A 56,728-nucleotide genomic window follows, 5' to 3' on the forward strand; every position below is an offset into this window, starting at 1 on the left:
GAGAGTGCTCACCTGAAGTCCGGCACGATCAAGGATGAGTTGCGCATCCAACATGTCTTTTTGGCTTAAACCACCAATCACTTCCTTCGAGCAAGCCGTCAGCAGCATGAGCGAAAGAAAGAACGAACAGCGCAGAAATAAGCTGGAAATCGTCATTCTACTGTCCTTGCGTGAGACGCTTGAACGAAGCGAGTGCTGTCTGTACCAACGCACTCGCTAAACCGAGGCTTGCGGAATTGCGCTGTGCGGCCTCGAACTCGTCCATTGCTGCATCAACAAGATGACTTTCTGTTGAGCGCTCGCCATCCTCTTCGTTGATGCGCACGTCCACCAACAGCGGTCCGCCCTGGTGTCCATGAGTTCCCATGAGCTGCGGCGGCAATTGCGAAAAGAAAGGAGCAAACACGGATGCGCCTGGGCTGGAGCTCTCAGAGCCCACATAGGTTGAGGGTGCGGCTTGTTTGGCCTCGTAGGGTGAAATTCGACGGCGCGCAATACGATCCTGGGAACCGGCCGAGTATGCGAACTGGACAGGCCCTCCTGGAGCCGCTCCGCTAAAACGCGCCAACAATTCTGCTTTCAGCGCATCAAGTTTTGACTGAGCTCCACCATTGGCACCAGCCGCTACGTCTGTAAGCTTTGCAATGTCTTCTGCAGTTCTCATGGCTTGCTACTCCAAACAAAAAGCCAACCCTGGAAACATTATTCATCCTTGCTTTCGTCCAGAGCCTCCTTGAGCGGATCGAAAATTTTCTTCTGCATATCCAGATCGGACATCAGCCCTTGCGCGAGCATGGACTCAAACGCCTTACCCTCGGGACTGATTTTTCCAGTGCCACTACCGCTCCCACTTCCGCCCGCCGAACCAGTGGTCGTAGACGTCACGCCGGACGAACCGCCGCTTCCAGCACCCGAGACAGCCATCTGTGAACCTCCAGTGTTTCTCTGATATACGTAAAAGGTACTTCCAGATGAGACTTTGTCAAATTATTATTGTTAACATATAGTTAAGTTAACCATATGTAAAGTACATTCATTTTTTCGCATATTGCATATACTCAGTTTTTCACTCAGCCCTTGCGCTGAATGGATTAAGTGTGCCCAAAAACGCAGATTTGGTGCAATTTGAATGAATTACGTCATAAGCCGTAAGCGGCTCAACGCTAATATGGACCACGTTGCTTACATGATTGAACCTCTGCTCCTAGCGTGAGTCTGTGCAAAAGGCGTGTACCGTGTTGATGTTGACCCCAAATGAATTTCAACCAACAGTAAGATCTGTTTCAGGTAAAGACCCCGCAATCTTTGCGCATGTTCTGGAGCTGACGGGTTGCAAGGCAACCGTAAGCGCCAATAGTCCGTGCTTTTACTTCGAGCAGTACATCACCAAGGTAGGCTCCGTCATTGCGGGTTCTCTAAAACTAAAGGGGGAGTGTACGATTACGCTTCAGGACCCGACAGATCGCTTGGTCGTGTTCATCCCTGTCAGCGGCAGCGCCCGACTTCACATCGCAGGCCAGTGCATAGATGCGGGTGAGGATGTCATCGTTCTTGCCCAGGCCCGACAGATTGCCGGACTTCAACTCGGGCCGGATCGAACGCATATGGTGCTGGAGATACCTCAGACAGATCTGCGTCGAAAACTGAGCGAGCTATTGGGTTGCGCCATCCATGAAAGACTTCAGTTTCAACTGACCTTGAAGATCGAAAGCGAAGCTGGCCGGCTCCTTAACCTCTTGACCAAAGCACTGGTTGACGGCTTGACGTCTGAAAGCAATCTAAGCTCGACGCACAGAAGCCTCACGGATTCCATCCTCTGTTGCCTCGTCGAACTGGTCTGGCACAACTACACTCGCTCCGTGGAAAACACCAATAATCTTGCAACACCCAAATACATCGAGCGTGCCATCTCATTCATGCAGGCTAATTTGCCAAACGCATTGACCGTGGAATGCATCGCCACTGAAGTTAATGTCAGCCCGCGCACGCTACAGCAAGGTTTCAAGCAGTTTCGTGGGACGACACCTATGGCTTATCTCAAAGAACTAAGGCTGCAGGCCGCACATAGAGAGCTGGAATGGGCGCCACCAGGCGTTTCAGTCAGCGATATCGGACGTCGATGGGGTTTCGTGCATTTGGGAAGATTTGCTGCAGAGTACAGGGAAAGATTTGGCCGCGCGCCGTCCGGAACGCTCAAGGGCTTTTAAAGCGCTAACGAAAGAAGAGATTTTTCAAGGGCAGAAGGGCGGAACCAATCGCTGCGCTATCCCCGGCAACTTCACTTTGCAAGAGAGATGGCAAAGCGCGAGGGGCGATCATTCCCGGCGGTATAAGTTTCCTCGATATCTCCTGAAGGAGAAAGGCACTCAGAAATTGCGGTACGCGCCCGCCGAGAACAATGGCATCAGGATCAAAGATACCGAAGAGTGCCCTGAAGAGATGCAGGTAAGTATCGCTGACGTCGTTGATCCATTGGAGGACACCCGGCAAGCCCATGTCGAACCGGTCGAGCAGACCTTCTACATTCGCGACATCGACGCCGTTTCGCTGAACCGCGGCGTGGAGCCCACGAAGGGAGACACGATCCAGTTCCTCAACGCCGGAGAGTAGGTAGCGATAGTTTCCGGCATTTTCATGAGACCCCCGAAACAGGACTCCGTTCGATACAAGTGCACCGGAAACGTATTTGTCGAGGCAAATGAAAGCCAAGTTTCCGAGACGTTTGCCTACTCCAGACAGGCTCTCCCCAATGGTCGACGCGGCAGCAAGGCTCTCTGCGAAAACAGGCACACACCACGTATCGCCAAGTACTTGCGGAAAACGCACGAAATCGAACCCGCCTTCTGCCGGGTTACACTTGATGTCATTGGCCGCACCAATGCCGCAGAGTTGCCGGCGTCGAATGCCAAGTTCACCCAGCATACTCTCAATCATCTGGACAAACGCCCCCCAGGAGTGGGTATCGGTCAAGGCGGCAACGGCTATGCTTCTTTCGAATACTGGGATATCGCTGAAGTTTATCACACTGATGCGCATGGTATCGTCATCAATGGCTATGCCCAAAGAATACCGCACAGCGTTATTCAATTGCAGCAATGGACTGGGCTTGCCACGTCCGTTGGGTTTTCCGCGTTCGGTAACGACCAAGCCATCTGCAATCAGAACCTCGAGTATCCGGTGGACGGATTGCTGCGTCAGATCAGTCAGATCAGTAATATCCGCTCTGGTAATCGGTTGATGACACCGCAGTAAATCCAGCAGCATCCGCTGGTTACTCGTATATTTTGGGATGCCTGTCGCTCTGCTGATCAAACAACATCAGTCAGCTGAAATAAGGCCCTAGAATCACAGCAAATTAAGAAGATAAGAACATAAACGACAAAAAATATCGGCCATCCAGATGACAAAAGGCGCCGGATATTTTCGGCGCCCCTGCCCCGTCAGCCGCGAGCGGCCTTGCGAGCAATACGCTGACGGATAGAGTCAACATCTGCGCGTGGAGTCGCCGCAAACAAGGTTCTGGTGTATTGGTGGCTTGGGTTCGAAAACACCTCTTCTCGCGTACCGTATTCGACGGCCTCTCCGTAGTACATCACCATGACTTCGTCTGCGATATACTTCACGACAGACAAATCATGGCTGATGAAAACGTAAGTCAGGCCAAATTCGTCCTGCAGATCAGCCAGCAGATTGAGAACCTGTGCCTGTACCGAGAGATCCAACGCCGAAACAGGCTCGTCGAGAACAAGCAGTTTCGGATTGAGCATCAGCGCTCGAGCGATGGCGATACGCTGGCGTTGGCCGCCTGAGAACATATGCGGATAGCGATTGTAGTGCTCTGGTCCAAGCCCAACCTTGATGAGCATTTCCGTCGCGCGATCACGCCGTTCGGCTGCCGACATCTTCGTGTTGATAGCCAAGGGCTCGCCGAGTACATCGCCAATCTTCTGGCGTGGGTTCAAAGAGCCATAGGGGTTCTGAAAAACGATCTGCACCTTCCGGCGCATCTCAGCCGTCAGATGCCCAGGTCTCGTATCAACAAGCTTCCCATCGATCAAAAGCTCTCCCGCGGTCGGCTGATCGATGAAGGTCAGAATACGGGCGAGGGTCGATTTTCCACAACCACTTTCGCCGACGATGGCCAGTGTCTTGCCCTTCTCCAGCTTGAACGACACGCCTTTCACGGCATGCACGATCTTCTCTGGCTTGAAGAGACCTTGAGGAACGCGATAATCCTGCTTGATGTTGCGGATCTCAAGCATTGTTTCAGCCTGTTTCAGATCGGAAGGTCTCATGGAACATCTCCCGCAAGTTCAGCGGTGGAAACGAAATCGGAAACTGTGCTCAGGCGATTGCCGGTAGCGTTTTCCGGCAGGGCGGCCAGAAGCGCGCGGGTGTAGGCGTTCTTCGGAGCTTCGAACAGAGACAGGACATCGGCCTCCTCCATCTTCCGCCCTTTGTACTGCACGATGACCCGGTCCGCCGTTTCTGCGACGACGCCCATATCGTGGGTGATCATGATCAGGCCCATGCCATGCTCGGTTTGCAGGTTTAAGAGGAGGTCGAGGATTTGCTTCTGGATTGTCACGTCCAATGCCGTAGTAGGCTCATCTGCAATCAGGAGCTTGGGATTGCAGGCAATCGCCATGGCAATCATCACGCGTTGGCACTGACCACCAGACATCTGATGCGGGAAATGATTGAGCCTTTCCTCTGGGTTCGGCAGACCAACCAGCTTGAATAGCTCGATCGCACGCGCGCGCCGCTGCGCCTTGCCCATACCCATATGGATGCGCAACACTTCCTCGATCTGGAAGCCAACGGTAAAGCACGGGTTCAGGCTGGCGATGGGCTCTTGGAAGATCATTGCCATATCTTTACCGATCAGCTTCCGCCGTTCTGCATCGGGCAATTTGCTGATGTCCCGACCCTGGAACTCGATCTTGTCAGCCGTGATCTTGGCTGTCCAAGGCAGAAGGCCCATAACTGCGAGCATGGAAACGGACTTTCCTGAACCGCTTTCCCCGACGATGGCAAGAACTTCGCCTTCGTTGACTGAGAGCGACACACCATCAACAGCCTTGAACCAGCCACTTGCGGTCTCGAACTGAACGGTCAGGTTCTGAATATCAAGAAGCGCCATGATCAGGACCTCTTCATCTTGGGATCGAGCGCATCGCGCAGACCGTCACCCATGAGATTGATTGCAAGAACGGTGATCAGGATTGCAAGGCCCGGGAAGGTGACCACCCACCATGCACGCAGAATAAACTCGCGCGCTTCCGCCAGCATGGTGCCCCATTCCGGTGCCGGTGGCTGGGCTCCCATTCCCAGGAAACCGAGTGCAGCCGCATCCAGAATAGCGTTCGAGAATGATAGCGTTGCCTGCACGATCAGAGGTGCCGTGCAATTTGGCAGGATGGTCCTGAACATCAACCGGAAAGGCCCAGCTCCGGCAATCCGGGCTGCGGTCACGTAGTCCCGCGTCAATTCCGCCATGACCGCTGCACGTGTGAGACGCACAAAATGCGGCTGCAACGTCAACGCAATTGCAATCATTCCGTTGGTCAGACTTGGCCCGAGGATAGCGACCAGCACCAGTGCCAGCAACAGGGACGGAAATGCGAGGATGATATCCATCAGGCGCATGATGACCGTATCGACCCAGCCCCGGCAATAGCCTGCAATTAGGCCCACCACAATCCCTCCGGTCAACGACAATGTCGTGACGAACAGACCGATAAACAGGGAATACTGCGCGCCGTAGATCAGTCGCGAGAGGATATCTCTTCCCACCGCATCTGTGCCGAGCAGGTAGGTCGCACGCCCACCCTGAAGCCAGGCGGGAGGGACAAGGACAGCGTCACGGTACTGCTCGAAGGGCGAGTGCGGTGCAATCAGCGGTGCGAACACAGCCACGATGACCAATGCAATGAAAACAACGAGGCCGATGACCGCGCCGCGGTTTTCGGAAAAATAGAACCAGAATTCGCTGAGCATCTGGCGGCGCAAAGCCGCGCTGGTCACTGTTTCTGTCTTGGTCGCTTCTGCCATGGGATTTTCTCCTTCTTAGTGGCGGATACGCGGGTTGACGAGCCCGTAGAGCAAATCAACGATGAGGTTGACGATCATGATGATACCGGCGATCAAAAGCAGTCCGCCCTGGATAACCGGATAATCGCGACGGAAAACGCTATCCACCATCCACTTGCCGATACCCGGCCAGGAGAAGATCGTCTCCGTGAGAATGGCACCGGCCAGCATCACGCCAATCTGCAGACCTATTGTTGTTATGACCGGGATCATGGCATTGCGCAGCGCATGCAGGCCAACGACGCGGAACGGGGAAAGGCCCTTGGCGCGCGCAGTGCGAATATAATCCTCAGAGAGCACTTCCAGCATTGCAGAGCGCGTCTGGCGCGCAATGACAGCGAGAGGAATGGTCGCCAGCACGATAGACGGCAAGATGAGATGGCTGACCGCAGATGAAAAGGCACCTTTCTGACCGGACAGCAGGGAGTCGATCAGCATGAAGCCTGTCACCGGCTTGAAATAGAACATCAGCGATATGCGGCCGGAAACCGGTGTCCACTGAAGAATGCCGGAAAACAAAATGATGAGCAGCAGGCCCCACCAGAAGATCGGCATCGAATAGCCGACAAGGGCGATGCCCATCATGGATTGGTCGACAGCAGAGCCGCGCTTGATTGCCGCGATGACGCCAGCTGGAATGCCCAGGGCGACGGCAATGATGATCGCACAGAATGATAGCTCCACGGTTGCCGGAAAGAGCGCGAGGAACTGCTTCAGAATAGGCGTTTTCGAAACGATCGAGGTGCCGAAGTCGCCCGTGACCACACCGCCGAGATAATCAAGGTATTGGATGACCATAGGCCGATCCAGACCGAGTTGCGCACTGATCTGCGCATGGCGCTCGGGCGACATGACGCGTTCGCCCGACAGCAGGGCAACCGGATCACCCGGCAGCAGACGAATGAACGCAAAGGCAATGATTGATACCCCGATAAATGTCGGGATCAAGACGGCAAGCCGTCTCAAAAGAAAGCCAAACATGGATGAAACCTGCTTATTTTTCTTGGGTCTGGCGGTTCCACGGAGTCGGCCGTCGGAAGTGCCAGCCTTCATCTGACGATAATCTGATCGTCCAGGCTGAGGAAAGGCCGCGGAATGCCCTCATCCCGCGGCCCAGTTTAGGATTACACCGAAAACTTACTCGGTAATGTCGACATTTTCAAATGTGAAATCGCCAAGCGGGCTCTGAACGAAGCCGGTAACATTCTTACGCATTGGCACGATGGACAAAGAGTGGTCGAGCGTCGCCCAAGGCGCTTCGCGCTTGAACACGACCTGCGCCTCTTCATAGAGCTTCGTGCGCTCTGCCTGGTCGGAGGTGACCTTTGCCTTCTTCACGAGGGCGTCGAACTCCTTGTTGCACCACTGAGCGCGGTTATTGCCGCCCACTGCATCGCATCCCAGAAGCGTATCGAGGAAGTTGTCCGGATCGCCATTATCACCGGTCCAGCCCAGCATGGCCGCGCCGTCACGATCCTTGGCCTTCGAACGCTGCAGGTATTCAGCCCATTCGTAAGACACGATCTCGACCTTCACGCCGATCTTTGCAAAATCGTCCTGGATGATTTCGGCAGCGCGACGAGCGTTGAGCATGTACGGGCGCGAAACCGGCATTGCCCAGACCTTCATCGAAAGGTTCTTGACGCCTGCATCCGCCAGCATCTTCTTGGCTGCTTCCAGATCGTAGCTGTCGTCCTGAACCTTGTCGTTGTACGACCACATTGTCGGTGGAATCGGGTTCTTGGCAGGCGTTGCCATACCCTGGAATACGGCGTCCACGATTGCCTTCTTATTGATCGCCTTGTTCAGCGCCTTGCGAACTTCAGGCTTGTCGAAAGGCGCCTGTGTCGTGTTGTAGGCGAGGTAGGCAATATTGAGGCCTTCCTGCTCCATGACCTTCAGGTTGCTGTCGGACTTCATCGACGTCACGTCGGCAGCGTTCGGGTAAGGCATCAGGTGGCATTCGCCAGCCTTAAGCTTCTGGTAACGAACGGCAGCGTCTGTAGTGATCGCGAAGACCAGATCGTCGATCTTCGGCGCGCCACCCCAGTAATCGGCGTTCTTCTGGTAGCGGATGACGGCATCCTGCTGATAACCGATGAAGGTGAACGGACCAGTGCCTACCGGCATCTGGTTCAGTTGCTCCTTCTTGCCAGCCTTGTCCAGGCTGTCGGCATATTCCTTGGACATTATCGAAGCAAACGGCATCGCAAGATTGGCAAGGAACGGTGCTTCCGGACGGTTGAGCACCATTTTCACCGTCAGGTCATCGACCTTCTCAACTGACTTGATCAGTTCCGGGAAACCCATGCCAGCGGCATACTCCCAGGAAGCGCCAGCGATATACTGGTTCCACGGGTTGCTCTTGTTGATCTGACGGTCGATCGAAAAGACGACATCGTCTGCGTTCAGCGTACGGGTCGGCTTGAAGAACTCGGTGGTCTGAAACTTTACGCCCGAACGAAGCTTGAACGTATATTCCTTGCCGTCTTCGGAAACCTTCCAGCTCTCAGCGAGCGCGGCAACCGGCTTCGTTGTGCCAGGTTCGAACTCAAGCAGGCGGCTGTATACCGGATGGGCTGAGGCATCGAAGGTGGTGCCAGCTGTGTAAAGGCCCGGGTCGAACCCTTCCGGAGAACCCTCGGAGCAGAAAACAAAGGTCTTCGCACTCGCAGTGGTTGAAAGAAAGGATGCTGCGAGAAGGGCAGCGGCGAAACCAAATTTATATTTCATGTTCATCTCCCGTCGGCAAAGGCGAGCAATCAGCCTGTTGCCGTAGTTTCAAGATCTTTGAAGCGCGAGTCTCGTTCAACTTCTTGTTTTTGTTGCCTTTTCGTCAAGCGACGCATAATGGATGGCTTGAGGACGGATCGTGTCCCCTGATCCAACATGCCGTGCCCGCTTGTTGCGGCGTCCAACTCTCATATCTATTAGGCGAACCTTGTAAAGAGCCTGAACTCTTAAGTCTGCCATCTATCCGATGAATTTATGAGCACCTTTCCAGATTGGAAAGATATACGTCCTTATGAGAAATAATATTGCGCATTTGTGGCGTTGCAGCAAAATTGTCACACAACCGATCAAGGATGCGAAATCCTGTTTCACACCTCTTCCGTGAACGTCAAAAGCCGGCAAAGGCCGGCTTCGTAGTTTCAGAATCAACCCGAACAGGTTCTAAATCTAAAGACTGATAGCTCTTGCGGAGCCACGATAGGCTCACCAAGCACCATTTCGCAGCGCGGGGGTATCGACCATGGGCTATCGCCATAGTTGAACGCGAAACTCAGCTCGCCACGGGTTCGAATGCGGATATGATCGGGCACGTCAACAATGGGCAAACCGGCTTTCGTGGCGACAGACCTCATAGTTGCGGCCAGAAGTTTTTCGTCTGGCCAGCAGGCAAGGTAATAGACATTGTCTTTCTTCGTCAGTGCCGGATCGCCCCCAGCGAATGTGGAAAGAACCTCAGCGTCAGTCTGCAGATATTCTCGCCAACGAAGACCATTACCTGCCACAGTCCCTGAAACCGGATCCGAGAGGCCGGGCCGAAGTGTCGAGACCTGAATCACCCGATTGCCGGTCATCTCGGAAAGCGAGCCGGGCGGCAGATTGTGCGGGATCCGGAAATTGCGATCGCGCGAGCCGGTCCGGGCACCGATCAGGATTGTTCCGCTTGCGGCCTTGAGCGCAGCATGGGCAGCCTCATCGACCTCCGTCATGCAGGGCACGAGCACAAGATCATATCCCTCGAGCGAAGCACCGGGACGAACGAAGTCGATGTCGAGCCCGAGACGGCGGGCGGCTTCGTACCAGCGGAAACAGATTTCCTCGTAGCGGAAGTCTTTGCCCTGCGGCTGGATGACCGTTGTCCAGTAACTTTGATAATCAAAGACCAGTGCAACGCGTGCCTTACGGGTATCGGGCAGCGTTCCGAGGCTGGCAAGTTCTTGCGCTACGCGCTGAGCTTCAAGTCCACCGGGAGACAACTCGTCCAGACCGGCGAGATTGAGGCCAGCATGCATCTGCTCCTGTGCAAACGTCGCCTGGCGCCAGCGGAAATAGCTGACGACCTCGGCACCATGGGCAATGGCTTCCCAGGTCCACAGTCGCACCATGCCCGGCTTGGGAACAGGGTTCCATGGAGCCCAGTTTACTGGCCCCGGTTGCTGCTCCATCACCCAGAACCGGCCGTTTCCGACCGCCCGGTAAAGATCGTGATGGAATGGCGCGATATCGGGATGGGATGTTTCCGCCCAGCGATTTCGTTCTGCTTCCGAAAAAGGGAATTTCTCGACGAAGCCGATTGGGTAGCTGTCCCAGGAAGCGAGATCCAGATTATCGCCGACCTTGAAGTGGTCGAAATCCAGGATAAAGCCCATGAAGTTATGCGTGATCCAGCGACCGGGCGAATGCTTGCGAATGATGTTGCACTGCATCTTGTCATAGGCCGCAACCTGATCGGAATGAAAGCGCCAGAAATCCAGCCGCGTCGCGGGGTTTGGTTCGGTCACCGTAAGGTTCGGAAGCGCTACGTCATCGAAGCTCGTCAGCTCCATTGACCAGAATACGGAACCCCAGGCTTCGTTCAGCTGATCCGGCGATTGATAGCGCATGCGCAGCCAACGCTTGAACGCCTTCAGATCCTCCGGCCCCCAGGAAATGATTGTATCGTGGCAGCCATATTCATTGTCTGTTTGCCAACCAACGAGACCCTGGTGATTGCCGTACCGTTCGGCGACAATCTCGACAATGCGCTTGCTCTCCTTCCACCAGGTTTCGGAGGAAAAGGTATAATGCCGACGTGAACCAAAGCCGCGTGGCTTTCCGCCCTTGTCGTAGGGAATGATATCAGGGCATTCATCCACCAACCATTTCGGCGGCGTCGCAGTCGGTGTGCCGAGCACAATCTTCAGTCCGGCACGCGCCAGAATATCCATGGCACGATCAAGCCATTCGAACGCGAACTGGCCGCGCGCAGGCTCCAGCCGAGACCAGGCAAATTCGCCGATGCGAACAAAACGAATGCCCAGCTCGACCATGCGCCGGGCGTCGGTTTCCCAACGTGCTTCATCCCAATGTTCAGGGTAATAACAAACGCCCAGCATTATCGTGTGAGATCTCCGTTGATGACCGCATTTCCCTCCTCGTCGAAGAGATGGCAGGCCTTTGTATTGATGCCGAGTTGCAGCGTATCGCCTGGCTTGGCCGAAGCGAGACCATCCGCCTTCACCGCAATTTCGGTGCCGTCAGCAAGGGCCACAAAGAACAGGGTTTCGGAACCGAGATATTCGGCAAGTTTCACAGTACCCGCAATCATCGCATCCCCCTGCCCGCCAGCATTGATGTGCTCGGGGCGCAGGCCAAGCGTCATTTGACCGGGACGAATGGCTGCGGTACCAACTTTGATTGTCACGGTCCCGCCCGGCAGCAGAACGCTTGCCTGACCGTTCTCGACAGTCTCGATCGTAACTTTCAGAAAGTTCATCTTCGGAGAACCGATGAAACCAGCCACAAAGAGATTGTTCGGGCGATGGTAGAGCTCCAGCGGCGAACCAACCTGCTCGATCCGGCCTGCTGAAAGAACCACGATCTTGTCAGCCATGGTCATGGCCTCGACTTGGTCGTGGGTGACGTAGATCATCGTGGCCTTGAGATCCTGATGCAGCTTCGATAGCTCTGAGCGCATCTGTACACGCAAAGCCGCATCAAGGTTCGAAAGCGGCTCGTCGAACAGGAAGACTTCCGGATTGCGAACAATAGCGCGCCCGATGGCGACACGCTGACGCTGGCCGCCGGAGAGCTGGCCCGGCTTTCTCTGGAGCAATGGCTCGAGTTGAAGCATCTTCGCGGCAACGGCGGTGCGCTCAGCAATCAGAGGCTTCGAATGGCCGGTCATCTTGAGGCCAAAGCCAATGTTTTCCGCTACCGTCATATGAGGGTAGAGCGCATAGGACTGGAAGACCATGGCAACACCACGCTCGGAAGGTCCCACACTGGTCATATCCTTGCCACCAATGGAAAGCGCGCCTGAGGTAATTTCCTCAAGGCCAGCAATCATTCGCAGCAGGGTGGATTTGCCACAACCGGATGGACCGACGAACACGCAGAACTCGCCGTCCTTCACATCGAGGTCGACACCCTTGATGACGCTGAGCGCGCCAAACTGCTTTTTCACGCCGCGAAGGTTTACGTCAGCCATGGGTATTGCCTCCCTCTTGTCGTTCTAGTTCAAGCATCAATGCACTTTCGGGTCGCAACATCGGTAGCGGCAATCCGCTCAGGACCGCGTTTCGGATATCGAATGAGATCTCACCTGCCAGCAACCGCCGTTGCCCATCCGACATCCGGATGAAATCGGGTTCGGCCGGAAGATGCATTCTGATCCTCCACTGCCCCCCAAAGCCTACAAGCTTTGCTGGCAACCTTAGCGGGGCCGGCTGTTCGCCCACCATCTGTGGCCCTTGCGCAATGAACAACACGATCTTGCCCGCATTTGCGGCGCCCCACACGTAACGGCCATCTTTTGGTTCAAGCTGAAAATTTGCACCGGGTGCATGTAGGAGTTCGCGAAGCCGTTTGTATTCTGTGATGTAGGTGCTCAACTCGAACTTCTCTTCCGCAGAGAGTTCAAGCGGGTTGAGCTCGACACCCAGATGATAGGCCATGGCCACCAAGGCCCTGAATGACAGGCTGTGACGACGCCCCGTCTGGTGGTTGGGTGACGCCGAGATATGGCTTCCGAGAATTTCAGGAGGAATGAACAGAGACGCACCGCGTTGGATTTCCAATCTCTCCAACGCATCAGTGCAATCGGAGGTCCAAAGGCGGTGCGTCCGCGCGAGAGCACCGTAATCGATGCGCCCGCCCCCCGACGCGCAGCTTTCGATTTCGACCTCTGGATGCGCCTGACGGATCCGGTCCATCAAGGCATAAACTGCATGGGTCTGGGCAGAGATTGTTGCCCTGCCATCACGCCCCCCGGCATGGGTCAGGTCACGGTTCATGTCCCATTTGATGTAGGAAACGGCATGGTTTGAAAGGACCGCATCAATCTTCTCGAAGAGATAATCCGTGACCTCAGCACGCGTCAGATCGAGGACGAGCTGATTGCGCGACAGCAGATGCGGCCTGCCTTCCACCTGCAGCACCCAATCCGGATGTGCCTCGAACAGGCGAGAGACCGGATTGACCATCTCCGGTTCGAACCATATGCCAAATTGCATCCCGAGACCGGTAACATGATCGACCAAGGGCTTGAGACCCTCGGGATATTTGCGCGGATCGATATCCCAGTCGCCAAGGCTCGTGGTGTCGTCATCGCGCTTGCCAAACCAGCCATCGTCCAGAACAAAGCGCTCGATCCCGATCTGCGCGGCGGCGCTGGCCTGATCCTTCAGCGATTGCAGGCGATGATCAAAATAGTTGCCCTCCCAGGTGTTCAGGGTCACTGGGCGAGCTTGCATCTTTCCTTCCGGCCAGTTGAGCAGTTCCCACCGCACGAAGGCATGGAAAGCCTCCGGATCAGGACCTGCATAGGCCCACGGACTTTGATAGCTCTCGCCCTGTTTCAGGGTCACCTCTCCGGCTTCGAACAATTCACCGAGGTGAACCAGCCGCTGGCCATCATCCGTTCTATCGATCATGATCTGATGGCCGCCACTCCATCCGAGCGCCACGCCAAAACGCTGGCCTTTGCCTTCCAGATAAAGCATCGGAAAGCGATCATGCGATGTACGCCCGCGGCGACTTTCCTGCGACCAGATACCGGTGCCCAGAGTCTCGCGACGGATCTGAAACTCTCGTCCCCACATTCCGGTAAACGTAGTGATCTCGACATCGGGCCAAGCGACAGGAAATGTGCCGGCCATGCACCGATCCAGTTGGTAGGCGTCATTTCCCATATTTGTCAGCGTGGTATTCATGGCAATGATGCCAGAGGGATAGGCCGACAAGGTGATGGCGAGTGCGAGCTTCGCAACGTCATCGCGCCCGGTCAATTTCGTCGTCTGGCCGGTCTCTTCGACCACCCAGTCGCCAAACTGGGCAATGAAATCGCGGCCTTGTCTGTGGCCGGAGATTGCGGGCCAGCCGAAATAGCCCATTCCGCCCGTTGGCAACAGAACGTTTGCGGGAACCGCGACATCCATGCCGTTGATCCGGCTGGAGCGATCGATTTCAAACAGAGCATCAGGCTGCAGCCGACCAGCCCCGAAGTTCAGAATTTCCGGCATGCCGAGAGTGGGCAAGCGCAAGCACAGACCGAACTCGGACGAGCCGATGTTTACAATGGTGGTCATCCCTTGGTCGCTCCGAGCGTCAGGCCTGCAATGAAGTGTTTTTGCATGAGGAAGAACATCGCGACCGGCGGAAGGGCAGCGATGATGGATCCGGCAGAGACTAGATGCCAGGCGGCAACCCACTGACCGTTCAGCGAGTAAAGTCCTGCCGTAACAGGCATCGCGTGCTGGCCTTGCACCAGGACCGTCGCCCAGAAATAGTCGTTCCACACGAAGGTGAACACCAGAACGGACAGAGCGGCGATGGCCGGACGCATCAATGGCAGGACGATGTAACGAAAGATCCGCCACTCCGACACACCTTCGACACGGGCGGATTCAATCAGCGCGAATGGCAGCCCTTTGATGAAGTTTCGCATGAAGAGCGTGCAGAACCCGGTCTGAAAGGCAACATGGAAGAGCACGAGACCGAGCGTTGTATCGTACAGCCCAGCCTTCAGGGTCATGTCTCGAACCGGCACCATAAGGATCTGGAATGGAATGAAATTGCCCGCCACGAACATGAAGAACAGCAGCAGGTTGGCGCGGAACTTGTAGACCGCAAGTGCAAAACCCGTAAGGCATGATAGAGCGACGGCGCCGATAACGGTCGGGATCGTAACCTTGAAGGAATTCAGGATGTAAAGCCCAATGGGCGAGTCCCTGAACACTGCAGTGTAGTTTTCGATACCCCCAAACCCGGACGGAATGCCGAAATAGTTGCCGGCGGCGAGATCGCTCGCAGGGCGCACCGAGGTGATTGCGACGCCGATCAGAGGCAACAACCAGAGAACGAGCGCCAGCGGAAGCACGACCTTGTAGGCGGTCTGTGCGAAAGGAGACGCTTTCTGAATGGGAGTAGGAAACATCAGCTATTCCTTTCCTGCATCAGCATGCGCACGATGAAGAGCGTGATGAAGATCATCATGATCAGGAAGAGAACGACGGCGATCGCAGCCCCATAGCCCATTCGGAAACCGTATTCCGACAGCGCCTGCTCATACATGAAATAGGAGAGAACCTGGCTTGAGCCGTAGGGGCCACCGGATGTCATGATGGATACCAGGTCGAAGCAGCGCAGCGAGCCTATGACAGTCACGACCATGGCAATGAAGGTTGCCGGCGCGAGTTGGGGCAAGACCACATACCAAAGCAGCTTGATGCCCTTGGCGCCATCCATGCGCGCCGCTTCCACCTGTTCGGGATTGATGTTGTTGAGACCCGTCAAATACAAGATCATACAATAGGCCGTCTGCGGCCAGAGGCCCGCGACGATGATTCCGTAAGTCACGAAGCGCTCGTCCGCCAGAATGGCGATCTGCTGTCCGGTCAGATTTTCGATCAGCTTCGAGAACAGCCCGAAATCCGGCGCGTAGAACCAGGTGAAGATCAGACCAACGACAACCTGGCTGATCACGAAGGGAAAGAAAAACAGTGACTTGTAAAGCCGGATACCGGTAACGGTCTGGTTCAGGAACAGAGCGACGGCGAGACCGGCCGGAATGGAGAGCAGATAGAGCACCAGCCACAGAACGTTGTTCTTGAGCGATGTGTAGAAGGAATCGTCGCCCATCAACTCGACATAGTTGCCAAGGCCAATCCAGACCTTATCGCCGAGACCATCCCAGTCATGAAAACTGATCCAGATCGACTCGATGATCGGAAAGAGCACATAGATAACGAACATCGCCATGCCAGGTGCCAGAAACAGCCAAGGGGCAAGCCTTTGCTGGTTCTTTTTCCAGTAGCCGGTTGACGACGAAACAGCCTCGCTCATGGTCGCGCCTCTGTTGATGACATTGCGAAAGATCGGGCAGCCGCGTCCAATGCAAGGTCGCGACTGCCCAAGTCCGGGAGGAGGACTTTACTTGTGTACGCGCTGACGGATCTTCTCAAGGCGCTCCAGGATGGCGTCAGCCTTATCCGGCTTGACCATGAACTCCTGGAAACCTTCCATGCCGGCCTTTGCCATTTCGGCGTTCGCATCACGGTCATAGAACTGCGCAAGTGCATAGGCACCCGACAGCATTTCGAAGCCTTGCTTCAGGAAGACATCCTGCGGTTTCTCGGCCTTACTGTTGACCGGAAGCTGGCCGAGCGTCGCGTTCATCTTGCTCTGTGCAGCGGGTGATGCGACATAGGCGAGGAATTTCTTCGCATCTTCCTTGTTCTTGGCCTTGGCCGGAATGTGGAAGGTATCTGTCGGAGCCTCTTCGGCGACAGGCAGGTTCGGCGTGATCTGCGGGAACTGCAGGAAGCCGATCTGCTCCTCCTTAAGGCCGCCGCTCTTCATCGTCGCGACAGCGAAGTTACCCATCAAGTACATGGCGGCCTTGCCTTGAACCATCTGCGGTACGGCGTCCTGCCAGTCGATGGCGGCATGGTTTGCAACGAAGTAGCCAGGCTTCACCAGTTCTGCCCACTTGGCAAACACGGCCTTCACGCGCGGGTCCGTATACGGAACCTTGCCGGAAGTGAGGTCCATGTGGAACTCATAGCCATTCACACGCAGGTTCAAATAGTCGAACCAGCCACCGGTTGGCCACAACGCTTTTGTGCCGATTGTGAAAGGCGTGATGCCCGCGGCCTTCAGCTTTTCGCAAGCGGCCAGAAGCTCGGCCCAGGTCTTGGGCGGCGTGATGCCCTGCTTCTCGAAAATGTCCTTACGATAGTAGATGCCCCACTGATAGTAGGTGTAGGGAACGCCCCACTTCTTGCCATCGATCGTCATCGAAGATGCTGCGGACTTGAGCTGGTCATTCAGTCCATTTGCGGTCCAGACGTCCGAAACATCGGCAAACAGTCCCGCCTTCACGAAGGGCTCCATGCGGTTGCCAGCATACCATGCTGCCACATCCGGCGCATCGGCAGTTAGAAAGTTGCGGATTGCCGCCTTATAGCCTTCGTGGTCGAAGTTGTTCCACTTCACCTTGATGTCCGGATGTGCCTTCTGGAAATCGGCAATCAGTTCCTCCATCGCCTTCTTCGGCGCAGGGTCGGAATGGTCAGAATTGATTACGATTTCACCCGCGAATGCCGTGGATGACAACAAGGCAGCAGACAAGGCAAGGGCCTTCAGGCCGTTGAAAAAGGTCATGTTTTCCTCCCGATGACCGTCATTCAGTCGCTATCGCCCGACACCCTGCCGCCAATTTGAATGCACGCGGTTCCGGATCTCAGGCATGACAATATCATTTGCTTTAAAACCGTAATGATCTACCGTCATTCTATCGATCTTTTCCGGAATCCTAAGATGGAACGTTTGGCGAAAATCAACAACGATGAATCCGTTCCGGTCCATCCTGATCATGACCCACGACATCCGCTCGTCATATTTGGAGATCATCGGTTCTGTGCGGGAGAATGCCTCGATGTGCAGCGCATGGCCGGGCCGCACATGCACAGCCAGATCGAACTCAATTTCGTCCTTCGTGGACGCATGAGTTACTGGTTCGACGGGCGCGAGCTGACGATCGATGAAAACCGCCTTTGCCTCTTCTGGGGAATGATACCGCATCAAGTCACGGACCGGGAGGAAGGCACGCAGTTCGTCTGCCTCTATGTGCCGATGTCGGTGCTTCTAGGCTTTCCCAACCTCAGCCGGTTCCGCAATGCCGTCTTTCGCGGTGCAGTGATCGAGGCGATGGAGATGCGTCCCTGGGAAAGCGAGGTCTTCAAGCGCTGGCGGGATGAGTTGCTATCCGGTGATGCCGAACTGATGGAGATCGTTCGCTCGGAACTGACGGCGCGGGTCATGCGCATCGAGCGCGAAGGATGGCGTGATCTGCGGGAGCAAGGTGACGCGATCGCAAGCTTGGGTAAAAGAGATGCGGATTGGGTGATCCATGTCGAGAAAATGCTGAGATTCATTGGAGAAGGCGCTTTGAGCGAAATCTCCGCCGAAGATGTGGGGCGGGCTGCAGGCCTGCATCCCAATTATGCCATGACACTGTTCCGCAAGGCAGTCGGCATGACCATCAATCAGGCCATCATTCGGCACAGGCTGGATACGGCACAATCGCTCTTGATCGCAACCGATCTGCCGATCACAGAGGTTGCCTACGAATCCGGCTTTGGTTCGCTCTCCACGTTTTACGAAGCATTCCAGCGTCGGTTCAAGGAAAAGCCCGTTCTGTATCGCAAACGTCTTCGCCCTTCCGGCTGATCGGAACAACGAAGGAGCGGCGGCCGGTTTCCCGGCCACCGCCTTGCCCATCAGCCTGCGTGGCTCAGTTGGAGGCGGGAAACGCCGGCGGCGACATTCAAACCTATACCAACCTGAGCGCTGACTGGCTGCAGGGCAAAATTCTTGGAGCTTCCACCAATCAGTGCGTTGGCACCGACGCCGATCCCGGCGGCTGCAGAGGCGGATGCGCCGACATAGCTGCCAGCCAGCGAGCGAGAAGAATGATCTTTTTCATGGTGTTCACTTTCTTCAGAAGCTGATTTAGCTATGGTCCGGAATGACCGCGTCATTGACGGCGACATAGCGAGGCAGATGGATCCGTGGCTGCACGGCGAGGTCGGCCAGAACGCTGCGTCCTGTGAAGACTTCAGCGATGGCAATGGCGGTCTCCAGCGTATCGGTGGAGTCTACCTCGCCTGTAAGCACGATGCGGCCGTCCTCAAAGGCACAGGTAATGCTGCTTTTTTCGAGGCCCTGCGCATAGGCAAGGATCGACTGCAAGGCAGCACAAACACTGTGATCCTGGGGGTGTCCGCGCATCTGGGAACGTGCGTGTGCGACAATCATCATACCTGCCTCGCTCACGGGTTGATCCGAAAACTACTTGAGGACGGACTTCACGGAGTCCTTGGCCTTGCCGACAGCGCTCTGCGCTTCGCCGGCAACCTTATCGGCCTTGCCCTCGATCTCGAGGTCACAATTGCCCGTTACCTTGCCGACGGCTTCCTTGATGGTACCCTTCGCCTGACGGGCAGCACCTTCGATCCGGTTCTTATCCATGATCCTACTCCTTGTTTCAGTTGGGTCGGCAGCGCTTCATTGCGCTACACGACTGGAGATAGGACCGAATACGGTGCTGATGCAGAGAGAGAACTACTAATCCTGCTAGTAGGATTTTACCTTTTTTTGCCGTTGGATTTTTTTCTGGCGGATGCAGAACCCTTTCCGCTGAACCCGCGCTCCCGTGCCCATATGACGGCTGCGGCGCGGCGATTGACGCCGATCTTGTTGTAGAGAGACGCCACGTGATTGCGGATGGTGTGGCGCGACAGACAAAGGGCATCACCCATCTCGGCATCACTCAAACCATCGCAGATCAACCCGAGAATCTCGCACTCACGCTCACTCAGATCTCTCAGTTCAGCCGATGGACTTTTCCCGGTGGACGCCTGTCGCAACGTCGCGAGACGATCCACGACAGTGCGGCTGAACCAGGAGGTATCGGCCATGACGCTCTCGATGGCCTCTATGAGTTCCAGTTCAGATCGTCTGCGTTCCGTCACGTCCTGCACCGACCACAGCACGCACGCATGGTCATTGATCTCCACCCGTTCTGCAGAGACCAGACATTCAGCCGTATCGCCATTTGCCAACATCATGCGCATGGCGACATCCCTCACAGGCACATTGTCACGTAAATTCTGCTCGATTTCCTTACGGGCCTTCGTATCTTCCCAAAGCTTCAAATCGGCTGCCGTCTTTCCAATGACAGATTCGATCTTCCTGCCACTCAGGGACAGGAAAGCCTCGTTGACTTCCATGAAGACGAAGTTATCCAACCGCGTAATTGCAGCAGGTGCTGGCGAAAGGCGAAAGGACTTGGAGAACCTCTCTTCGCTCTGCCGAAGAGCGTTCTGCGCTTTACGACGGCCATCGAGGTCGGCAAATGTAAACAGCATGCATGGCACCTCACCCACGGGAATGGGCTCGCCAGCGACAATGACCAATCGATCTCCACCATCCGGAAGCGGTATCAGGGCCTCGCGCTGACGTATAACCCACCCTTCCGCCAGCTTGATCATGGCGTCATCACCCGTTTCACAATTCGAGAACAGTCCGATTTCCTCCACCATCTTGCCCAGCACATCGTCCTGGGTCAGTCCGGTCATTTCCATGAAACCCTGGTTGACCCGTATGAAGCGCTGGTCGTCGAGTCTGCATATGAGTCCTGGCGCAGGATTCGCGTTGAAGGATTTCTCGAAACGCTTCTCGGCCTCATAGCGCGGAGTTTCGTCGCGAATGATCAGCACCAGAACATCAGGCTTGGCACCAGCGTCTTCGAGGATCAGCGTACGCACGACATGAACCCAGCACGCGTCAGGATCGCTTGTCGGAGAGACTTCGATGGTGACCCCGTCCAATGCTTCCTCGCCCAGCAGCCGTTCAAGCGGGTACTGCCCCTCGTCGAGCGTATGGTTGTTTCGATACCGAAGGGTGAAGCGGCGGCGGTAATCCGCAACGGTCTCGCCAAGCCCGGCAAGATCCTCGACGCGATGGCTCATTAACGCGGCTTCGTTCGCCCAACTTATTCTGCCATCCGGCTCAACGAGAATCAGGCCGTCCGTAAGGCCTGCAATAAGTTGCTGCAGGACGGCGCGGTTTATGCGTGGTACTTCAGCGGCTTCGTTCATGGACATTCGGTTCCAACTTGAATGGACCTTAAAGTGTGAACGATCTTGTGCAGGACAAGTGGCCACACTCCAATGTCGAACTCAGTGGAAAAAACGGCTGGCGACTGAAGAAATAAACAAAGAGTTTACGAGGATCATTTTTTTGCCACGCGCGTTGATGAGGAAATTCACGAGCGTCAGCATTGCTGAGTCGAGAACTGCCGCACCGAATGCATAGAGTAATACCCAAGGAGTAAACCCATGAAGAAAATCCTCGCAGTTGCCATCTCTGCACTGCCCGTCATCGCCAGCGCTGGCACAGCAATTTCAGCTGATACCATCTCACGCTTCGACCGCGCTCCGGTCGCTCAGGAACAGGACCAGCGGGGCGGCGTGCGCATCGGCTATCTCGATTGCACGATCGGCGGCGGCGTTGGCTATGTACTGGGTTCTGCGAAGGAAGCTGACTGCGTCTTCACGTCCGCAATGGGTGGCGAACCACTCGACCGTTATACGGGGGTCGTACGAAAGATGGGGGTAGACCTTGGCTTTACGACGAAACAGCGCATGGTCTGGGCCGTTTTCGCCCCGACTGCAGGTTACCACCGCGGTTCGCTCGGCGGCCTATACCAGGGTGCAACGGCTGAGGTAACGGTTGTCGCAGGCGTCGGTGCGAACGTTCTCGTTGGTGGCACGTCCGGATCTATCCACCTTCAGACGGTCAGTGTCCAGGGGCAGCTTGGCCTCAACCTCGCCGCAACCGGAACCTCCGTGACGCTTACTCCTGCGAGCTAAAGTCAGCGGTATTACTGAACATGAAAGCGTCTGCCCCGGCAGGCGCTTTTTTCTTGGCCTTGTCATTATTCAGATTTGCTTGAAAAGACTTGATCTATCGTCGCTGGTTCGATTTGGATCCATCGGCACATGATCAACCCACCGTTTCTATGCCGAACCGGAGTTCCAGATGACCGCTCTCATCGAAAATGCCAAGCGATTGGCTGACCGCCTCCTATCGTCCTACTCGGGTCCTCGGCTTCTGGCAGGCATGGCCGGAGCGCCCGGATCCGGCAAATCGTCACTGGCGGATGCAGTGGTGGAAGAGATCAACCACAAGCAGCCAGGCCTTGCCGCGGTCTTCCCGATGGACGGATTTCACTACGACGACGCGGTGCTTCGAGATATGGGCCGCCTTGCCAACAAAGGTGCCATCGATACGTTTGATGCCCACGGTCTGAGGCATATGCTGCAAAGGCTGAAGGCAAATGAAGATGATGCAGTCGCCGTTCCGGTTTTCGATCGATCCATCGAAATTGCCAGGGCTGGGGGTCGCCTCATACGGCGTGAGACGGGCATCATCGTTTGTGAGGGTAATTATCTGCTGATGCGCAATGAGCCCTGGGACCGGCTACATCCGATTTTTGACCTCACTGTTCTGGTTGAAGTTCCAGTCGAGGAGTTGCGCCGACGTTTGCGAGAGCGCTGGTTCTTCTATGGGCTCGATGAAGAGGGCATTCGCCGAAAGCTGGACGACAATGACATTCCAAACGGGATGGCCATCATGGACGGCAGCATCGAACCTGATGTCCGGGTTCCGAATTAAAGCAGCGATGCGCCTCAAGGACATGATTGCATGACTTCGCTTACTATGACCTGGCTTATCGCGGGCATGACTGCCTTCGGCGTCGTCTTCCGTCCCTTTCGATGGCCAGAAGCGGTTTGGGCTGTTGCAGGGGCCGCGATGCTCCTCCTCTTCAACATCATCGGCTGGAGCAGTGCCGTCAGCGGGGTCCTGAAAGGGTTCGACGTATACCTCTTTCTCATCGGGATGATGTTGTTATCGGAGCTTGCCAGGCGGGAGGGCTTGTTTGACTGGATCGCCGCGATTGCGACCTGCGCTGCAAAGGGTTCTCCGCGCCGTCTTTTCTGTCTGGTTTACGCAGTCGGCATCGTCGTTACGGTCTTTTTGTCGAATGATGCGACTGCGGTTGTCCTGACACCCGCCGTTTATGCCGCCTGTCGTGCAGCGAAGGTAAAGGATCCTTTGCCCTATCTCCTTATCTGCGCGTTCATCGCCAACGCCGCGAGCTTTGTCCTCCCCATTTCAAATCCTGCAAACCTTGTCATCTTCGCGGGCGGAGAGATGCCGCCTTTATCCCGCTGGCTGGCGACCTTCTTAATACCCTCCATTGCAGCGATCGGCGTTACTTTCGTTTGCCTCTACGTAACGCAGCGCAAAGCATTGATGGCAGATGAAGTGGCAGAAAACATTGCAACACCGGAATTGACGCACGCCGGCAAAGTGTCCGGGGTCGGTCTCTGCATCACCGCCGCTGTGCTCGTCGTCGCGTCTGCCCTGCATCTCGATCTGGGAATCCCGACCTTCGTAGCCGGCATCATCACAACCCTCGGCGTCCTGCTGCTCACCCGCCAGAACCCTCTTGAGGTCCTACGCGGCGTCAGTTGGAGCGTGCTGCCACTGGTCGCAGGACTGTTCGTTGTTGTGGAAGCCGTGAACAAGACCGGGCTCACATCACATCTCGTGCAACAACTGGCAACGCTCGCGGCGGAATCCGAGGCTCAAGCGATAGCCATCGCAGGCACCGGCGTCGCGATTGTCTCAAACCTCGTAAACAACTTACCGGCAGGTCTCTTCGCAGGGAGCGCAGTACAGGCCGCCAATGTGTCAGACGCCATCGCGGGCGCTGTTCTGATTGGGGTCGACCTCGGCCCGAACCTGTCAGTCACGGGATCGCTTGCCACCATCCTCTGGCTCACGGCACTGAGGCGCGAGGGCATTCACATGAGTGCCCTCGCCTTCCTGAAGTTGGGAGTCGTCGTCATGACCCCAGCGCTTGCGGCTGCACTGGGCGTTCTCATCCTACAAAGCGTCTAGTTTACTTCGTGCGGAGCATCTCAATGATGCCGGAAAAATCCGTTCCACCATGGCCTGCAGCTTCGAACTCGCGGTAAAGGGCGGCAGCCGTAGCACCCAGCGGTGTGCTTGCTCCGCTGCTGTTTGCCGCATCCTGGGAAAGCAGGAGATCCTTCAACATCAGGGCTGCCGCGAAACCGGGCTGGTAATTGCGATTTGCAGGCGAAGTGGGAACGGGACCGGGAACAGGGCAATAGGTATTGACCGACCAGCACTGACCGGACGATGTGGATACCACGTCGAAGAGCGCCTGATGGGTCAGTCCGAGCTTTTCGCCCAGCGCAAACGCTTCGCAGGCACCAATCATCGAAATGCCGAGCAGCATGTTGTTGCAGATCTTTGCGGCCTGACCAGCGCCGGCTCCTCCGCAATGCACAATGCGTTTTCCCATCGCTTCGAGGATGGGACGTGCCGCACCGAAAGCTGCCTGGGTGCCTCCCGCCATGAAAGTGAGCGTTGCCTGTGCAGCACCGGAGATTCCGCCTGAAACCGGCGCATCAAGAGAGAGACACGCAGCTTCGGCTGCGAGTTGATGCGCCTCACGAGCTGAATCAACGTCAATGGTCGAGCAATCGATCAGCAATGTACCGGACGCCACCGATGGTTTGAGCTCCGACCAGACGGAAAGCACATGCTCTCCCTTCGGCAACATGGTAATGATAACGGTTGCGTCTTGGCAGGCTTCTGCAAGCGATATAGCAGCCTTGACGCCGGCCTCTTCGGCAGCCTTGCGACTTTGCTCCGACAGATCGAAACCGCGAACCACATGTCCGGCCTTCACCAGATTGGCGGCCATTGGTCCGCCCATGTTTCCAAGTCCAACAAATGCAATATTCGCCATAATCAACGTCCTCCCAATGCTTTATCCATTGTCTTCCAAAATCATCATGGCTGCCTTTTCCGCAATCATGACGGTTGGCGAATTCGTGTTTCCCGAAGTGATCGTCGGCATGATGGAAGCATCTGCTATTCGCAGACGTCCCAAGGCTCGCATACGCAACCGCGGATCGACAACGCTCTCCGGATCGGGTCCCATTCGGCAGGTACCGACAGGATGGAAAATGGTCGTTCCGATCTCGCCAGCCGCTTTGACCAGCTCCTCCTCGCTCTGGTAGCTCGGACCCGGTTTGTATTCCTGCGGATTATAGCGGGCGAAGGAAGGCTTCGAAACAATCTCGCGCGTCAGGCGGATCGACTGGGTTGCGACCATCCGGTCACTCTCCGTCGAAAGGTAGCGGGGCGCGATGGCAGGCTGCTGCGCAAAATCCGGGCTTCTTGCATGCACAGAACCTCGGCTGTCAGGCCGTAGGTTGCACACACTTGCCGTGATGGCCGGGAAGGTGTGAACAGGATCGCCGAACTTGTCGAGTGAGACCGGCTGTACGTGATACTGAAGGTCTGGTGTTTCCTTCTCGGGACCGGAGCGTGTGAATATGCCCAACTGGCTAGGTGCCATCGCCATAGGGCCAGACCGCTTTGCGAGATATTCGAGCCCAATCGCCATCTTGCCAAAAAGGCTGGACGCCTTCTCGTTCAGCGTTGGAACACCGGTCACCTTGAAGGTCAGGCGCAATTGCAGATGGTCCTGCAAGTTTTCGCCGACCTGCCCGACTTCCTTGACAAGGTCGATTCCAGCATTTTGCAAAACGTCTCCCCGCCCGATGCCTGAGAGTTCCAGAAGGTGCGGCGAGCCGATAGCGCCAGCCGAAAGCACCGTTTCGCGCCGGGCATAGAATCGCTGATCGACGCCCCCGACAGAGACCTCAACCCCCTTCACCTCGCCCTGTTCAATGATGAGCTTCCTGGCTTGCGCCTTAGTCACGACGCGCAGATTGCCGCGCTTCATGGCGGGCCGAAGAAAGGCCTTGACCGTGTTCCAGCGAATGCCCGAACGCTGATTGACGTCAAAATAGCCGGAACCCTCATTGGTGCCTCGATTGAAATCGGGCGTCTTGGGAATACCTGCCTCTTCTGCCGCCTGCTGGAAGGCATCGAGAACCGCCCAGCGAACGCGCGCCGTTTCCACGCGCCATTCGCCACCTACCCCATGCATGTCATCGCCGCCGCGGTGAAAATCCTCGGATTTCCGGAAAATCGGCAAGACGTCGTCCCAACCCCAGCCGGGATTGCCCATTTGTCGCCACTGATCATAGTCGCGTGCCTGGCCGCGCATGTAGATCATGCCGTTGATCGAAGAGCAGCCGCCAAGCACCTTGCCGCGCGGATAGTTCAGCGCCCGACCGTTGAGGCCCCGTTCCTTCTCGGTCTGGAAGCACCAGTCCGTCCGGGGATTGTTGATACAATATAGATAGCCGACCGGAATATGGATCCAGTGATAATTGTCGTTACCGCCAGCCTCCAGCAGAAGAACTGTATTCTTCCCGTCGGCGGAGAGCCGATTGGCCAGCACACAGCCCGCGGTACCTGCACCAATGATAATGTAATCGAAGCTATTCATGACACAGCTCGTGAGATGGGCAAAGGTTGACATGGGCGCGCTCAATGCGCCCATGCGGAGTTCAAACTAGCAGTTTTGGTGGGATTATCGGGCTAGAGCCAGCGCGCCAGTCCGAATTTCCGGCCGATCCTTGAGGCTGCGAGTTCTCCTACCACGCCACGTCGGAAAACGAGAACGCAGATCATGAACACAGCGCCGGTTATGATCGTTACGGGAAAGCCAGTCGTTGCCAGATAATTCCCCAGCATCACCACAATGGCCGATCCGAGGATCGGACCAAGCATGGTGCCAATCCCGCCAAGCAGTGTCATCAGGATCACCTCGCCGGACGTCTGCCAGCCCACATCGGTGAGCGTCGCGAACTGGAATACGAGAGCTTTTGTGCCGCCTGCCAATCCGGCAAGTGCTGCCGACATGACGAAGGCTCCGAGTTTGTAGCGCGCGACGGAATAGCCGAGCGAGATAGCCCGTTGCTCGTTCTCACGGATGGATTTCAGGATCATGCCGAATGGCGAATGCACGAAGCGCCAGATGATGAAGACACCGATCAGGAAAATCGCGGCCACGGTGTAATACATGGCGAACGGCTGGCTCAGATCGATGAAGCCAAAGAGATGCCCACGCGGAACAGACTGGATGCCGTCCTCACCATGCGTGAACTTGGCCTGCAGGCAGAAGAAGAAAAACATCTGAGCAAGCGACAGCGTGATCATGGAGAAATAGATACCCTGTCGCCGGATCGCGAAAAAGCCCATGATCAGCCCGAGAGCGGCGCCGCCTGCGGTTCCGATGAGAATTCCAAGTTCTGGTGGAACACCCCATTCCTTCACGCTGTGAGCCGTAAAGTAGGCAGCACCGCCGAAAAAGGCCGCATGCCCGAAGGAAAGGAGCCCGGTGTAGCCAATCAGAAGATTGAAGGCTGCCGCAAAGAGAGCAAAGCAGAGCACCTTCATGATAAAAACCGGGTAGATCAGGAAGGGCGCAACAAGCAGAAGCAACAAGCCTGCCACAAGCGCAAGACGTCTCGCCGTGATCTCGGATTTCGAAACAGAACAGTCATCAAGCGCATCTGACGGGACGGTCGAGGTGTGAATTTCAGCCATGTTCTTACTCCCGTCCGAACAGTCCGGCAGGCCGGACCAGCAGGACTATTGCCATGATGACAAAAATGACCGTGTTGGAAGCTTCCGGGTAGAAAACCTTGGTCAACCCCTCTGTGATGCCAAGCACGTAGCCAGTTACGATGGCACCAAGGATCGAGCCCATTCCGCCCACGACGACCACCGCGAAAACGACGATGATGATGTTGGACCCCATGAGCGGAGAGACCTGATAAATTGGTGCAGCCAGAACACCTGCGAAGGCAGCGAGCGCGACACCCAGCCCATAAGTCAGCGTGAGCAGGATCGGCACATTGACGCCGAAGGCCTGCACAAGCGTGGAATTTTCCGTTGCTGCCCGCAGATATGCGCCAAGCTTTGTCTTCTCGATCAGCAGCCATGTTCCGATGCAGACCACCAGCGAGGCGACAACCACCCAACCGCGGTAGTTCGGCAGGAACATGAAGCCGAGGTTGGTGCCGCCTGCAAGCGATGGCGGCGTGGCATAGGGTTGTCCGGAAGCACCATAGTAGTAGCGGAAGATACCTTCCAACATCAGCGCGAGGCCAAAGGTGAACAGCAGCCCGTAGAGCGGATCGAGGCCATAGAGCCGTTGCAGGAACAGCCGCTCGATCACGGCGCCGAACACGCCGACGATGATCGGCGTGAGGATGAGCGCTGGCCAATAGCCGATACCCGCAAAATGCAACAGCAGATAGGCCGTGAAGGCACCCAGCATGTATTGAGCGCCATGGGCGAAATTGATCATCCGCAGCAGACCGAAGATGATCGCCAGCCCGAGCGACAGCAGGGCATAGAAAGACCCGTTGATCAGTCCGATCAGAAGCTGACCCAGCAGCGCGGGAAGCGGAACTCCGAAAACCATTGTCATGGTTCAGACTCCTAGAACTTTATGGAGTTCGTCCATGCGCTCACCAAGCTGCGCAACAGGAAACTCCGATTGAATATGGCCGTGATCCATGAGGTAGAAGCGGTCGGCAACGCGACTTGCAAACCGGAAATTCTGCTCCACCAGAAGGACCGTAATACCGCGCTGTTTCAGGCGGATAAGCACGTCACCGATCCTTTGTACGATCACGGGCGCAAGCCCTTCCGTCGGTTCATCGAGAAGCAGCATCCGCACACCCGTTCGCAAGATCCGCGCAATAGCCAGCATTTGCTGCTCGCCACCGGAAAGCTTTGTGCCGGGGCTGTTACGCCGCTCATGCAGGTTTGGAAACAGTTCGAAAATCTCATCGACGGTCATGCCGTTCTTGGCGATCTGCGGCGGCAGCATGAGGTTTTCGATGACACTGAGGCTTGCAAAGATGCCGCGCTCTTCCGGCACGAAACCAAGTCCATGGCGCGCAGTCTTGTGCAGCGGCACGGGCATCATGTCCTGATCATTAAAGCGGAGCGTGCCCTTGCGTTGGCGGATAATGCCCATGATGGTGCGCAACGTCGTCGTCTTGCCGACGCCATTGCGGCCAAGAAGGGTCACCGTTTCGCCTTCGCGGATCTGCATGTCGACCCCATGCAAAACGTGGCTTTCGCCATACCAGGCATTGAGGCCGCGAACGTCCAGTAATGCGTTCATCTCAATCCTCCTCGCGGCCCATATAAGCGGTTCGCACTTGCGGATCCTGGCTGACGGTTGCGTAATCCCCCGCCGCGAGGATTTCGCCGCGCTGAAGCACGGTAACCCGATCGCAGATGTCGGCCACGACGGAGAGGTTGTGCTCGACCATCAGAACAGCGCGGGTTTTGGCAACCGAACGGATGAGCCCGGCAATAGCAGTGATATCTTCCTGCCCCATGCCTGCCAGTGGCTCATCGAGCAGAAGCACTTTGGGATCGAGAGCGAGCGTCGTCGCAATCTCCAGAACACGTTTGCGCCCGTAGGAAAGGTCCGCCGCAAGCGCGTCGCGCTCTCGCATAAGCCCGACGATTGTAAGCAAGGCTTCGGCTTTCCCTGTCAAGCCGTCGAGAGCCGACATCGGACGCCAGAACTGGTGTGCCAAACCGTTGGGTCGCTGCAAGGCTACCCTCACATTGTCCAGCACCGTCAGATGCGGGAAAACCGCCGAAATCTGGAATGAGCGCACCAACCCCATTCGTGCCACGCGGTCCGGGGAAGTGGACGTGATGTCTTCGCCCATGAGGGTGATTTTACCCGCCGTCGGCTGCAAAAATTTTGTCAGCAGATTGAAGACGGTTGTCTTCCCGGCGCCATTCGGCCCGATGAGCGCATGGATCTCACCATGGAAGACGTCGATATCGACATTGTTGACCGCCAGAAAACCACCGAAGCGGCGAGAGAGACCACGCGCGGTAAGGACCGCGCGTTGCTCCCCCAGGGACTGTGGGGATGGTGCGTTCATGAAAAGACCCGTTTATTTTACGAGGGGGCAGCCGCTCTTGGCCGGGTCGATATAGGCTTCCTTGCCAGGAATGGTGGCAAGGACCTTGAAGTAATCCCAAGGCTTCTTGCTCTCGGACGGCTTCTTCACTTCAAGCAGATACATGTCTTTGATCATGCGGCCATTCGGGCCAACAGTTCCCTTACCTGCAAAGACATCTTCAACCGGCATTTCGTGCAACTGCTTGGCCACAGCCTCGGTCTCGTCGGTACCCGCCTTCTGGATAGCCTTCAGATACTGGAGAACGGCAGAATAGGTGCCCGCCTGAATCATGTTCGGCATCTTGCCAGTACGCTTCATGTAACGTTCGCCGAACTTGCGGCTTTCGTCATCACGATCCCAGTAGAAGCCTTCGGTAAGTGTCAGCCCTTGTGCCGCCTCAAGCCCCAGACCGTTGACTTCAGCAAGCGTGAAGAGCAATGCCGCGAGGCGCTGGCCGCTTTGCGTGATGCCGAATTCAGCGGCCTGCTTGATAGCGTTCTGCGTATCCGCACCAGCATTGGCAAGGCCAACGACGTTTGCACCGGAAGACTGCGCCTGAAGAAGGAACGATGAGTAATCAGAGTTGCTGAGGGGATGGCGGACCGCGCCCACCACCTCACCGCCATTGGCCTTGACGAATTCGCTGGTCTGGCCTTCAAGCGAATAGCCAAAAGCGTAATCGGCGGTCAGGAAGAACCACTTCTTGCCACCCTGCTTGACGAGTGCGCCGCCGGTGCCGACAGCCAGAGCATGCGTATCGTAGGCCCAATGAAAGCCATAGGGGCTGCACTGTTTGCCCGTCAGTTCTGTCGTCGCAGCACCGGTAACGATGTCGATCTTCTTCTTTTCCTTGGCAATGGCCTGCACCGCGAGCGCAACAGAGGACGTCGTCAATTCCATGATGGCATCGACCTGGTTCGTGTCGAACCACTGGCGGGCGATGTTGGATGCGATGTCCGGCTTGTTCTGGTGGTCGGCGTCCACGATCTCGATTGCGCTGTCCAGCACCTTGCCGCCGAAATCCTCAACAGCCATTTTCGCCGCTTCAACTGAACCTTTCCCGCCAAAGTCCGCGTAGACGCCGGACTGGTCGTTCAGGATGCCGATCTTCACTTTTCCGTCGGAAACGGAAGCAGCAAGTGCCATGGATGTGCTGGCCAGAAGCGCCGCAGCCGACGCCAAAATAGTTCCGCGCATATCGTTATCCTCCCAGAGATATTGCGTGGCGCTCATATGAGCCTGTTCAAAAATAGCCTGCTGGCTCTCCTCAAAGCCCGCAGCTTGATCATTATGTTTCTCTTAAAAATCCGCTTGTGCAAGCGATTGCGCGAACTAATTTCAAACAGTATCTGTTCAAAATTGAACAGATGGGAGCGAGTTGGATGTCAAAGACGCATTTTACCTGGGATGATCTGCAATTCTTCCTCGCAGTAGCCCGCTCAGGCCAGCTGTCGACGGCGGCAAGAAAGCTGAGAACAAGTCATGCTACCGTCTCACGTCGCATCGATCGGCTGGAGTTTACGCTGAAGGTCAAGCTCTTCGAGCGGAACCCGCGCGGCTATGTGCTGACACCAATTGGGCAGCGATTCGTGGAAACTGCGGAGAAAGTGGAGCAGGAAACGGAACGGCTGGAGGCGGAACTTGCCGGTCAGGGTCCGGCCCAGCAAGGTGTTGTTCGGATTTCCGCACCAGAGGGCTTCTCGAACTTCTTTCTCGCGGCGCGTTTTGGAGAACTTTCAGCGCGTTATCCCAATCTGGCACTGGAACTCGTCACGATCCAGCAGATCATGGCGCTCTCGCGCAAGGAGGCCGATCTTGCCGTTGTACTCGATCCACCGAAAGCAGGTCCGTATCATGTTGAAAAACTGACGGACTACGCTTTGCAAATCTATGCAAGCCAGAGCTATCTCAATCGTCGCGGCACGCCTGAAAGCCGCGAAGATTTGCTGAACCATCAGTTCATCGGCTATATCCAGGATATGATATTTGCGCCAGGGCTGGACTATCTTGGCGACATCCATCCTCGGATCCAGCCAAGCCTGCAAAGCTCCAGCATCTTCGCGCAATTGACCGCAACGCGAAACGGATTGGGCGTTTGCGTTCTACCATTCTTCATTGCACGACAGTATCCAGAACTTCAGCAAGTTCTGAGCGACGTGAAACTGGACCGGCATTACTGGCTCGTCTGCCATCAGGATCTGGTGCAATCCAGCCGCATTCGGGCAATCATCGCCTTTCTTCGGGATATCGTGGCGAAGGAGCAGATCCAGTTTCTGTCAAACGGCGTTGATGAACCCCGCGCAAAAGGCAGAGGCAGACACACGACAGTCTCATCCGGTTGACAGAACAGACACGCGAACCGATCCGGCAATCGCTTCGCTCGGTTTCAAAACGGTCAAATCTCTTGCCTGCCGCTGGTCCTGGTCCAGATTCAAGACGCCCGCTGCCGCGCTCACCGGTTCAAGGCATAAATAGCCTTCTGTGCGGTGGACGGCGATGTGCTTGAAGACAGGATCTGCAGTCACGGCCACGTCCCATCCCCTCTTCGGAGAGTAGGATGCCTCTGTCCAGTCGCGAAAATGCAGTGTGTAGCCAACCTCAGCGGGAATTTCTTCCGATTGACGAGCAAGAGGCTCGGCCGGTGTCGGCAGGTTCTGCACATCCAGGACATAGGCATTCCGGGCATCTGTGCGGGCGGATGCGGATAGATCCGCAGCAAGATAAGGATGCCAACCGAAACATCCGGGCATGGGATCGTCAGAACGATTAACAAGCTTCAGGTGCACCGCCAGGCCATGCTCATCGAGGTCAATCTGTTGTTGCGCGACGAAGGAAAAAGGCCAGTCGGCATCGGCTTCATAATCCAGACGCAAGGAAACGGACGCACCGTAGGACGAAATGACCTTCCATGCCCGTTGATGCGCAGGTCCGTGCATCACATCCCCATCAAGCGCAGGATGCGGCCGCAACTGATGTCGCACACCGTCATGATAGAACGCGGCTTGCCTGATACGATTATGAAACGGAAAGAGTGGATAACCACCAGCTTTCGGCCAGTTCGAAGGATCGAATTCCGATGCCGTGATCGGCAACAGAATATCACCCGCCTCCGCATGGCGAAGACTGGCAACCCGCCCGCCCCAAGCAGGAATGACACGGGCCGAAAATGGCCCGTGCGTGATGCCGATCATCTCAAGCGAAGGCATAGGAACCATCGGGCCGCTTGGGCACTCGGCGCTGCCAATGCACGTAGCCATCTTCCTGCATGGCCTTTTCATCCATTTCGACACCCCAACCGGGACGATCCGGACGCAGTTCCAGATATCCATCCTTCGGCAGATACGGATCGACAACGTAACGCGTTTCGTCTTCACGCGTCTCGACATCGGTCCCGCCGTAGACGTAGCACTGGCCGCGCGGCAGGCGATATTCAAGGATACGGAAGTTCTGGGTGGCTGCCGCGAAATGCACGTTCACCGCCGTGGCAAGCGGACCCATGGGATTATGCGGTGCCATACTGACGAAGTGCGCCTCGGCTAGGACCGCGATCTTGCGCATTTCCGTAATGCCGCCGACGACGCAGATATCCGGCTGGATCCAGTCTGCACCCTTGACCTGCAAGAGGCGCAGAAATTCAAAGCGGCTGTAGAGACTTTCACCCGTGGCAAGCGTGCAGTTGAGGCCCTGCTTCAGATCGCCCCACGCCTCGATATTCTCAGGGCGCAAAGGTTCTTCGAAGAACAAGGGATCATAGGGAGCAAGCGCATTGCCGAGCTGACGCGCCGCCGCAGGTTCAAAGATCTTGGCATGGGCATCGAAGGCGATTTCGTAGTCGGAGCAAATGGTCTCGCGCAGAGAGCGGAAATACTCCGCCGAAGCGCGAACGACCTCACCCCAGCGATTGGCATGCAGATCGATCCGCCAAGGGCTGAGTTTGAAGGCGGTAAAGCCCCAGCCTTCGTTCAGGCGGTCCAGCTCTTCCTTGGCAGCGGGCGCATCCGGTGCCGTATAGACACCCGCGTAAACGCGGATCTTGTCCCGCACTGCCCCACCCAAGAGCTTGTAGACCGGCACATTTACGGCTTTGGCCGCCAGATCCCACAAGCAATGGTCAATCGCTGAAATTGCAGAAAGCCCAAGCGCACCGGGGGGGAAGCGGCTTTGCTGGATCAGCAGGTTGACGAGATACTCCACGCGCGTCGGATCCTGCCCGGCGATGAAGCCATAGAGGTAATCCAGCAGCGGCGGAAGGGCGAGGTCCGGGCCGTGGTTGTAGCACTCGCCCCAGCCGGTCAGTCCATCATCAGTGTCCAGCGCAACGATAACGCGTGGACGGTCCTTGTCGCGCGTCACGAAGACGCGCATGCGATCAATTTTCATGGTCATGCCTCATGCAATTGGGTGGTTATCGCCCCGCGCTGCCGTTTTTGACCGGTGCGGGTTCGACGTAGCGGAAGCGGCGCGAACGATCGCGGTCGCGTGGATCTGGACGGGGAATGGCGGAGAGAAGCGCCTGCGTATACGGATGATCAGGCGCATTACAGACCTTTTCAGCCTCGCCCACCTCGACGATCTTGCCGCGATACATGACGCCAACGCGGTCGCACATGTAGCGGATGACGCCGATATCATGGCTGATGAAGATGTAGGCGAGCCCCAACTGGTCCTGCAGTTTCATCAACAGGTCGAGCACCTGGAAACGAACGGATACGTCGAGCGCCGACGTCGCCTCATCGGCCACGATGATGCGCGGGTTCAACGTGATGGCGCGGGCAATCCCGATACGCTGGCGCTGACCACCGGAAAAGGCATGCGGATAGCGTTCACGACCACGAGGATCGAGCCCAACCTGCTCCATGAGGTGGCTGACCCGATCGTCCAGTTCGCGGCCCCTGGCGATGCCATTGACGAGGAGCGGCTCACCAATGACCTGGGCGACCGTCATGCGTGGGTTCAGGGAGCCGAAAGGATCCTGAAACACCATGCGCAACTCGCGCCGGGCCTTTTTCAGTTCCTCGCCCTCAATCTTCGCGAGATCAACCACGGAACCATCGGCCTTGCGGTAGAGCATCTCCCCGGCCGACGGGTCGTAGAGCCGCATGATGGCGCGGCCCATGGTCGTCTTGCCGGAACCACTTTCGCCAACGATACCGAGAGTTTCGCCGGGCAGCAGTGATATGGAAACGTTATCAAGCGCTTTCACGGTACCAAATTGCTGCGAAAGATTGCGCACCTCTAGAATGGGTGGCGCAGTCTGGTCCAGCGGCGGTCGGGCAAGCCGGATTTCCGCCTTTTGCTCCAGCTTCAGCACAGAGCCGATCAGCATCTTCGTGTAGGTATCCTGTGGCGAATGGAAAATCTGCTCGACCGTTCCATACTCCTTGGCGACACCGTGATGCATGACCAGCACGTCATCGGCAATCTGCGCCACCACGCCCATGTCGTGCGTGATGAACAGTACCGCCATGCCGCTCTGCTTTTGCAGACGGGCGATGAGGTCAAGGATTTCAGCCTGCGTCGTCACATCGAGCGCCGTCGTCGGTTCATCGGCAATCAAGAGCTTTGGACGGCAGGCCAGCGCCATGGCAATCATGGCGCGCTGACGCATGCCGCCGGAATACTGGAATGCGTAACGGTCGATTGCCAGTTCCGGGTTTGGAATTTCCACCTGCCGCAACAGATTGATCGCCTCGGCGCGGGCCTCGTCCTTGGTCATCTTCATGTGAAGACGGATGGCTTCCGTGATCTGGTCGCCCACGGTATGCACCGGCGATAGCGAGGACATCGGCTCCTGGAAGATCATTGCAATGTCACGTCCGCGCACGGCACGGATCGCCTTGCTGCGCGGATGCAGTTTTGCCAGATCGATCGAGACGCCATCTGCTGTGTTCAGCATGATGGAGCCGGAGGCGATTTGACCGGGCGCGTCGACAATCTGCAGGATCGAACGGGCGGTCACCGATTTGCCGGATCCACTTTCGCCGACCACGCAAAGAGTCTTTCCCGCTTCGATCGAGAAAGACAAATCGTTGACGGCGCGGAATACACCGGTTCGCAGCGGGAATTCCGTCACGAGGTTGCGAACTTCCAAAAGCGGCTTGCGGGCGGGCATGGAGAGAACATCAGACATCGTTCGCCCTCACTTGTTGTAGGGATCGGCTGCATCGCGCAGACCGTCACCCAGAAGGTTGAGAGCCATGACGGCGACGACAACGGCAGCTCCGGGCATGAACAGCCAAGGAGCAGTCGCAATCGAGCGAATGTTCTGAGCCTCACGTAGAAGCACACCCCAGGAGATCGTCGGCGGCTGAAGGCCGAGGCCGAGGAACGAAAGAGATGTCTCGGCAAGAATCATTGCCGGAACCGCAAGCGTAACCGACGCAATGATATGGCTGGAGAAGCTCGGCAGCATGTGGCGGAAGATAATTCGACCTTCTGAGACACCATCAAGACGGGCGGCGGCCACGAATTCTTCCGTTCTTAGTGACAGGAAGCGGCCACGAACGACGCGGGCAAGCTGCGCCCAGCCGGTAAGCGACAGGATAATGGTGATCATCATGTATTGCATTGTGGCGGGCCAGCCCTGTGGCAGGGCGGCGGCCATGGCAAGCCAGATCGGGATCGTCGGTAGCGAAAGGACGAAATCGATGACCCGCTGCATGAAGAAATCGATACGCCCACCGTAATATCCCGAAATACCGCCGAGAATGATCCCGAGCATCAGCGAGATGAACACCCCGACCAAACCGATCGAGAGCGAGATCTGCGCACCCTGAACGACGCGGCTGTAGACATCGCGACCCAGACGATCGGCGCCGAACAGAAAGAGCGGGCGGGATGGATCGCTTGACGCCAGCAGGTGGACATTGCTGTTGAACAGGCCGAGCACGGAGTATTCGTATCCACGACCGAAGAACTGGATCGGCACTTTCTTCGTCGTGTCCTCAACGAAGATTGCAGCCAGCGTCTGCGGATCGCGCGTCAGCTTCATGGGGTGGAAATAAGGCCCGATGGAAAAGCCGTTCGATGTATCGAACAGATGAATCCGCTGCGGCGGCGAAAACGTAGCCCGAGCATTCTGTGCAACAGGATCATTGATCGCGAAGAAACCGGGAACAAGCGCCACGATATACATGGCAACCGTGATCCAGAGCGAAATCATCGCAAGTTTGTGGCGCTTGAATGCCCACCAGATAAGCTGCCACTGCGAAGCAACGGCGGCGCGGTCCGGCTGGATGTTGGTGATAGCAGCATCAACCATGGTCGCCCTCCTATTCGAGACGGATACGCGGATCGACCATGGCCAGCAGGATATCGCTGATCAGGGATCCGATGAGGGTGAGAGCGCAGATGAGAAGTACGAACGCACCGGCAAGATACATGTCCTGCGCCATCAGCGCCTGAAGCAGAAGCGGCGCTGCCGTCGGCAGGTTCAGGACGATGGCAACCACCACCGATCCGGAAATCAGGTTCGGCAACAGCCAGGCAATCGTCGAGATGAAGGGGTTGAGCGCGATGCGCATCGGGTACTTCGTCAAAAGACGGAACTCCGAAAGCCCCTTGGCGCGGGCGGTCGTGACATAGGGCTTCGGCAGTTCGTCCAGCATGTTGGCGCGCATGACGCGGATGAGGCTGGCCGTGGACGAGACAGCAAGAATGGTCACCGGCAACCAGATGTGCGTCATGAGGTCCACCATCTTGGCGATGCTCCAGGGCGCCGTTTCATATTCCTGCGAGAACAGGCCGCCAACATCGGCCCCGAATTCGACCGCGGCAACGTACATCAGTACGAGCGCCAGCAGGAAGGAAGGAACGGAGAGACCGAAGAAGCTGAAGGCCGTGAAGGCGTAGTCACCAATCGAGTATTTCTTGACGGCTGAGTACACTCCGATGGGCAGGGCGATTGCCCACGTTGCCAACAGGCTTGCGATGGCCAGAACGAGAGTGAGCGCCATGCGCTCCCAGATCAGGCCGGACACCGGCTGCTGCCATTCGAAGGAGATGCCGAAATCGCCGCTGCTCAAGATGCCCCACATCCACTTGCCATACTGGACCAGCAAGGGGTCATCGAGGCCGAAACGTTCACGCAGCTGCGTGGCCGTGTTCTGGTCGACGACTTCGTTGGAGGCGGCAAGGGTCGCGATATAGGTTGTGACATAGTCGCCCGGTGGCAACTGAATGAGCACGAAGGCTAGAAAGCTGACTGCGAACAGGGATGGTATCATCCAGAGCAGCCGTTTCCCGATAAATTTCAGCATGGCAGGCACTCATGAGCAAGGTCCGTCGGACGCCAACGCCAAACCTTGGCTGTCGTCCGGGAAACTTCGTGGGATGGAGCGCCGCCCTCAACAAGGCGGCGCCAGCTCTGGTGATCAGGTATTGAAGGTGAATTGCTGCGGCAACGCAGGGCCCGGGTTCGGCCAGGACCAGCTGTCAGGCTGCTTTTCCGGGACGTTGCGCAGGTTGTTGCGAATGACGCCGAAGCCGCCAACCGCAAGGCATACGCCGATCGTTTCGAACTCTTCAGCCGTGATGTCGAAGAGCTGCTTCATGATCGCGCCGCGCTTTTGCAGGTCCGCTGTGGAACGCGCTTCGTCAAACAGCTTGAAGCGCTTCTTCTGGCTTTCCGGCGGCTCTTCGCCTTTCGTACCGTTGGACGTATACCAAAGCGTCCACGGAATGGCATAACGGGAGCCCTGCGGGTGGAACGCGAAGAAGTCGCGAGGATCGAGCATCGGGTCCAGACCGCCCGGCCCCGGCCACACCGCCGCATCATGCGCATTGTCGTCGCCGCGTGTGTAGTAGAGTGCGCGCTCGATCGTATTGACCTTGATGTCGACACCGATACCAGCCCATTGCGTCTTCACCAGTTCGAGCACATCAACCAGATCCGGATAAAGCGTTGGGATCACGTCGATGGCAAAGAAGACAGGCTGACCATCTGGCCGCAAACGGATGCCATTTGCATTTTTCTTGCTGTAGCCCGCCTTGTCCAGAAGCTCATTCGCCTTGGCCGCATCGAATTCGGTAAACTGCTTGCCCAGCTTTTGATGATGCCATGGATGACCCGGACGCGGCCCCGTCTGATAGGGCTCGCTCTGGCCGAAGTAGACGATATCGATGATTTCCTGGCGGTTCATGCCGAGAGACAGAGCCTGACGGAACGACTTGTCGGCAAACATCTTGCGCATTGCCGGATCTTTGTGCGTCATGTTCAGATAAATCTGGCACTGTTGGGCAGCCGATGGCACCAGCGTCAGCAGGCGATAATCGCCCTTCTTCATATTCTCGGAAAGCGTCGGCTTGTTGGCGAGAACGCTGACATGGCGCTCTTGGATATCAATCTTGCCGGAGATGACGTTCAACATCAGTGATTCAACATCCTGGCTGATGCCGAAGTTGATTTCATCGATGTAAGGCAGTTGGTTACCTTCGGTATCGACCTGCCAGAAGTAAGGGTTACGCGTCATCAGCACGCGTGTTGCACCGCCGGAATAGGCTTCCTTGACAACCCAAGGGTCGAGGGTCGGCTTTTCGACATTGCCCCAGCGAGACGGGATTTCGATATCGCCGCACTTTGCACGGAAGAGTTCGGGCCAGCTGTTAACGCCCGCAGCCTTCACATCATCGGCCAGCTTCGGATTGTACTTGGGCAGGAACTTGCTGCAATAGTGCTTTGCAAACAGCGTCGGGTGCTGCCCAAGCGGCGTGGCAAGGTTTTCAAGATAGAGCGCATTCGGTCCGGCGAACTTGAACTTGACCGTGTAGTCGTTGACCTTCGTGACTTCGACCGCTTTGCCTGCCACAGAAAGCTGTGCCGGAGTAGCACTGTAAAGCTCCTTGTTCTTGACGCAATCTTCGATAGCGAAAACAACGTCATCGGCAGTGAACGGATTGCCGTCAGACCACTTTACACCCTGCAACAGATGGAAGGTGAACTCTGTCGCATCGGCGCTGACTTCCCATTTTTCTGCAAGGTTGGGCAGAACCTCGGTGAAGTCCATGTTCCAGCGCACCAGACCCTGGTTGCCGACCATGCGCAAAATGCCGTTATGGTCGGACGAGCCACGCAGGCCACGGCGCAGAGAGCCACCATAGGAACCAATTTTCTCAAACGGCTTCACCACCATCGGCTTCGGCGGAATACGCTCGGCAAGCGGCGGAAGCTTCCCGTCTTTTACCATCGCCGCAAGCTGAGGCGCCTCTTTGCCAGTCGCAGCCGAAGCACCCCGTGGCGCAAGCGACATGGCAGCCGCCGCCCCGATGCCTGCCAGAACCGTACGGCGTGAAACGCCCGGCATCTTGTTATCCCCGTCACCCATCGTCTTCTCCTCCAGAAACTGAATGGCATCCGTACCGCCGACTCCTCGCGGCACCGATGCGGCCCCTCCAGGCCAGCGGTCGAACCATATGCACGTTTTCAGATGATTACAAGTATTGACAGATTTTTACAGCTTTTATAAATCTGCCGCGATATTGCGAGCCCAGTGGGTTCGCCGAGGGGTTTCAAAGGGAGACGACGAAATGGCAGTCAGCGAAGCGGCGCGCGACAAATTGAAAGCGGTTTCGACCGCAACCTTGACGACTGTCATGCTGAAACGCGGTTTTCGAAATGTCTTCATCGCCGGCATTCACAAGATCAACCATGATGCACCGCGCATGGTGGGGCCAGCATATACCTTGCGTTATATTCCCGCCCGCGAAGATCTTGATCATCTTGGTGTTTTTGCAGACCGCGGTCATCCGCAGCGTCGCGCTGTGGAAGAGTGCCCGGAAGGGGCCGTTCTGGTCATGGACAGCCGCAAGGATCCAAGCGCTGCATCTGCCGGCAGCATTCTAGTGACGCGTCTCTGGAAGCGTGGAGTTGCAGGCGTCGTGACCGACGGAGGGTTCCGGGATACGCCAGATATCGCCGAACTCCCCTTCCCCGCCTATCACGCTGCTCCATCAGCGCCGACCAACCTGATCCGCCACCATGCCTTGGACATCAATCAGCCCATCGGCTGCGGTGATGTGGCAGTTTACCCGGGAGACATCCTGGTCGGCGACAACGAAGGCGTTGTCGTTATCCCTTCCGATATCGCCGAGGACGTGGCAAACGAAGCCTTCGAACAGACGGTTTTCGAGGACTTCGTCGAAGAACAGGTGCGCGCAGGTCGATCGATTTTCGGCATCTATCCACCAAGCCCGGAAGCTGAAAAAGAATTCGCCGCCTGGCGAAAAGAAAAGGGGCGCTAATGAACAAACCCGAGCTCATTGCGAGCCAGAAACAGGATCCGCGATTCAGCGACATCATCTATGAGAAGATCGTGGGAATGATTGCTGATGGTCGCTTCCCTGTCAACGAACGACTTCCCTCGGAGACCAACCTCTCGACAATGCTGGGCGCGTCGCGCCCCGTCGTCCGCGAGGCTCTGGAAAAACTCCGCGCGGACCAGTTGATCGTGTCTCGCAAGGGTTCGGGTTCTTATGTTCGCCAGAGGCCGGATCAGTCTGTTCTAACGGAGGTGCCGGTCGGTTCCTTGGCTGATGTTCAGCGGTTCTTCGAATTTCGCGCTGGGCTGGAAGCGGAAGCCGCCTCCCTGGCGGCGAAGAACTGGCAAATGCAGGACAAATCCCTGATCGAATCTCGTTTCGATGAACTAGAAGCCTGTCTTCAGCGTGGAGATCTGGGCGCCAAGGAGGACCAAGCCTTGCACGATGCCATTGCCCTTGCGACGGGCAACCAGTTCCACACTCTGGTTAGGGAATGGTTCAAGCCGCATATCGCTATCGGCATGTCGGTTACCCGTTCACTCAGCCTGAAGAGAACGCCAGCGCATGTTCGTGCCGTCCAGGATGAGCATGCGGAAATTGTTGCGGCCATCTTCGCGCGTGATGAACAGCGAGCCCATGGGGCAATGAAGACACACATATTGAACGCCCGGGCGCGGATGTTCCAGGGCGTATGACCAGCAAGGCACGGCGGGAGGAGAAGTCGCCTGCCTTGGGTAAAGAATGCAATTGGAGGACATGATGCCATCGCCACGCGTGATACATCCGAAGGTGCGCCGTCTCATGGACACGCCTTTGAGGGTCGGGGAGTCGCCGACATGGGACGACCGGACAGGAGATTTGTGGCTGGTGGATGTGCTGGCTCCCGCAGTCTACTGTATCCGCGCGGATGGGGGGCTGAGCCATTATCCGATGCCCGCATTGATCGGTAGCCTTGCGCTGTGCGAAAGCGGCAAAATCATCGTGGCATTGCAAACCGGCGTCCACGTGCTGGACCCGGACTCAGGCTTGCTGACCTTGTTCTGCAATCCGGACAATGGTCGTCCTGATAGCCGCTTGAACGATGGCAAGGTGGGTCCGGATGGCCATTTCTGGATAGGGACACGGGATGAGGCAATTCCGCCAACCGGCAACGGGCGTCTCTACCGGGTGGCACCTGACGGAACATTTCAGACAATCATCGAAGATGGCCTGTTCACCTCCAACGGCCTGGCATGGAGTGCGGATGGAAGAACGATGTTCCATTCCGATAGCAGCGGTCAATTCCTGCAAAGTTTTGACTTCGACCCGGCCACAGGCTCGCTCGGACCTGCGAGACGGCTGACGACATTCACCAACGCGGAAGGCCGTCCGGATGGGGCCGCCACCGATGTGGATGGCTTCTACTGGAGTGCCGGGGTTCTGGATGGAAAGCTGAACCGGATAAGCCCGGACGGTGAGATCGTCGAGCTCTACCAACTGCCGCTGAGCGGACCGACCATGCCGTGTTTCGGCGGTCCGGATCTGCGCACCCTTTTCGTCACGACGCTTGTGCGTGAGGTGAATGGCGAAATGGAGCACGGAACCGTCATCGCAATCGACGTGGATGTGACCGGCGTGCCGGTTCCCCGTTTCCCTATCTGAACCCAATTCTCCGAAAGGTTTCCCATGTCCATTCAAGCCATCAAGTCGGCCCTCGCCGGCGTATCCGGTGTGCCGGTCACTGCCTATGATTCCGCCGGAGAAGTGAACCCGGAGGTCACTCGTGAAGTCTATCGTCGCGTCGCGGATGCGGGCATCCACAATATTGTCGCTGCCGGAAATACCGGGGAGTTCTACGCTCTGACGGTCGACGAAATCTACAAGGTTCAGGACGCTGCAGTTGCGGGCGTCAACGGCAAAGCTCCCGTCACCGCTGCAATCGGCCGCTCCCAGCGCGAAGCCTTGCAGATGGCACGGCGTGCAAAGGAGATCGGCGCAAGTGCGGTCATGTCCCACCAACCGGTTGACCCCTTTGCCGCTCCGCAATCGCAAATCGACTATTTCCGTGGATTGGCAGAGGGAAGCGAACTACCGCTGATTGCTTATGTGCGCGCAGATGGCTTCAGCGTGGACGACATGAAGCGGCTGGCCGATCATCCGAACATTGCTGGCATTAAATTCGCAACGACCGATCTCATGCTGTTGTCGCGCGCGATTTCCGCCTCCCATGCAAACGGCGCTCTCTATGTCTGCGGTCTGGCGGAAAGCTGGGCTCCGGCCTTTGCCGCAGTAGGCGCAAGAGGCTTCACATCCGGCCTCGTGAATGTCGCACCGCAATTGTCTCTCGAAGTTCACAGGGCATTGAGTGAGGGAAATTTCGAAAAGGCACGACAGGTTGCCGAAAAGATCGAGCTGTTCGAGCGTCTGCGCACAAAGTTCCGCAATGGCGCTAACGTCACCGTCGTAAAAGAAGCGCTGGAAATTCAGGGGCTTAAAGTTGGTCCCGTGCGTGTTCCCGGCCTGCCTCGCCTGGATGAGGCCGACCGGGAAACGCTGCGCCAGTTGGTCGAAGGCTGGAACGTCAGATAACCCGATGCTCACGAATGGAAGCGTTGATCTGGTCACGCCAGTTCCGCGCTTCCTTCAGCGCCTCGGGAAAAAGCCCTGGGATGGCAAAAAACGAAGCTGACGGATCACTCGGCTCCATGGCATGCGCGGCGGCGAGAACTTCGGCGCGCCGCGGGTCATCGCAGTCCCCGCGCTTGCGAACTGCAGCCATCCAGGTGCCGACAGCGTAGGCGGTTGCGCCCGCAGTTTCTCCCCGCATCAGGGCATCGATAGCAGGAGCCAGCAGACGTTGAGGCAATTTCTGCGTCGTATCCATCGAGATCTGTCTATTGCGATGTGCAATCGTTGGATTGGCGAAGCGGGTGAGAAGCTCATCGATATAGGCCGGAAGATCGATACCTGGCACAGGATCAAGCGTACTAACCACGTCCTCCATGTGCCTGCGCGCCTTTGCAGCCAGTTCCGGAACGGCCATGACCTCGCGAATGTAGTCCAGACCGTTGAGGATGCCGAGATGCGCGAGCAATGTGTGCGAACCGTTCAGCAGGCGGAGCTTCATCTTTTCATAGGGCTCAACGTTTTCGGCGAAAATCGCCCCTCCCGCTTCCCAGGTAGGACGCCCATCAACGAACCTGTCTTCGATCACCCATTGCAGGAACGGTTCCGTATCGAGTGCCAGTCGATCATCCACGCCGAGAAGAGAGGCGGCACGCTGGCGGGTTTCTTCTGTTGCGGCAGGAACGATGCGATCCACCATTGAGCACGGAAAAGCGCCTTCCCGTTCAATCCAGTCTGCCAAACCGGTATCTCGGAAACGGGCCATTTCCGACACCAGTCGCTGAATGACCCTGCCGTTGGAGGGAAGATTATCGCAGCAGAGAACCGTGAACGGCTTCAACCCTGCGGCATGGCGGAGTGCCAGACCTTCGACGATGAAGCCTAGAACACCACTCGGCTGATGCGGATTTTGCATGTCGTGCGCCACGGCTGCGTGGTCATGATCAAGTCCGCCAGTCACCGGATGCAGCCCATAGGCTTTTTCCGAGACGGTCATCGTTACGATCCTGATGACCGGATCAGCCAGATAATCGAGGACGCGTTGTCCGTCCTTTGCAGCGCAGATCCAGTCGACCGTTGCTCCCAGAACTTCTGAACTGTCTCCTGCCTCGCTCCGCACTGTGATGGAATAGAGCCCATCCTGTGCGGCAAGCGCCTCCACCGGCTCCGGCGAACGAAGGTTTACGGCAACGATCCCCCAATCACCAAACTGCGTCTCAAGGGCTCTCTGCGTATAGACCGCCTGATGAGCCCGATGAAACGCGCCGAGACCGATGTGAAGGATACCGGGTTTCAGCCTATCCCGATCATATCCGGGGCGACGTATATTGGCTGGCAGGTCTGAATCTTTGGAAAGAAGTGCCATCTTTATGCTCCCAGCCCATAGCGCTGGTGTTTGAGTGTTCTTTCGATGCCACGCAACTCCGCCAGACCCTTGAGACGCCCGATGGCCGGATAGCCCGGTTGCGCGCCGCGCGTCAGGTCGTCCAGAATTTCCTGGCCGTGGTCCGGCCGCATGGGGATCTGGTGGTCCGCGCGCCCTTCCTCCAGGCGCCGTGCCTCTTCCGAGACTAGCGCTGCGATGACGGCAACCATGTCTGTGCCACCTTCCAGATGCTCGTCCTCAAAGAAGGAGCAAGGCACTGTATCCGTATCACGCGTTACATTGCGCAGATGCACGAAGTGAATGCGATCGGCAAAGCGCGTAGCAATAAATGGCAGATCATTGTCCACGCGGGCGCCGAGCGAGCCGGTGCAAAGGGTTACACCATTGGCGCGGGCATCCACTTGGCTAAGCATATGCGCATAGTCTGCCTCGGTGGAAAGAATGCGCGGAAGCCCTAGAAGCGGCCAGGGCGGATCATCGCCATGGGCGCAGATGTTGATGCCCACCTCTTCTGCAACAGGAGTTACCTCACTCAGGAAGTCGACGAGGTTCTGCTGCAACCGCTCGCGGTTGATACCCTGATAGGTGCGTAGCTTCTCCAGCAATTGATCCAGCGTGTAGCCATCCGCCGAGCCAGGTAGACCTGCACCGATATTCTTGCCCAGCGCTGCGATCTTGCCATCTGCCATCTCAGAGAAGCGACGATGAGCCTCCTCCCTCAACCATTCCGGATAATCGAGCGCGGCATTCGGTCGTTTCAGGATATGGACATCAAAGGCGGCAAAATCCGTGAGGTCGAAGCGCATTGCCTTGGCGCCGTGCCGCGTTTCCCAACGCAAATCCGTGCGCGTCCAATCCAGCACCGGCATGAAGTTATAGCAAACCGTGCGGATGCCAGACGCGGAAAGACGGCGAAGCGTTTCCTGCCAGTTGGCGATGTGTCGCTTCCAGTCGCCCGTCTGGGTTTTGATGTCTTCCGAAACCGGAACGCTTTCGACGACATCCCAGTACAGGCCACCTGCCTTGATCTCCTGGTGTCGCTTCGCAATCTCGTCGACAGGCCAGACTTCGCCCGTCGCGATATGGTGCAGAGCACTGACAATACCTTCAGCACCCGCCTGTGCCGCATCCCGCACACTTACCTTGTCGATCGGGCCGAACCACCGCCACGTATGTCTCATCGTCTTTTCCTTAAAATTCTAATCCGTCTGCTTGAAGGTCAATTGCACCTTGCACGCGACAGTTCTGTCACCGGCCTGCTCGAAGGCTTCGATTGCCTGTTCGAGAGGAAACTCATGGGAGATGATCGGCCTGACATCGATGGCTCGGCCTGAAATCAGATCAACGGCCTGAGCGAACTCGGTATGGAAGCGTTGCGATCCACGCCAAACGATCTCTTTGCCGACCAGCGCATTCAGCGGAATGGTAATGTCACCTGTCACCCCGACCTGCACGATCGTTCCTCGCGGCTTGATGGCTGCGAAGGCGGATCTGAGAGCAGGACCTGCGGCGGAACAATCAAACACCACGTCGAATTTGCCCTTGTTCTCCTGATAGGGAGCCAGCGCCTCGGCATCGCGCGCCACATTGATAACGACATCAGCTCCCATGGCTGGAGCACGGGCAAGAGCCGCATCCGTCAGGTCCGTCACAACAATTGTGCCAGCTCCGGCATGCCGGGCCGCCGCAACAACCAGCAAACCAATCGGGCCAGCGCCCGTTACAAGTACCGTCTTTCCCGCCAGATCACCTGCTTGAGAAACCGCATGCAGGCAGACAGCCAAAGGTTCAGCACATGCGGCCTCGCCTGCCGTGACATTACCGCCCACCGCATGGCATTGTTTGGCTGGTACGACCAGTTGATCGCGGAACATTCCGTTTTCGTGCGGCAGGCGCATGGCAGAGCCCATGAACCGCATATTCAGGCAATGGATTGGCTGGTTGATGGCGCAGTATTCGCAATGGCCACAGGGTTGCGACGGGTTGACCGCCACCAATTGCCCTATGGCAAGATTGCTGACGCCGGACCCAAGCGCCTTCACAAAGCCGGAAGCCTCATGCCCTGCGATGATGGGTTCGCGCACCCGCACCGGTCCGAAACCTCCATCCTGATAGTAATGCAGATCCGATCCGCAAATACCACCAGCTGCCATGGCAAGGAGAACTTCGCCCTCCCCAGGCATCTGGGTGCCAATTTCCTCCACGCGAAGATCGCGTGTTGCGTGGAGACGAGCAACGCGCGTCTTCATGTGTCTAGCCTCGATGATTGAGATAGTGGCTCTCGCAACGCAATGCGGGAGCCTTCTGATTAGCGGATGAGGCCCATTTCCTTCGGCAGCCACAGTGTGATGCCGGGGATGAAGGTGATCAACATGAGCGCGATGACCAGCGGCACAAGCCAGGGAACAATGGCCATGGTCGTCCGCTCGACGGACAGTTTGGCGACGCGCGACAGAACGAACAGCACCATTCCCAACGGCGGGTGAAGGAGACCGATCATCAAGTTCAATGTCATGATCAGACCGAAATGGACCGGATCAATACCAAACTGCTTCACGAGCGGCAGCAGGATCGGCACAAGAATGGTGATTGCCGCAATCGTATCCAGGAAGCAGCCAACGAAGAGCATCAGCAGGTTCACAAGAATGAGGAAGACCCACTTGTTGCTGGTGATCGACAGGATTGCATCCGAAAGAAGCTGCGCGGTCTGGCTCACAGTTAGCAACCATGCAAAGACTGAGGCGGCTGCAACGATGAACAGAACCGAAGCCGTGGTCTCCACTGTATCCAGTGTCGCCTTGGCAACCGACTTGAACGTCATGGTACGATAGCGGACCATGCCCAGGAAAAGAGACCAGAGCACTGCAGCGACAGCTGCTTCGGTGGGCGTGAACCAGCCCATGGTCATGCCACCAATCAGGATGACCGGTGTCATGAGCGCCATGACGGCGGAGAAATCAAAGTACCAATCGCACAGCAAAAGTACGATCAGGGCAACGAAGATAGCCCAGTTCAACGACAGACCGAGCATCGTCAGGATCCAGATGCCGGTCGGCACAGCCATCACGACCAGAACCTCAAGCGATGCACCCAGCAAGTTCTTGATGCTGAAAGGCGTATCGGAACCCCAGCGCTTGACATAGGCGAAGATCGCGACAGTCACCATCATCAGAACCGTCATCACCACGCCCGGAACAATGCCCGCCATGAACAGGGCGCCGATGGAGACATTGGCCATCATTCCGTAGATGACGAAGGGCAGCGAAGGCGGGAAAATCGGCCCCAATGTTGCGGATGCTGCCGTCACACCAACCGCTGCTTCCACCGGATAGCCGTGGTCTTTCATGGCCTTGATTTCGATCGTGCCGATACCCGCCGCATCCGCAAGCGCCGTACCGGACATCCCCGAAAAGACGACAGAGCCGATGATATTGACCTGCGCCAAACCGCCTTTCATCCAGCCGACCAGCGCGACCGCAAAGGAATAGATACGACCGGTCACACCGGCAATGTTCATAAGATTGCCGGCCAGGATGAAGAAAGGAACGGCCAGCAGAGGAAAGCTTTCAACGCCCGCGATCAGACGCTGAGCGGCAATGATATCCGGCGCGACATCATAGAACACGATGTACAGAACCGACGAAACAGCCATGGAAACCGCAACCGGCAGTCCCAGCACCATCAACGCCAGAAAGGATCCAATCAGGAGAAGCATATCAATCAATCCTCTGCGTTCTGGAAGGCTTCAGGGCGCTCGAGAACGGAATAGCCGCGGCGCATATTGGCAATGAAAACCTGGATGGATCGGCCCAACATCAGGACGAAAGCGGCAAGAACCGTGTAGAAAACAATGTTTCGGGGCAGTTGGACAGTCACCATTTCCTCGTCGGCGACGATCTCCATGTAGCGCCACATGAGCCAGGAGCCGTAGGCGAAGAAGCCGATGCGAATGATATCCACCGCCGTGGCCATGATGCGCGTCACGCGTGCCGGGAGATAGTGGTAGAGAACATCGACCTGAATATGCCGCGACATTCGCACGCACATGACCGAGCCCATGAACACGACGCCGATCAGGCAGTTGACGGCGATTTCTTCAGTCCATGCGTAACTGTCATTCAGCACATAGCGCGTGAAGAACTGGAGAAAGACGCAAGCCGTCATCAACCAGAAGAGACCAAGCGTGAGCCAGTCCTCGAAGGCATAGACCTTGAGATCGACATGAGCCGGCGCTTCATCGAAAGTATGCGCCAATTCCTCCGGCGTAACCGGTGTATGGATTTCCTGTGCCGCAGACATCAGCAATTTCCTGTTCAAGAACATAGCTTCGCCGCTCAGGCAGTGGCCTGAATTTTGAAGAGGCCTGTCGATTGACGACAAGGCGCGGATCGAAGCGGATTGCAGAGTGGGGCGCGGCGGCTGCCGCCGCGCCGAAGGCGTTACTTGATCGCGCGGATGGCGTCCCAATCAGCCTTTTCGTAACCGAAATCCTCGAGTTTGACCTTCTCGATGACGTTCTTCTGGAAATCAGCCTTATCGACTTCCGTGACCGTGATGCCCTTCTTCTTGAACTCGTCGACGAGTTCCTTCTCGCGAGCCTCGATCTTCTTGGTGCCACGCTCCGCTGCCTGTTGAGCCACTTCGGAGAAGATCTTCTTGTCCTCGTCGGACAGGCTGGTCCAAAGCTTCTTTGAGAAGAGCGTATTCAGGTGATCGACAATATGGCCGCTCAGGACGATGTTTTTCTGAACTTCGTAGAACTTCTTTGCTTCAATCGTCGTCAGCGGATTTTCCTGCGCATCGACGGTGCCATTTTGCAGGGCAAGATAAACTTCGGCGAAAGCAATCGGCGTCGTGTTTGCACCGCAGGCACGCGGCATTGCAAGGTAGGCAGGCACATCCGGAACACGCATCTTCACGCCCTGCAGATCCGCGCATTTGGAAATCGGCTTGTTGGATGTGGTGTGGCGCGTGCCGTAATAGGTGACGGCTGCGATGTGGTTGCCGGTCTTATCCTCGTAGCCCTTTGCCAGACGCTTGAAGACGTCACTCTTGGTGTAGGCTATCAGGTGGTTCGCATCACGAAAAATGTAGGGATAATAGGTAACGCCGATCGGCTTGAAATCACGCGCAGCAAAGCTGGAGCCGGAGATGATGATATCGACCGTACCAAGTTTGAGGCCCTGGTTGATATCCGCTTCCTTGCCAAGCTGCGAAGCCGGGAAAACGTCGATCTTGTAGCGACCGTTCGTCCGCTTTGCGATTTCCTGCGCCGCCCAGACGGATTCCGTGTGGAACGGCTCGGACGTTTCATACACATGCGCCCACTTGAGCGCCGTTTCAGCATGCGCTGAAAGGGTTGATGCCACGATGACTGCGGCAGCCCCCAGCAATGTCTTGAATCTCAGTTTCATTCTTTCCTCCCAAGTGAAACCAGACCTATCGAACGACTGAACCGGAGCGGCTCAATCATTTCTCCTTCGGTTGCTCCTCCCCGAAGCTTTCCGAGAATCTCTTTTGCGCCAATGTCAGATGACTGCGCATTGCCTCGCGCGCGGCGGCAGGATCGCCCGTCGCCAGCGCATCGCGAATGATATGATGCTCCTCCAGTGCCGATTTCCAGGTATGTGGTCCCTCGAAATAGCTGGCAAGCTTGGTGAAGTAAGGCGACATGCGTGAATCGTAGATCAGCCCGGTGAAGTGTTTGAGGGCCGAATTTCCGATCATGTCTGCAATGGCCGTATGAAAATCACGATCGCAGCCAAGCGCTACGTCCGGTTCATCGAGTGAACGCGCCATACGCTGCAGCGTCGCATCGATCCGCTGAAGGCCTGATGGCGTAACGCGCCGCGCGGCCTCTTCAGCGATCGCGCTTTCGATAAGGCATCGCGCCTCCAAAATTTCCAGCGGACCTTCGGTGTCTTCCAGTTGGCGAAGCTCACCAGACCCTTGCGATCTCTGGTTGATATAAACACCCGATCCCATACGGATCTGTATGTGACCCTCAACCTCCAGGACGATCAGCGCTTCACGGACCGTCGGCCGAGAGACCGCAAAGCGCTCGGCAAGCTCACGCTCCGGCGGCAGACGTGTACCGGGCTTTAACTCACCGGCTTCTATCAGCGCGCGTATCTGTTCCGCGACCTGCCGATAAAGGCGGCGCGGCTCCAAAGCCACGAACATTGAGCCCTCCCCGCGCGCCCTCTCCCGACGCGCCATCGGTCAGATTGTCTGACCAATTTCCACTATGGGTTAATTCCTGCAGGTGTCAAGCGGGAAAGTTAAGGAGATGCTAAGAGGCAGGAGCATCGATCGGACTTGGCAATCTGACACCGTATTCCTCTGCGAGAGCGCTGAATGCATGAGACGTGGCCGGATCAAGTTGAACGCCTGCGGCCTCTCGCTCCCGCGCGACACGCCATTCGCGATCGCCCGGCGCCATGACTTCGCCACCCTCTCGCGGACGCGATCCACGCAACTGTTCCAGATATCTCTGCATTCCTGCGTCGAACGTCGCTCGATCCACGAAGGCTTCCGGCTTCAGTGCCAGCACGAAAGCACCCATTTCTCTAGGCGCTGCAAAATCCGGTCCACCCATCGGAGCGATGTCGAACGAGAGGCGCATGCCGGACAGAACGGCACTGAAGATTTCGGCAACACCTGCCAGTGCAGCCCCTTTGAACCCGAAAGCCGCACCGAGCGGCGCCAGCATTTCAGTTGCGTTCGCGTCCGTCGTATCAACACCATTATCATCCGACGCGACCGCTGGCGGCAGGGGCAGGCCGAGGCTGCGGTAAAGAAGAACGCGATTAAAGGGAACAGCGCTCGTTGCCATGTCCAACAGCCAGGGCGCATCTCCAGAGACGGGAACCGCGACACTGATCGGGTTCGTGCCGTGAAAGCGCTCAGCACCGTCATGCAAGCGGACAAAACTATCGGAGTTACAGAACGTGATGCCAACAAAGCCTTTCTCGGCCGCATGAAGCGAATAGGCGCCTGCCGGACCGAAGTGCGATGTATTGCGGATGGCAACGGCGCCGATCCCGAATTGACCGGCAAGATCTATTGCAAGGTCCATTGCCTCGTATGCGGCCAACGCGCCATGAGCATGGTCGGCGTCCAAAGAAGCCACCGCACCGAAACGTTTTGCGACCTTCAAATCGGGCGCCTTATTGACCCGTCCGCCATTCAGGACCTGCACATAGTGGGGTAGCAGCCGTATGCCGTGGCTATCCACGCCAAACCGCGCTCCATGCATCATGGCGCGCGTGGCGGCCTTTGATGTCGGCTGATCGGCACCCACGGCCAACAGGATGTCGAACGTAAATCGCTCAACTTCAGCCAGCGTCAGTCGGGGTTCGATGTTGTGGTCCAAGAGATCATCTCTTCCATAAACGTCTAATGCACACACTAGACGTTTCAAATTATATGTGCAATCCCTTATAGCCACCAATCAATGGGAAATCGCCGCCACCTCATGCAAACAATCAATCGTGTCCCGAAACTGTACCGACAGGCGTATGACGTGCTGGTCCGCGACATCCGTTCCGGGGCATATCAACGTGGGATGCGGCTGAGCGAAACCCAGATTGCCGAGCGCTTCAGCATAAGCCGGGCTCCAGCGAGGCAGGCACTTTATGAGCTCGAGCGGGACGGCTTAGTGCGCAAGGGCGAAGGCCGGGGATACGAGGTTAGCGACTGCGACAGACTGGGCCATTCTCAGCTTGTAGCAGAGCTGCCTCTTGCAGAAGTCGAACCCCGATCAAGCTGGGAACTCATCTATCCGGAAGTAGAGCTGGAGATCGTCTCGCGCACGGCGCTTGCCAGCTGGCGGATCAACGAGGCTGTGCTTGCTCGCCACTACGGGGTCAGCCGTACCGTAGCGCGTGATGTAGTTGCTCGTTTGCAAGAACGTGGCATTGTTCGCAAGGAGACCAGCGGACGCTGGTTTGCACCTGCGCTAGCGGCCCAGCATACCGAAGAACTGTTCGAACTGCGCTGGGTTCTGGAACCGCTGGCGCTGCAGAAGGCTGTTCCGCACCTGCCAGAAGGCTTTCTGGCGACACTGCGCGCCAACCTCGAGGCGGCTATGGCAGCGAGGGAAGTCAAAAGCGAACAGCTCGACATTCTCGAACAGGAAATGCATGTGGATCTGTTAGGCCATTGCGGCAACCAAGCCCTTTTACGGGCAGTTAGCCTGCCGCAGTCATTGCTTGTTGCTCACCATTTTCTCTACCGCCAGACAACCCACCTGTTCGAGACGGAACCATTCCTTCCAGAACATCTGTGCATCATCAGTCATCTTGAACGGTGCGATGTTCCGGCAGCTTGCGAGGCGCTCGTTCATCACCTTCAGGTTTCCCGCCAACGAGCCATGCTGCGCATTGAAGCCGTGGCTAACAGCATTACGCCTGCCGCACTGCCTTATCTTGCGCAGCTATAGCGGTAGCCATTCGATATCCTGGAGGAGGATCCGCAATGAAAATCACTGCCGTCGAACCGTTCATTCTGCATTTGCCGCTCACATCGGATTCCATTTCCGACTCCACCCATAGCATCACGCACTGGGGTGTGGTCGGGGCAAAAATCACCACGGCCGACGGGCTTGAAGGCTATGGCTTCACCGGCACACACGCGCATCTGGCCTCAGACAGGTTGATCACCGCGTGCATTCGCGATTGCTATACGCCGCTGCTGCTGGGAGAGGACGCGGCGGACCATCAACGTCTGTGGACCAAGCTCGCGCGCTACCCTGCCCTGCAATGGGTGGGACGGGCAGGCATTACGCATCTGGCACTTGCCGCCGTTGATGTTGCGCTATGGGATATCGCGGCCAAAAGAGCGGGCGTTCCGCTCTGGTCGCTGCTGGGCGGCGCCAGAACGGAAAAGCTGGAGGCCTATAACACGGATATTGGCTGGATTTCTTTTTCGAAGGAGGCGTTGATTGCCGGCTCGGCGCGCGCTGTGGAAGAAGAGGGCTTTACCCGCATCAAGATCAAGGTCGGACATGATGATCCGAACGTCGATGTTGAACGGCTTGCGGCCGTGCGCGCCCGTTTGGGGAATAGCATTCGTATCGCCATCGATGCGAACGGGCGCTGGGACCTGCCCACCTGCCAGCGGTTTTGCGCACGGGCTGAAGGGCTGGATATCTACTGGTTCGAAGAGCCCATGTGGTATGACGATATTGCCAGCCATGCAGCTCTCGCCCGCAATACACCAATCCCCGTCGCATTGGGCGAACAGCTTTACACCGTGGATGCCTTTCGCAGCTTCATCAATGCGGGAGCGGTTCATTATGTGCAGCCGGATGTGACCCGTTTGGGCGGCATTACCGAATACATCCAGGTCGCCGATCTGGCGCTTGCAAACCGTTTGCCGGTCGTACCCCACGCCGGTGAGATGAGCCAGGTGCATGTGCATCTTAGCTACTGGCACCCGGCCTCCATGATCCTGGAATATATTCCATGGATCAAGGACCATTTCCATGAACCCGCCCACGTGAAGGACGGCGTTTTCCTGCGTCCGCAACAGCCGGGGGCAAGCACGACACCCTTGGCCGAAAGCGTCCAGCGCTACGGTAAATCGCTTTCCTGAGCGATCAACGGGCGGGGAGCTGCAAGTCCCCGCCTTCGGCTTCCTGCATCATCAGCGCAAGCAGCTCGCGCGGTACATCATCCAAACCGGCATATTTCCAATGCGGGTTGCGATCCTTGTCTACAATGACGGCGCGAATGCCTTCAATGAAATCGCCATGCTCCAGAACGCGAGAAACGAAGCGATATTCATTACGAATGCCGATTTCCAACGTATGTGCATCGCGAATGGCTTTCAGTGTTGCCTGAAGCGAGATGGGGGAACCACGGCGAATAGCTTCCAGCGCCTTCACGGCCCATTCGGATGACAGTTCGCGCAGATGATCGACGATATCGTGGACGGTCTCCCCGCTGAACGCACGATCGATTTCCGCCTGCCTTCCAGCAAGAACCGATGTTGGCGGCGAAGAAGAGAATTCGGCAATTGCTGCCGCATCGCCTGTATCTATCAGCCGGGCCTTCAGAGCCACCAGTTTTTCTCGCTCAACATAATGATCCGCGAAATTGGCATAGATTGCATCCGCGCCGTTCATGCGCGTCCCAGTCAGCCCCAAGAATTCGCCCAAATGGCCAGGAGCCTGATGCAGCAAATAAGTGCCACCCACATCGGTGATCAGGCCGATGCTGCATTCCGGCATGGCAACGACAGAGTTATCGGTTACGATACGATGCGAGCCATGGACAGAAAGGCCCACACCGCCGCCCATCACGATACCATCCATGAAGGCGACGTAAGGCTTAGGATAGCTCGCAATCATCGCATTCAGGCGATACTCCTCCCGCCAGAAGGCGTTTCCGGCATCAAAACGACCGGCTCGCCCATGCTCGTACATGGCCGACAGATCGCCACCGGCAGAGAAAGCTCGTTCACTATCGGAATCCACCATGACCAGAGAGATAGACGGGTCACTTGCCCAACGCCCCAGTGCTTCCGTCATCCCGGCGACGATAGCTTCGTTGACTGCATTCAGCACCTTGGGACGCGTCAGCGTGATATAGCCGACACGACCTTCGACGCGGATGATAAGATCGGAATTGCTCATGCCGGATATCCTGTCATGACGGATTTAATTGTGGTCCCAACGGGGTTTACGCTTTTCGAAAAAGGCGGCAATGCCTTCTTTAGCCTCATCCTGCTCCCAGACATCGGCAAGCGCGGTGATGCTTTCCTCAATCCGGTCAGCGTCGAGCGAACGGGAGAGAGAACGCGCCAATGCTTTTGCAGAAGCGACAGCTCCCGGTGCCGTGGCGAGATAATATTCCGCCTCGGCCAAGGCTTCCCTCATCAAAACGTCCGCGCTGACGACCCGCGAAATGATGCCGAGTTCAACGGCTTCTAGGGTGGAAAACCGCTTTGCCGACATGAACACGCGGCGCGCGCGCCCCTCGCCCATGCGCGCCAGCATATAGGGACCGATGGTCGCGGGAATGATGCCCAGCTTCGTTTCGGTCAGACCGAATAAAGTTTCCGGCGTTGCGAGCGCCAGATCGCATGCGCAGGCCATGCCAACGCCGCCACCGAAAGCGCTGCCGTGGATTGCGCCGATCAGCGGCTGTGGCAGCGAATTCAAAGCGCCGAGCATATTCGCCAGTTTGCGCGCTTCCGCGATGCGCGTCTGCCGGTCTGCCTGCATTTGCTCGCGCATCCAGTCCAGATCACCGCCAGCACAGAAGGCCGCCCCCTCGCCAGAGAGAATGACGGCGCGCCAATCGCGCCGCTCCTGCGCACGTGCGGCAAACGCCGTCAGCTCCGCGATCATCTGCCCCGAAAGCGCATTGCGCTTTTCCGGCCTGCTCAGCCGAAGCTGGACGATGCCGCGGGAATCGACCTCTACCTTGATCGTCTCTGTCATGCCGCGCTCCTCAAGGTTCTGGCGAAGGCCGCCGCCTCGTCGAGAGCGCTCAGATCGAGACCGGTTTCAAATCCATTGCTCGCCAGATGCCGCGCCAAGGCTTCCGTTGCAACATTGCCTGCAGCCCCCGGTGCGTAGGGACAACCACCGAGCCCCCCAACCGATGCGTCAAACACGCGCAACCCCTTTTCCAGC

Annotated in this window: 55 protein-coding genes (2 of these 55 running past the window's edge); 12 read left to right on the plus strand and 43 right to left on the minus strand. The window is 56.9% G+C overall.

Features of this window, described 5'->3' with window-relative positions:
- The 3 genes in view from sctJ to E8M78_RS18045 are tightly spaced (at most 38 nt apart) and all read right to left on the minus strand, a layout consistent with a single transcriptional unit that may run on beyond the window.
- On the minus strand, window positions 1-156 hold the beginning of the coding sequence (gene sctJ / locus E8M78_RS18035) for a type III secretion inner membrane ring lipoprotein SctJ (protein WP_137136367.1). Its footprint begins 606 nt before the window's first position; the window shows 156 of its 762 coding nt (coding positions 1-156); it begins with the start codon at window positions 154-156; its stop codon lies beyond the left edge, outside the window.
- Between the two features lies 1 nt (window position 157).
- The gene (locus E8M78_RS18040; protein ID WP_137136368.1) at window positions 158-664 is read right to left on the minus strand and encodes a hypothetical protein; all 507 of its coding nucleotides are present in this window, start codon (window positions 662-664) and stop codon (window positions 158-160) included.
- A gap of 38 nt (window positions 665-702) precedes the next feature.
- Window positions 703-924 (minus strand): hypothetical protein, encoded by a 222-nt coding sequence (locus E8M78_RS18045; protein ID WP_137136369.1) that lies wholly within the window; start codon window positions 922-924, stop codon window positions 703-705.
- Window positions 925-1,241: 317 nt separating this feature from the next.
- Here E8M78_RS18045 and E8M78_RS18050 point away from each other — a divergent pair, with 317 nt between their 5' ends.
- Window positions 1,242-2,207 carry a helix-turn-helix transcriptional regulator gene (locus E8M78_RS18050; RefSeq protein WP_246658385.1) on the plus strand — a complete coding sequence of 322 codons (966 nt, stop codon included), beginning with the start codon at window positions 1,242-1,244 and terminating at the stop codon, window positions 2,205-2,207.
- 4 nt (window positions 2,208-2,211) lie between these two features.
- Here E8M78_RS18050 and E8M78_RS18055 read toward each other — a convergent pair whose 3' ends face one another.
- The 12 genes from E8M78_RS18055 to E8M78_RS18110 all read right to left on the minus strand — a co-directional run bounded on the left by E8M78_RS18055 (window position 2,212) and on the right by E8M78_RS18110 (window position 17,466).
- Window positions 2,212-3,264 carry an ROK family transcriptional regulator gene (locus tag E8M78_RS18055; RefSeq protein ID WP_137136371.1) on the minus strand — a complete coding sequence of 351 codons (1,053 nt, stop codon included), beginning with the start codon at window positions 3,262-3,264 and terminating at the stop codon, window positions 2,212-2,214.
- 176 nt (window positions 3,265-3,440) lie between these two features.
- Window positions 3,441-4,295 (minus strand): dipeptide ABC transporter ATP-binding protein, encoded by an 855-nt coding sequence (locus E8M78_RS18060; RefSeq protein WP_137136372.1) that lies wholly within the window; start codon window positions 4,293-4,295, stop codon window positions 3,441-3,443.
- Entirely contained in the window at window positions 4,292-5,143 is an 852-nt protein-coding gene (locus tag E8M78_RS18065) for an ABC transporter ATP-binding protein (protein ID WP_137136373.1), read from the minus strand. Before E8M78_RS18065 ends, E8M78_RS18060 begins: the two co-directional genes overlap by 4 nt.
- 2 nt (window positions 5,144-5,145) lie before the next feature.
- Complete coding sequence (locus tag E8M78_RS18070) at window positions 5,146-6,054, minus strand: ABC transporter permease subunit (RefSeq protein WP_137136374.1); 909 nt, start codon at window positions 6,052-6,054, stop codon at window positions 5,146-5,148.
- A gap of 15 nt (window positions 6,055-6,069) precedes the next feature.
- A complete protein-coding gene (locus tag E8M78_RS18075; RefSeq protein ID WP_137136375.1) occupies window positions 6,070-7,074 on the minus strand; it encodes an ABC transporter permease subunit in 1,005 nt (334 codons plus the stop codon).
- Window positions 7,075-7,230: 156 nt separating this feature from the next.
- A complete protein-coding gene (locus tag E8M78_RS18080; RefSeq protein WP_137136376.1) occupies window positions 7,231-8,826 on the minus strand; it encodes an ABC transporter substrate-binding protein in 1,596 nt (531 codons plus the stop codon).
- A gap of 425 nt (window positions 8,827-9,251) precedes the next feature.
- Window positions 9,252-11,198 carry a beta-galactosidase gene (locus E8M78_RS18085; RefSeq protein WP_137136377.1) on the minus strand — a complete coding sequence of 649 codons (1,947 nt, stop codon included), beginning with the start codon at window positions 11,196-11,198 and terminating at the stop codon, window positions 9,252-9,254.
- A complete protein-coding gene (gene ugpC, locus E8M78_RS18090) occupies window positions 11,198-12,292 on the minus strand; it encodes a sn-glycerol-3-phosphate ABC transporter ATP-binding protein UgpC (protein ID WP_137136378.1) in 1,095 nt (364 codons plus the stop codon). The genes E8M78_RS18085 and ugpC overlap by 1 nt, the downstream gene beginning before the upstream one ends.
- Window positions 12,285-14,390 (minus strand): alpha-galactosidase, encoded by a 2,106-nt coding sequence (locus E8M78_RS18095; protein WP_137136379.1) that lies wholly within the window; start codon window positions 14,388-14,390, stop codon window positions 12,285-12,287. The genes ugpC and E8M78_RS18095 overlap by 8 nt, the downstream gene beginning before the upstream one ends.
- Complete coding sequence (locus E8M78_RS18100; RefSeq protein WP_137136380.1) at window positions 14,387-15,238, minus strand: carbohydrate ABC transporter permease; 852 nt, start codon at window positions 15,236-15,238, stop codon at window positions 14,387-14,389. Before E8M78_RS18100 ends, E8M78_RS18095 begins: the two co-directional genes overlap by 4 nt.
- Window positions 15,238-16,146, minus strand: coding sequence for a sugar ABC transporter permease (locus E8M78_RS18105; protein WP_137136381.1), 909 nt, complete (start codon window positions 16,144-16,146; stop codon window positions 15,238-15,240). The genes E8M78_RS18100 and E8M78_RS18105 overlap by 1 nt, the downstream gene beginning before the upstream one ends.
- A gap of 87 nt (window positions 16,147-16,233) precedes the next feature.
- Window positions 16,234-17,466 (minus strand): extracellular solute-binding protein, encoded by a 1,233-nt coding sequence (locus E8M78_RS18110; RefSeq protein WP_137136382.1) that lies wholly within the window; start codon window positions 17,464-17,466, stop codon window positions 16,234-16,236.
- Between the two features lie 156 nt (window positions 17,467-17,622).
- Between E8M78_RS18110 and E8M78_RS18115 the strand changes: the two genes are divergently transcribed.
- A complete protein-coding gene (locus E8M78_RS18115) occupies window positions 17,623-18,534 on the plus strand; it encodes a helix-turn-helix domain-containing protein (RefSeq protein ID WP_062556890.1) in 912 nt (303 codons plus the stop codon).
- Window positions 18,535-18,584: 50 nt separating this feature from the next.
- On the opposite strand, the gene E8M78_RS18120 is transcribed toward E8M78_RS18115, so the two are convergent.
- The 4 genes from E8M78_RS18120 to E8M78_RS18135 form a co-directional block, all read right to left on the minus strand.
- Window positions 18,585-18,857: a DUF992 domain-containing protein gene (locus E8M78_RS18120; RefSeq protein WP_137136383.1), complete on the minus strand. Its 273-nt coding sequence runs from the start codon at window positions 18,855-18,857 to the stop codon at window positions 18,585-18,587.
- The gene (locus E8M78_RS18125; RefSeq protein WP_137136384.1) at window positions 18,817-19,140 is read right to left on the minus strand and encodes a BON domain-containing protein; all 324 of its coding nucleotides are present in this window, start codon (window positions 19,138-19,140) and stop codon (window positions 18,817-18,819) included. The genes E8M78_RS18120 and E8M78_RS18125 overlap by 41 nt, the downstream gene beginning before the upstream one ends.
- 15 nt (window positions 19,141-19,155) lie before the next feature.
- Window positions 19,156-19,335, minus strand: a complete 180-nt coding sequence (locus E8M78_RS18130; protein WP_137136385.1) for a CsbD family protein — start codon at window positions 19,333-19,335, stop codon at window positions 19,156-19,158.
- A gap of 116 nt (window positions 19,336-19,451) precedes the next feature.
- A complete protein-coding gene (locus tag E8M78_RS18135) occupies window positions 19,452-20,966 on the minus strand; it encodes a helix-turn-helix transcriptional regulator (protein WP_137136386.1) in 1,515 nt (504 codons plus the stop codon).
- Between the two features lie 240 nt (window positions 20,967-21,206).
- Between E8M78_RS18135 and E8M78_RS18140 the strand changes: the two genes are divergently transcribed.
- From E8M78_RS18140 to E8M78_RS18150, 3 genes are all read left to right on the plus strand, one after another.
- Window positions 21,207-21,740, plus strand: coding sequence for a DUF992 domain-containing protein (locus E8M78_RS18140; protein WP_137136387.1), 534 nt, complete (start codon window positions 21,207-21,209; stop codon window positions 21,738-21,740).
- Window positions 21,741-21,909: 169 nt separating this feature from the next.
- On the plus strand, window positions 21,910-22,545 hold the full coding sequence (locus E8M78_RS18145) for a nucleoside/nucleotide kinase family protein (RefSeq protein WP_137136388.1): 636 nt from the start codon (window positions 21,910-21,912) through the stop codon (window positions 22,543-22,545).
- Between the two features lie 30 nt (window positions 22,546-22,575).
- Window positions 22,576-23,838, plus strand: a complete 1,263-nt coding sequence (locus tag E8M78_RS18150) for an arsenic transporter (RefSeq protein ID WP_137136389.1) — start codon at window positions 22,576-22,578, stop codon at window positions 23,836-23,838.
- A 1-nt stretch (window position 23,839) separates the two neighbouring features.
- Here the strand turns inward: E8M78_RS18150 and mmsB are convergent, their stop codons facing one another.
- The 7 genes from mmsB to E8M78_RS18185 form a co-directional block, all read right to left on the minus strand.
- The gene (mmsB, locus tag E8M78_RS18155) at window positions 23,840-24,718 is read right to left on the minus strand and encodes a 3-hydroxyisobutyrate dehydrogenase (protein ID WP_137136390.1); all 879 of its coding nucleotides are present in this window, start codon (window positions 24,716-24,718) and stop codon (window positions 23,840-23,842) included.
- A 21-nt stretch (window positions 24,719-24,739) separates the two neighbouring features.
- Complete coding sequence (locus tag E8M78_RS18160; protein ID WP_137136391.1) at window positions 24,740-26,335, minus strand: GMC family oxidoreductase N-terminal domain-containing protein; 1,596 nt, start codon at window positions 26,333-26,335, stop codon at window positions 24,740-24,742.
- A 92-nt stretch (window positions 26,336-26,427) separates the two neighbouring features.
- Complete coding sequence (locus E8M78_RS18165) at window positions 26,428-27,438, minus strand: branched-chain amino acid ABC transporter permease (protein ID WP_137136392.1); 1,011 nt, start codon at window positions 27,436-27,438, stop codon at window positions 26,428-26,430.
- Between the two features lie 4 nt (window positions 27,439-27,442).
- Window positions 27,443-28,327, minus strand: a complete 885-nt coding sequence (locus E8M78_RS18170) for a branched-chain amino acid ABC transporter permease (protein WP_062556459.1) — start codon at window positions 28,325-28,327, stop codon at window positions 27,443-27,445.
- Window positions 28,328-28,330: 3 nt separating this feature from the next.
- A complete protein-coding gene (locus E8M78_RS18175) occupies window positions 28,331-29,032 on the minus strand; it encodes an ABC transporter ATP-binding protein (RefSeq protein ID WP_062556458.1) in 702 nt (233 codons plus the stop codon).
- 1 nt (window position 29,033) lies between these two features.
- The gene (locus tag E8M78_RS18180; protein WP_137136393.1) at window positions 29,034-29,816 is read right to left on the minus strand and encodes an ABC transporter ATP-binding protein; all 783 of its coding nucleotides are present in this window, start codon (window positions 29,814-29,816) and stop codon (window positions 29,034-29,036) included.
- A 12-nt stretch (window positions 29,817-29,828) separates the two neighbouring features.
- Window positions 29,829-31,034, minus strand: coding sequence for an ABC transporter substrate-binding protein (locus tag E8M78_RS18185; RefSeq protein ID WP_137136394.1), 1,206 nt, complete (start codon window positions 31,032-31,034; stop codon window positions 29,829-29,831).
- A gap of 185 nt (window positions 31,035-31,219) precedes the next feature.
- On the opposite strand from E8M78_RS18185, the gene E8M78_RS18190 reads away from it, so the two are divergent.
- Window positions 31,220-32,179 carry a LysR family transcriptional regulator gene (locus E8M78_RS18190; protein ID WP_137136395.1) on the plus strand — a complete coding sequence of 320 codons (960 nt, stop codon included), beginning with the start codon at window positions 31,220-31,222 and terminating at the stop codon, window positions 32,177-32,179.
- Here E8M78_RS18190 and E8M78_RS18195 read toward each other — a convergent pair.
- The 6 genes from E8M78_RS18195 to E8M78_RS18220 form a co-directional block, all read right to left on the minus strand.
- Window positions 32,168-33,043 (minus strand): aldose 1-epimerase, encoded by an 876-nt coding sequence (locus E8M78_RS18195; RefSeq protein ID WP_137136396.1) that lies wholly within the window; start codon window positions 33,041-33,043, stop codon window positions 32,168-32,170. The two genes, E8M78_RS18190 and E8M78_RS18195, sit on opposite strands and share 12 nt — an antisense overlap.
- Entirely contained in the window at window positions 33,030-34,217 is a 1,188-nt protein-coding gene (locus tag E8M78_RS18200) for a galactarate dehydratase (RefSeq protein ID WP_137136397.1), read from the minus strand. Before E8M78_RS18200 ends, E8M78_RS18195 begins: the two co-directional genes overlap by 14 nt.
- 25 nt (window positions 34,218-34,242) lie before the next feature.
- Window positions 34,243-35,967, minus strand: coding sequence for an ABC transporter ATP-binding protein (locus E8M78_RS18205; RefSeq protein WP_170973466.1), 1,725 nt, complete (start codon window positions 35,965-35,967; stop codon window positions 34,243-34,245).
- A 9-nt stretch (window positions 35,968-35,976) separates the two neighbouring features.
- Window positions 35,977-37,098, minus strand: coding sequence for an ABC transporter permease (locus E8M78_RS18210; protein ID WP_137136398.1), 1,122 nt, complete (start codon window positions 37,096-37,098; stop codon window positions 35,977-35,979).
- A 10-nt stretch (window positions 37,099-37,108) separates the two neighbouring features.
- On the minus strand, window positions 37,109-38,095 hold the full coding sequence (locus tag E8M78_RS18215; RefSeq protein ID WP_137136399.1) for an ABC transporter permease: 987 nt from the start codon (window positions 38,093-38,095) through the stop codon (window positions 37,109-37,111).
- Window positions 38,096-38,209: 114 nt separating this feature from the next.
- The gene (locus E8M78_RS18220; RefSeq protein ID WP_137136437.1) at window positions 38,210-40,159 is read right to left on the minus strand and encodes an ABC transporter substrate-binding protein; all 1,950 of its coding nucleotides are present in this window, start codon (window positions 40,157-40,159) and stop codon (window positions 38,210-38,212) included.
- Between the two features lie 202 nt (window positions 40,160-40,361).
- Here E8M78_RS18220 and E8M78_RS18225 point away from each other — a divergent pair, with 202 nt between their 5' ends.
- The 4 genes from E8M78_RS18225 to E8M78_RS18240 all read left to right on the plus strand — a co-directional run bounded on the left by E8M78_RS18225 (window position 40,362) and on the right by E8M78_RS18240 (window position 43,661).
- A complete protein-coding gene (locus E8M78_RS18225; RefSeq protein WP_062556451.1) occupies window positions 40,362-41,075 on the plus strand; it encodes a ribonuclease activity regulator RraA in 714 nt (237 codons plus the stop codon).
- On the plus strand, window positions 41,075-41,788 hold the full coding sequence (locus E8M78_RS18230) for a FadR/GntR family transcriptional regulator (protein WP_137136400.1): 714 nt from the start codon (window positions 41,075-41,077) through the stop codon (window positions 41,786-41,788). Before E8M78_RS18225 ends, E8M78_RS18230 begins: the two co-directional genes overlap by 1 nt.
- Before the next feature lie 64 nt (window positions 41,789-41,852).
- On the plus strand, window positions 41,853-42,734 hold the full coding sequence (locus tag E8M78_RS18235) for an SMP-30/gluconolactonase/LRE family protein (protein ID WP_137136401.1): 882 nt from the start codon (window positions 41,853-41,855) through the stop codon (window positions 42,732-42,734).
- Window positions 42,735-42,758: 24 nt separating this feature from the next.
- Window positions 42,759-43,661: a dihydrodipicolinate synthase family protein gene (locus E8M78_RS18240; RefSeq protein ID WP_137136402.1), complete on the plus strand. Its 903-nt coding sequence runs from the start codon at window positions 42,759-42,761 to the stop codon at window positions 43,659-43,661.
- Here E8M78_RS18240 and E8M78_RS18245 read toward each other — a convergent pair.
- The 8 genes from E8M78_RS18245 to E8M78_RS18280 all read right to left on the minus strand — a co-directional run bounded on the left by E8M78_RS18245 (window position 43,654) and on the right by E8M78_RS18280 (window position 52,459).
- The gene (locus E8M78_RS18245; protein WP_137136403.1) at window positions 43,654-45,063 is read right to left on the minus strand and encodes a mannitol dehydrogenase family protein; all 1,410 of its coding nucleotides are present in this window, start codon (window positions 45,061-45,063) and stop codon (window positions 43,654-43,656) included. The genes E8M78_RS18240 and E8M78_RS18245 overlap by 8 nt on opposite strands.
- A gap of 2 nt (window positions 45,064-45,065) precedes the next feature.
- Window positions 45,066-46,265: a mannonate dehydratase gene (gene uxuA / locus E8M78_RS18250; RefSeq protein ID WP_137136404.1), complete on the minus strand. Its 1,200-nt coding sequence runs from the start codon at window positions 46,263-46,265 to the stop codon at window positions 45,066-45,068.
- Between the two features lie 18 nt (window positions 46,266-46,283).
- On the minus strand, window positions 46,284-47,333 hold the full coding sequence (locus tag E8M78_RS18255; RefSeq protein ID WP_137136405.1) for an L-idonate 5-dehydrogenase: 1,050 nt from the start codon (window positions 47,331-47,333) through the stop codon (window positions 46,284-46,286).
- A 59-nt stretch (window positions 47,334-47,392) separates the two neighbouring features.
- A complete protein-coding gene (locus E8M78_RS18260) occupies window positions 47,393-48,799 on the minus strand; it encodes a TRAP transporter large permease (protein WP_137136406.1) in 1,407 nt (468 codons plus the stop codon).
- 5 nt (window positions 48,800-48,804) lie between these two features.
- Complete coding sequence (locus E8M78_RS18265; RefSeq protein ID WP_137136407.1) at window positions 48,805-49,383, minus strand: TRAP transporter small permease; 579 nt, start codon at window positions 49,381-49,383, stop codon at window positions 48,805-48,807.
- Window positions 49,384-49,523: 140 nt separating this feature from the next.
- Window positions 49,524-50,498: a sialic acid TRAP transporter substrate-binding protein SiaP gene (locus tag E8M78_RS18270; RefSeq protein WP_137136408.1), complete on the minus strand. Its 975-nt coding sequence runs from the start codon at window positions 50,496-50,498 to the stop codon at window positions 49,524-49,526.
- Between the two features lie 55 nt (window positions 50,499-50,553).
- Window positions 50,554-51,267, minus strand: a complete 714-nt coding sequence (locus E8M78_RS18275; protein ID WP_137136409.1) for a FadR/GntR family transcriptional regulator — start codon at window positions 51,265-51,267, stop codon at window positions 50,554-50,556.
- Window positions 51,268-51,376: 109 nt separating this feature from the next.
- A complete protein-coding gene (locus E8M78_RS18280) occupies window positions 51,377-52,459 on the minus strand; it encodes an Ldh family oxidoreductase (protein WP_137136410.1) in 1,083 nt (360 codons plus the stop codon).
- Window positions 52,460-52,561: 102 nt separating this feature from the next.
- Between E8M78_RS18280 and E8M78_RS18285 the strand changes: the two genes are divergently transcribed.
- Together E8M78_RS18285 and E8M78_RS18290 are read left to right on the plus strand one after the other, a co-directional pair.
- Window positions 52,562-53,527 carry a GntR family transcriptional regulator gene (locus E8M78_RS18285; protein WP_170973467.1) on the plus strand — a complete coding sequence of 322 codons (966 nt, stop codon included), beginning with the start codon at window positions 52,562-52,564 and terminating at the stop codon, window positions 53,525-53,527.
- Between the two features lie 35 nt (window positions 53,528-53,562).
- The gene (locus E8M78_RS18290) at window positions 53,563-54,681 is read left to right on the plus strand and encodes a mandelate racemase/muconate lactonizing enzyme family protein (RefSeq protein WP_137136412.1); all 1,119 of its coding nucleotides are present in this window, start codon (window positions 53,563-53,565) and stop codon (window positions 54,679-54,681) included.
- A gap of 4 nt (window positions 54,682-54,685) precedes the next feature.
- On the opposite strand, the gene E8M78_RS18295 is transcribed toward E8M78_RS18290, so the two are convergent.
- The 3 genes in view from E8M78_RS18295 to E8M78_RS18305 are tightly spaced (at most 24 nt apart) and all read right to left on the minus strand, a layout consistent with a single transcriptional unit that may run on beyond the window.
- Window positions 54,686-55,723, minus strand: coding sequence for an enoyl-CoA hydratase/isomerase family protein (locus E8M78_RS18295; RefSeq protein ID WP_137136413.1), 1,038 nt, complete (start codon window positions 55,721-55,723; stop codon window positions 54,686-54,688).
- Between the two features lie 24 nt (window positions 55,724-55,747).
- Window positions 55,748-56,533 (minus strand): crotonase/enoyl-CoA hydratase family protein, encoded by a 786-nt coding sequence (locus tag E8M78_RS18300; RefSeq protein ID WP_137136414.1) that lies wholly within the window; start codon window positions 56,531-56,533, stop codon window positions 55,748-55,750.
- Window positions 56,530-56,728: the 3' end of a hydroxymethylglutaryl-CoA lyase gene (locus tag E8M78_RS18305; RefSeq protein WP_137136415.1), read on the minus strand. The gene runs 659 nt beyond the window's last position; the window shows 199 of its 858 coding nt (coding positions 660-858); its start codon lies off the right edge, out of view; its stop codon occupies window positions 56,530-56,532. Before E8M78_RS18305 ends, E8M78_RS18300 begins: the two co-directional genes overlap by 4 nt.

The sequence above is a fragment of the Rhizobium sp. FKY42 genome, from assembly GCF_005222835.1.
GTDB lineage: Bacteria > Pseudomonadota > Alphaproteobacteria > Rhizobiales > Rhizobiaceae > Neorhizobium.

Coding starts and splice junctions, on each gene's coding strand:
- E8M78_RS18040 (WP_137136368.1), bottom strand. CDS start 664: ATGAGAACTGCAGAAGACATTGCAAAGCTTACAGACGTAGCGGCTGGT.
- E8M78_RS18045 (WP_137136369.1), bottom strand. CDS start 924: ATGGCTGTCTCGGGTGCTGGAAGCGGCGGTTCGTCCGGCGTGACGTCT.
- E8M78_RS18050 (WP_246658385.1), top strand. CDS start 1,242: ATGTTGACCCCAAATGAATTTCAACCAACAGTAAGATCTGTTTCAGGT.
- E8M78_RS18055 (WP_137136371.1), bottom strand. CDS start 3,264: ATGCTGCTGGATTTACTGCGGTGTCATCAACCGATTACCAGAGCGGAT.
- E8M78_RS18060 (WP_137136372.1), bottom strand. CDS start 4,295: ATGAGACCTTCCGATCTGAAACAGGCTGAAACAATGCTTGAGATCCGC.
- E8M78_RS18065 (WP_137136373.1), bottom strand. CDS start 5,143: ATGGCGCTTCTTGATATTCAGAACCTGACCGTTCAGTTCGAGACCGCA.
- E8M78_RS18070 (WP_137136374.1), bottom strand. CDS start 6,054: ATGGCAGAAGCGACCAAGACAGAAACAGTGACCAGCGCGGCTTTGCGC.
- E8M78_RS18075 (WP_137136375.1), bottom strand. CDS start 7,074: ATGTTTGGCTTTCTTTTGAGACGGCTTGCCGTCTTGATCCCGACATTT.
- E8M78_RS18080 (WP_137136376.1), bottom strand. CDS start 8,826: ATGAAATATAAATTTGGTTTCGCCGCTGCCCTTCTCGCAGCATCCTTT.
- E8M78_RS18085 (WP_137136377.1), bottom strand. CDS start 11,198: ATGCTGGGCGTTTGTTATTACCCTGAACATTGGGATGAAGCACGTTGG.
- ugpC (WP_137136378.1), bottom strand. CDS start 12,292: ATGGCTGACGTAAACCTTCGCGGCGTGAAAAAGCAGTTTGGCGCGCTC.
- E8M78_RS18095 (WP_137136379.1), bottom strand. CDS start 14,390: ATGACCACCATTGTAAACATCGGCTCGTCCGAGTTCGGTCTGTGCTTG.
- E8M78_RS18100 (WP_137136380.1), bottom strand. CDS start 15,238: ATGTTTCCTACTCCCATTCAGAAAGCGTCTCCTTTCGCACAGACCGCC.
- E8M78_RS18105 (WP_137136381.1), bottom strand. CDS start 16,146: ATGAGCGAGGCTGTTTCGTCGTCAACCGGCTACTGGAAAAAGAACCAG.
- E8M78_RS18110 (WP_137136382.1), bottom strand. CDS start 17,466: ATGACCTTTTTCAACGGCCTGAAGGCCCTTGCCTTGTCTGCTGCCTTG.
- E8M78_RS18115 (WP_062556890.1), top strand. CDS start 17,623: ATGGAACGTTTGGCGAAAATCAACAACGATGAATCCGTTCCGGTCCAT.
- E8M78_RS18120 (WP_137136383.1), bottom strand. CDS start 18,857: ATGTCGCCGTCAATGACGCGGTCATTCCGGACCATAGCTAAATCAGCT.
- E8M78_RS18130 (WP_137136385.1), bottom strand. CDS start 19,335: ATGGATAAGAACCGGATCGAAGGTGCTGCCCGTCAGGCGAAGGGTACC.
- E8M78_RS18135 (WP_137136386.1), bottom strand. CDS start 20,966: ATGAACGAAGCCGCTGAAGTACCACGCATAAACCGCGCCGTCCTGCAG.
- E8M78_RS18140 (WP_137136387.1), top strand. CDS start 21,207: ATGAAGAAAATCCTCGCAGTTGCCATCTCTGCACTGCCCGTCATCGCC.
- E8M78_RS18145 (WP_137136388.1), top strand. CDS start 21,910: ATGACCGCTCTCATCGAAAATGCCAAGCGATTGGCTGACCGCCTCCTA.
- E8M78_RS18150 (WP_137136389.1), top strand. CDS start 22,576: ATGACTTCGCTTACTATGACCTGGCTTATCGCGGGCATGACTGCCTTC.
- mmsB (WP_137136390.1), bottom strand. CDS start 24,718: ATGGCGAATATTGCATTTGTTGGACTTGGAAACATGGGCGGACCAATG.
- E8M78_RS18160 (WP_137136391.1), bottom strand. CDS start 26,335: ATGAATAGCTTCGATTACATTATCATTGGTGCAGGTACCGCGGGCTGT.
- E8M78_RS18165 (WP_137136392.1), bottom strand. CDS start 27,438: ATGGCTGAAATTCACACCTCGACCGTCCCGTCAGATGCGCTTGATGAC.
- E8M78_RS18170 (WP_062556459.1), bottom strand. CDS start 28,327: ATGACAATGGTTTTCGGAGTTCCGCTTCCCGCGCTGCTGGGTCAGCTT.
- E8M78_RS18175 (WP_062556458.1), bottom strand. CDS start 29,032: ATGAACGCATTACTGGACGTTCGCGGCCTCAATGCCTGGTATGGCGAA.
- E8M78_RS18180 (WP_137136393.1), bottom strand. CDS start 29,816: ATGAACGCACCATCCCCACAGTCCCTGGGGGAGCAACGCGCGGTCCTT.
- E8M78_RS18185 (WP_137136394.1), bottom strand. CDS start 31,034: ATGCGCGGAACTATTTTGGCGTCGGCTGCGGCGCTTCTGGCCAGCACA.
- E8M78_RS18190 (WP_137136395.1), top strand. CDS start 31,220: ATGTCAAAGACGCATTTTACCTGGGATGATCTGCAATTCTTCCTCGCA.
- E8M78_RS18195 (WP_137136396.1), bottom strand. CDS start 33,043: ATGCCTTCGCTTGAGATGATCGGCATCACGCACGGGCCATTTTCGGCC.
- E8M78_RS18200 (WP_137136397.1), bottom strand. CDS start 34,217: ATGAAAATTGATCGCATGCGCGTCTTCGTGACGCGCGACAAGGACCGT.
- E8M78_RS18205 (WP_170973466.1), bottom strand. CDS start 35,967: ATGTCTGATGTTCTCTCCATGCCCGCCCGCAAGCCGCTTTTGGAAGTT.
- E8M78_RS18210 (WP_137136398.1), bottom strand. CDS start 37,098: ATGGTTGATGCTGCTATCACCAACATCCAGCCGGACCGCGCCGCCGTT.
- E8M78_RS18215 (WP_137136399.1), bottom strand. CDS start 38,095: ATGCTGAAATTTATCGGGAAACGGCTGCTCTGGATGATACCATCCCTG.
- E8M78_RS18220 (WP_137136437.1), bottom strand. CDS start 40,159: ATGGGTGACGGGGATAACAAGATGCCGGGCGTTTCACGCCGTACGGTT.
- E8M78_RS18225 (WP_062556451.1), top strand. CDS start 40,362: ATGGCAGTCAGCGAAGCGGCGCGCGACAAATTGAAAGCGGTTTCGACC.
- E8M78_RS18230 (WP_137136400.1), top strand. CDS start 41,075: ATGAACAAACCCGAGCTCATTGCGAGCCAGAAACAGGATCCGCGATTC.
- E8M78_RS18235 (WP_137136401.1), top strand. CDS start 41,853: ATGCCATCGCCACGCGTGATACATCCGAAGGTGCGCCGTCTCATGGAC.
- E8M78_RS18240 (WP_137136402.1), top strand. CDS start 42,759: ATGTCCATTCAAGCCATCAAGTCGGCCCTCGCCGGCGTATCCGGTGTG.
- E8M78_RS18245 (WP_137136403.1), bottom strand. CDS start 45,063: ATGGCACTTCTTTCCAAAGATTCAGACCTGCCAGCCAATATACGTCGC.
- uxuA (WP_137136404.1), bottom strand. CDS start 46,265: ATGAGACATACGTGGCGGTGGTTCGGCCCGATCGACAAGGTAAGTGTG.
- E8M78_RS18255 (WP_137136405.1), bottom strand. CDS start 47,333: ATGAAGACGCGCGTTGCTCGTCTCCACGCAACACGCGATCTTCGCGTG.
- E8M78_RS18260 (WP_137136406.1), bottom strand. CDS start 48,799: ATGCTTCTCCTGATTGGATCCTTTCTGGCGTTGATGGTGCTGGGACTG.
- E8M78_RS18265 (WP_137136407.1), bottom strand. CDS start 49,383: ATGTCTGCGGCACAGGAAATCCATACACCGGTTACGCCGGAGGAATTG.
- E8M78_RS18270 (WP_137136408.1), bottom strand. CDS start 50,498: ATGAAACTGAGATTCAAGACATTGCTGGGGGCTGCCGCAGTCATCGTG.
- E8M78_RS18275 (WP_137136409.1), bottom strand. CDS start 51,267: ATGTTCGTGGCTTTGGAGCCGCGCCGCCTTTATCGGCAGGTCGCGGAA.
- E8M78_RS18285 (WP_170973467.1), top strand. CDS start 52,562: ATGCAAACAATCAATCGTGTCCCGAAACTGTACCGACAGGCGTATGAC.
- E8M78_RS18290 (WP_137136412.1), top strand. CDS start 53,563: ATGAAAATCACTGCCGTCGAACCGTTCATTCTGCATTTGCCGCTCACA.
- E8M78_RS18295 (WP_137136413.1), bottom strand. CDS start 55,723: ATGAGCAATTCCGATCTTATCATCCGCGTCGAAGGTCGTGTCGGCTAT.
- E8M78_RS18300 (WP_137136414.1), bottom strand. CDS start 56,533: ATGACAGAGACGATCAAGGTAGAGGTCGATTCCCGCGGCATCGTCCAG.